Source organism: Cupriavidus yeoncheonensis (genome assembly GCF_905397275.1).
Classification (GTDB): domain Bacteria; phylum Pseudomonadota; class Gammaproteobacteria; order Burkholderiales; family Burkholderiaceae; genus Cupriavidus; species Cupriavidus yeoncheonensis.
The window spans coordinates 225,791-283,461 of sequence record NZ_CAJPUY010000009.1; the positions used below are offsets into that span (position 1 = coordinate 225,791).

Here is a 57,671-nt window from a genome sequence, read left to right on the forward strand (position 1 = left end):
AGGTGGTGCTCGACGGCAACCATCCGTTGGCCGGCATGGCGCTGCGCTTCTGGCTGAAGGTGTCGGAAGTGCGTGAAGCCACGGCCGAGGAAATCGAGCATGGCCATGCGCACGGCGCCTCGGGTGTCGAAGTGGTTGACGAAGACGAGGACGACACGCCGCGCACGCTGCACTGACGCCTTGCAGTCTTGATCTCAGCAAAAGAGCCGGATATTCCGGCTCTTTTTGCATTTGAGAGGCTAGCCGGCTAGCTGCCGACCCCATCCTTCAGCACCACCGCGAAAGGCGAGGACGCCTGCGGCGTCACGATCAGCTCAGTCCACTGTGCTGCCGTGCCGGCCGGCAACGCGACGCGCATGAAGCTCGCTATCGGCTTGCCTGCCGCGTCGCGCAGCGGCTTGTCGGTGTAGAAGCCATTGCTGCCGGCATGAACGAGCAGCACCTGCCCGCGGTAGCGTCCGGCGAGTTCGCGCAATTGCCGCTTGAACTCCAGGTAGCCGTCACGCGGGCGGCGGCGCATGAAGCCGTCGAGCAACGTCGGCTTGCCGCGTTTTTCCCAGCCGTTGCCGAACTGCGGATCGCCATGCGCGATGATGACGATGCCGGTCATGCCGCGCTGCTGCGCGAGCGAAAACGCGCGCGCCAGCCACTGGTGGTTGGCTTCGCGCCGGTCCTCGAACTCGCCGTTGCGGCCCCCTTCGCTGCGGTAGTGGTTGTTGTCGCCGGGAAGGTTCAGGCCGACCAGCAGGACGTTGCCGAAGCTGAGCCGCACGTTTTCGCGGAAGCTGCGGAACATTGCCTGGTCAGACTGCCGCACCACGGGGCGCGGATGCTTGCCGAGCGTGGCGTCTTCCGGGAAGAACAATTCGCGCAGGCGGTTGAGCCGCTCCACGGCATCGAAGTTGCCATTGACCGGCTGGTGGCATTCCGCCCAGTCGGTTTCGCCCGGCACATACAGCAGTGGCAGCGGCGACTGGTCGAGCAGGTGTTGCCTGGCCTGCAGGACCGCATCGCCGCATGACTCCGTATCGCCCTTGATGCCGCCCGCGTGGACCACCAGGTCGAGCTTGCGCTCGGCCAGATGGTCGAGCAGGGTGGCCACGCGCTCTTCGGCGGCCGGCCATTGCGGCAGGTCCGACAGCAATGCGATGCGGATGGTCGCTGGCGGGGGCGCAGGCTTGCCTGCGCGGCGCACCGGTTCCGCGGCGGACACCGACATGGCCGTCAGCAAAGGCAGCAAGGCGGCAAGCACGAAAGGCCGGCCGCGCGGCCGGCTGCCCGAAGCGTTCATGCGGCGTCGACAGCCTCGTCCGCCAGCATCTTGAGCCGGTAGAGCGCGTCCAGGGCAGCCCGTGGCGTGAGGCTGTCGGGATCCAGGTCTGCGAGTGCGTCCAGCACGGCGGCCTGCTCCGGTGGCAGCGTGCCAGCGCGCACGCCGGTTGCGGCGGTGGCGTGTTCGTCCTCGTCGCTGATATCCGGAGTCGGCGGCGGGGCAAACAGGTCCAGCTGCGGGGTAGGCGTGGCCTCGGCCGACTGCTGCTCGAGCCATGCCAGGTGCTTGCGCGCCGCGCGGATCACGGGCTGAGGCACGCCGGCGAGTTGAGCGACCTGCAGGCCGTAGCTCTGGCTGGCCGGGCCGTCCTGCACGGCATGCAGGAAGACGATACCGTCGCCATGCTCCACGGCCGAGAGATGCACGTTGGCCGCCTGTGGGAATTCCTGCGGCAGTTGCGTGAGCTCGAAATAGTGGGTGGCAAACAGTGTGTGGCTGCGGTTGTGCGACAGCAGGTGACGCGCGATGGCCCATGCCAGCGCCAGCCCGTCGAAGGTCGAGGTACCGCGGCCGATCTCGTCCATCAGCACCAGGCTGGCAGGCGTGGCATGGTGCAGTATGCCTGCCGCCTCGGTCATCTCGACCATGAACGTGGAGCGCCCGCCGGCCAGGTCGTCTGCCGCGCCGATGCGCGTGAAGATCCGGTCCACCGGGCCGATCACGGCACGCCGGGCCGGCACGTAGGCACCCACGCAGGCGAGCAGTACGATCAGCGCGGTCTGGCGCATGAAGGTCGACTTGCCGCCCATGTTCGGACCGGTGATCAGCAGGAGCTTGCGCGCCTCGTTAAGCTGGCAGTCGTTGGCGATGAAGGGCACCGATTCAGCGGCAAGCTGGCCTTCCACCACCGGGTGGCGGCCCTGCACGATGTCGATCACGTTCTCGGAAACACGCTCGGGGCATGACCAGTCCAGCGTCTGGGCGCGCTCGGCCAGGGCCGCGAGCACGTCAAGACGCGCCAGCGCGCCGGCCACGCGCTGGAGCTCCCCGATATGCGGCAGCAGCGCCTGGAGCAGGCCGTCATAGAGCTGCTTCTCGCGTGCCAGCGCACGGTCCTGCGCCGACAGCGCCTTGTCCTCGAAGGCCTTCAGTTCAGGCGTGATGTAGCGCTCGGCATTCTTCAGCGTCTGCCGCCGGCGGTAGTCGTCCGGCACCTTGTCGGCCTGGCCGTTGGTGACTTCGATGTAGAAGCCGTGCACGCGGTTGTATTCCACGCGCAGGTTGGCGATGCCCGTGCGCGTGCGCTCGCGGGCTTCCAGGTCGACCAGGAACTGGCCGCAGTTTTCCGAGATATCGCGCAGCTCATCCAGTTCGGCGTCGTAACCGCGCGCGATCACGCCGCCGTCACGGATGACCGTGGCGGGCTCCTCGGCGACAGAGGAGACCAGCAGGTCCAGGCAGGCCTGCGGCACGCCAAGCTCGGCCAGCGTCAGCGACAGCAGCGAGCTGTCAGGCTCGGCCGGGAGGCAGGCTCGCACGTGGGGCAGCGCGCGCAGCGTATCGCGCAGCGACGACAGGTCGCGCGGGCGCGCGTTCAGCAGCGCCAGGCGCGAGGTGATGCGCTCCACGTCGGCCAGCTTGCGCAGCCCGCTGCGCAGGTCCTCGATGCCGTGGTCGATCAGTGCGCCGATGGCCTGCTGGCGTGCCCGCGGCAGGGCCGGATCGCGCAGCGGATGATGCAGCCAGTGACGCAGTGCACGGCTGCCCATGGTGGTGGCGCAGGTGTCGAGCAGCGAGAACAACGTGGGCGATTCGCCGCCGCGCAACGTTTCGGTCAACTCCAGGTTGCGGCGCGTGGCGGAGTCCAGTCCGACGAATTCCGATTCCCGTTCGACCTTGATTTCGCGTACATGTCGCAGCGACTGGCCTTGCGTGGTTGCTGCATAGTTCAGCAGCGCCCCTGCCGCGCCGATCGCAGCGCCCAGGCCGGCGCAGCCGAACGGTTCCAGGCTGGCCACGCCAAGTTGCTCCAGCAGGCGGCGCGTAGCGGCGTCCTGGTCGAAATGCCACTCCGGCAGGCGCGTGCGCGCGCACGCAACGGCCGGCAGTTCGATGCCGTCCGCATAGAGCAGTTCGGCCGGGCGGATGCGTTCGAGTTCGCGCGCCAGCTGCGCCGCTTCGCATTCCATCAGCCGCAGTTCGCCGCTCGCCAGGTTGAGCCAGGCCAGGCCCGTCTTGCTGACGCCGCGGCGCGTGGTCTGCTGGTGCACGGCCATCAGGAAGGTATCGATCTTGTCCGGCAGCAGCGCGGCATCGGTCAGCGTGCCCGGCGTGACGATGCGAACCACCTTGCGCTCGACCGGCCCCTTGCTCGCGGCCGGATCGCCGATCTGTTCGCAGATCGCCACGGATTCGCCAAGCTTGACCAGCTTGGCGAGGTACTGGTCCGCGGAGTGGAATGGAATCCCGGCCATGCGGATCGGCACCCCGTTCGAGCTGCCACGCGCGGTCAGCGTGATGTCGAGCAAGCGCGCGGCTTTTTCGGCGTCGTCGTGGAACAGCTCATAGAAATCGCCCATCCGGTAGAAGAGGAGGGTTTCCGGATGGTCCGCCTTGATGCGTAAATATTGCTGCATCATGGGCGTGTGCTTCTCCGCAAGGGGTTTTGCAACTTCCTGATTCACTTCGATTTTCTCCTGCATTCCCTTGTCTGGCATGGCCTTGCGGCAACTCGGGCAACGCCTTGCGCACAGCGTTGCGGGTCGTTGCCGTCTCTTCGTCGGCATGTGATTCCGCGGCGTGCGGATGCGGCCCGGTTTGTGTCCGGGCGGCCAAAGCAGGGAGTTTACCGCAGGCGGGCTTGTGGCCGCAGTGGGCGAGGCGGGGAAATCGTGGTGAGGACCGGCATGGCGGCCGCCATGCCGGAGTCCGCCGTGGAAACCGGCGGCGGGAAGGGCGCTGATGCGGTATCAGCGGAACACGAGCACGGGGACCGCGCTGTGCGTCAGGACCTTCTGTGTCTCGCTGCCGAGCAGCAGGCCGGCTATACCGCTGCGACCATGCGAGGCCATGAAGATGACGTCGCAGCCGAGATCCTGCGCACTGTTGATGATCCCGCGGAACGGCGCGGCGGCCGTGGAGACGTGGCCGGTGCACGGCACGCCGGCCAATGCCGCGGCGGCCTCGACGCGCGACAGTTCCTGCCTGGCGGCAGCCTCGACACGTTGCTTGAATACGTCCCGCATTTCGTGGCTGGAATCGGTCGACAGGACGTAGGGATATTCTTCCACGCACATATAGGGCGTCAGCCGGGCGCCGGTCGCGCGCGCGAACTCGATGGCGGCGGAAACTGCCTTGTGCGAAAGATCGGAGCCATCAACCGGGAGCAGGACGTGCTTGAACATGGATTGCCTTTCAAAGACGGAAGGGTAAGAGGGATGGGTGGTCAGTTGGCGATCGCGCGTCCGACGATCAGCGGATCGGGCTGTCCGATCGCGGTGGTGTCGCGGTTGGCGTAAGGGAAGCGGGAAAGGATGAAGCGCAGCGCGTTCAGTCGTGCCCGCTTCTTGCAGTCGGAACGGATGATCGTCCAGGGCGCGTCGGCCGTGTCCGTATGCGCGAACATCGCTTCCTTGGCGCGGGTGTAGGCTTCCCACTTGTCGAGCGAGGCGATGTCGACCGGACTCAGCTTCCATTGCTTGAGCGGATGGACTTCGCGCTCCTTGAAGCGCCGGCGCTGCTCGTGCCGGCTGACCGAGAACCAGAACTTGAACAGGTGGATCCCGCTGCGGACCAGGTGGCGCTCGAATTCGGGCGCCTGCTGCAGGAAGTCCTGGTACTGCTGCGGCGAGCAGAAGCCCATCACGTGCTCGACGCCGGCGCGGTTGTACCACGAGCGGTCGAACAGCACGATTTCGCCGGCCGATGGCAGGTGCTGCACGTAGCGCTGGAAGTACCACTGGCCGCGCTCCGATTCGGTCGGCTTCTCGAGTGCCACCACGCGGGCGCCGCGCGGATTCATGTGTTCCATGAAGCGTTTGATGGTGCCGCCCTTGCCGGCCGCGTCGCGGCCTTCGAATACGATCACCACGCGCTGGCCGGTCTCGCGCACCCAGGCCTGCAGCTTCAGGAGTTCCACCTGCAGGCGGTACTTCTGCTTCTCGTAATTGCGGCGCGACATCAGGTTCTGGTACGGATAGGCACCTTCGCGCCAGCCGGCCGAGAGTTCCTCGTCGGGGTGCCGTTTCCTGCCGGACTGCCAGGCGCCGGGATCGCCTTCGAGGATCAGGCTGCGCAACTGCCCGGCCTCGTCTGGCGACAGCCCGTCCATCAGGGTGCGGATGGCGTCGAGCACGCCGTCGTTATCCTGCTGGGACATGACGTCCTGCAGGCTGCTGGCCGCGAGCTGGACGGCCGCGTCGACGGCATCGTTCACTTCATTGCGTTCGGCCGAGCGGGCGGTATTGGTGGGCAGCACGTCGCCGCGGGCGGCGGCGCGGACTGCGCCGGGCGAGGTGTCGTTGTGGAGGGTTCCTGCCATGTCAGGCGTGCGCCTTGCGCAGGATGGCGTAGAGCTGATCCTTGAGCTGGAGCTTTTCCTTCTTGAGGCGTTCGATCTCCAGCGGAGTGCCGGGCACGATGCCGGCTTCCATGTTGCGGATTTCCTGGTCGAGCTGATTGTGCCGGGTGAACAGCCGCGCGAAATGGGCGTCCTGGGTCTTCAGCAGCGAAATCTGGTCGCGGTACTCGGGGAACATACTGGCCTCCTCAAAAAGGTGCATCAACATGCCTATTCTGAGGAACCTGGGGGGCGATGGTCTTGACCTGGATCATCGCGGCCCTGACGTTGCCGGCCGGGCGCAAAAACAAAAACGCCCGCCGGGCTGGCGGGCGTCTGGCAGGCGGAACGCGCTCAGATCGTGGCGGGCCTGGCGTTGTCGAGCGAGTACGGGGACAGCAGGCGGACCATCTGGGCAAACGCCTTCGGGTTGCCTGCCAGGACTTCGCCTTGCTCCAACTGGCGCGCTTCGCCGGCATAGTTGCCGACCAGGCCGCCCGATTCGGAGATCAGCAGCATGCCGGCGGCCATATCCCACGGCTTCAGGCCGCTTTCGAAGAAGCCGTCCAGGCGGCCGCAGGCCACGTAGGCCAGATCCAGCGCGGCGGCGCCCGGGCGGCGCAGGCCGGCGCAGCTGCGCGTCATCAGCGCGAAGATCTCCAGGTACTCTTCCACGCCCTCCAGGTCGCGGAACGGGAAGCCGGTGCCGATCAGGCAGTCGGCCAGCTTGTCGCGGCGCGTTACGCGGATGCGGCGGTTGTTCAGGAACGCGCCGGCGCCCTTGGAAGCGGTGAACAGCTCGTCGCGGGTCGGATCATAGACCACTGCCTGCGTCGGCACGCCGCGATGCAGCTGGGCAATGGATACCGCGTACTGAGGGAAGCCGTGGATGAAGTTGGTGGTGCCGTCGAGCGGATCGATGACCCAGGTGTACTCGTGGTTGTCTTCGCCCTCGGCCCAGGACTGGCCGGACTCTTCCGCTAGAATGGCGTGTTCGGGGTAGGCCGTGCGGATGATCTCGATGATGGCCGCTTCGGCAGCCTTGTCGACCTCGGTCACGAAATCGTTGTGTTGCTTGCGCGAGACGCGCACCAGATCGACGTCGATCGACGCGCGGTTGATGATGGAACCTGCCTTGCGGGCCGCCTTGATGGCGATATTGAGCATCGGATGCATGAATCTCTCCAGGCCGGCCGGAACCTCGCGGCGGCGCGAACAGATTCGCGCACCGAGCCCCCGGCAGCTGACAACACAACGAATTGTAGAAGAACGTGGGGCGTCGCCATATGTGCCGCAAGCTTCTCGCGAGCAGGCAAAATATCGGCGCCGCGCCAAAAATGAAGCTGAATTGTATATGAATCCGGCAAACGACACGAGCCAGGCCGTCGGAACGGCCACAGCGACCACGCCCGCGGACGGGATGTTCGCCCGCGTGCGCTTTGTATTGGTGGAGACCAGCCACCCCGGCAATGTCGGCTCGGTGGCGCGCGCCATCAAGACCATGGGCTTCGGCAGCCTGGTGCTGGTTTCGCCACGCGAGCCGGCCGTGCGTGAACATCCGGACGCGGTGGCCATGGCCAGCGGCGCCGATGACGTGCTGGCCGGCGCGGTGATCGTCGACAGCATCGAGGCCGCGCTGGAGGGTGCCACGCAGACCGTGGCCATGACCGCGCGACAGCGCGAGTTCGGCCCGCCGCGCGTGCTGCCGCGCGACGCCGCTGCGCGCGGCGCCGCAGCACTGGCCACGCGCGCCGAAGACGAAGTCGCGTTCGTGTTCGGCAACGAGCGCTATGGCCTGCCCAACGAAGTCGTCGAGCGCTGCGCGGCGGTGACGCATATCCCGGCCAATCCCGCCTATACCTCGCTCAACCTGGCCCAGGCGGTGCAGCTCATCGCGTACGAGATGCGCCTGGCGTTGCTGGATCGCGTGCAAGGCGCGCCGGACGACAGTGGCAATATCGGCTATGCTGGTGAGCCGGCAACGGCGGAGCAGGTCGAATCGATGTTCGGACACCTGCAGCAGGGGCTGGAAGCGATCGGCTTCCTCGATCCCGGCAATCCGCGCAAGCTGATGTCGCGCCTGCGGCGTCTGCTGGCCCGTGCGGGGCTGGAGCGCGAGGAAGTGAATATCCTGCGCGGTATTGCCAAGCACATGCTGGTGGCGGTGCGAAAGAGTACCGGCAAGCCAGAGCAATCCGGGCCGGCAGCGCCGTCCCGGCAAGAGGAGCACTGAACGGTGGCGCACAACCCGGCCCAGGTCCCGCATTTTCCCGCAGCGATGCGCCATGGCGCGCGCAGTCCGGGGGCTGGCCGCGTGCAGCTGTCCGGGCGATGTTGAACACGCGTCGAAGCCAATGACCCTGGCGGCATCGGGGCAGCAAATCTCTTACACTCCCTGATCCCGTTTTCACCGGCCAATGACCCCGCCGGCGACCGAGCCCACGGCAGATGCCGTCGTGGCCGGCGCACGGCGCGGCAACACGACACGACCAAGATGTTCTCTCGCCTGAAGGAAGATATCGACACCATCATGCTGCGCGATCCCGCCGCGCGCAGCCGCCTTGAAGTCCTGACCTGCTATCCCGGCCTGCATGCCGTGGTGTTCCACCGCTTTGCCCATACCTGCTGGAATGCCGGATTCCACTGGCTCGGGCGCTGGATCTCGCATTGGTCGCGCTTTCTCACCGGCATCGAGATTCACCCGGCGGTCAAGCTGGGCCGCCGCGTCTTTATCGACCACGGCATGGGCGTGGTGATCGGCGAAACCGCGGAGATCGGCGACGACTGCACCATCTACCAGGGCGTGACCCTGGGCGGCACGTCGCTGTACAAGGGGCAGAAGCGCCATCCGACGCTGGGCGCCAATGTGGTGGTGAGTGCCGGTGCGAAGGTGCTCGGCGGCTTCGAGGTGGGCGCTGGGGCGCGCGTCGGCTCCAATGCCGTCGTGCTCAAGCCCGTGCCGCCTGGCGCGACAGCCGTGGGCGTGCCGGCCCGCATCATCCTGGCTGATGCGCCCACATCGCAGCAAGGCGCGAAGCAGGAGTTCTCCGCGTATGGCATCACGCCCAACGCGGATGATCCGGTCTCGCTCGCGCTCAAGGGCCTGATCGACAATGCGGCCAAGCAGAACGATCGCGTCGAGGCCGTGCTGGCCGCGCTGGATCGGTTGGGCGAGCACCTGGAGAACACGCCGAACGACCGCTTCGACGCGAGCGAACTGCGCAGGTTGATGAAGTAAGCGCGGAAGCGGGAAGACGGAATCGGGAAGACAATAAGGGGCAGCCTGGGCTGCCCCTTATGCTGTCTGCGGTAGCAGCTGGAAGCCGCCCTCGTCCAGTTGCAGCACCGCGGCGCGCGGATGGCTGCCGTCGAGGTCCCAGTCGGTCAGCACCCAGCGCACGCTCGAGACGTCCTGGTGTCGGGCGGGTCGGTGCGTGTGGCCATGCACAAGCAGCCGCGCATCGCAGGCTTCAAGGAGTGCCGTCACCGCGGCCGGCGTGGCATCGCCGTATACGACCTGGGTCGGCAGGCCCTGCTCGAGCTGGCGCAGGCGTCCGGCTTCGCTGTCGGCGCGCAGGCGCCGCGCCACCGCCAGCCGTGCCGACAGCGGCAGGGCCAGGAACACTCGCTGCACCCAGGGCTTGCGGGTCCAGCGTCGAAAGCGGTTGTAGCGCTCGTCATCGGTGCACAGCATGTCGCCGTGGCTCAGCACGACGCGCTGGCCGGCGCAGAGAATGACAGTCGGGTCGGGCAGCAAGGTTACGCCCGCAGCGCTGGCAAAGCGCTTGCCCAACAGGAAGTCGCGGTTGCCGTGCATCAGGTAGACCGGCACGCCGCGCCCGGCCAGCGCGCGCAGCGCCATCGCCACCTGCGTGGCAAACGGGGAGCTGGTCTCTTCGTCTCCGACCCAGAACTCGAAGAAGTCGCCCAGGATGAAGAGCGTGCGGGCCTCTTTGGCGGCGCGCTCCAGCACGCGCTCGAACGCGGCCAGCGTGCGGGGCATGCCCGGGGTCAGGTGCAGGTCGGAAATGAACCACGCCGGCGCCTGTACCTCGAGGGGACCGGCCACCGGCGTGGTGGGGATTGCGGTCATGCGCGCGGCCCGAACGGTGTGGTTGCCGGCAGGAGAGGCTGCATGAAGCCGCAATCGTGAGGCATGGGTCGCGTACTTACTCGACGACCACGGCCTTTTCGATCACCACGTCTTCCAGCGGCACGTCCTGGTGGAAGCCCGAGCTGCCGGTGCGCACGCCCTTGATCTGCTCGACCACGTCGGTGCCTTCGACGACCTTGCCGAACACGGCATAGCCGAAACCCTGCGGCGTCGGCGAGCTGAAGTTCAGGAAGTCGTTGTCGACCACGTTGATGAAGAACTGGGCCGTGGCGGAGTGGGGCGCATTGGTGCGCGCCATGGCCACGGTGTACTTGTCGTTCTTCAGGCCGTTGCCGGCTTCGTTCTCGATCGGGGCGTCGGTGCCCTTTTGCTTCATGCCGGGTTCGAAGCCGCCGCACTGGATCATGAAGTTCTTGATCACGCGATGGAAGATGGTGTTGTCATAGTGGCCCTTGCGGACGTACGACAGGAAGTTCTCGACCGTCTTCGGAGCCTTCTCGGCGTCGAGTTCGATGGTGATGAGACCCTGGTTGGTTTGGAGCTGGACCTTGGACATGGGGCTTTCCTCTGTACGGTGTGTTTATTGAATGATGCTGGCCGACTCGATCACGATGGGCGCGGCCGGCACATTGCGCATGGGGCCGTAGGCCGTGGTCGGCACGTTCTTGATCTTCTCGATCGTATCCATGCCTTCCACCACCTTGCCGAATACGGCGTAGCCGTTGCCGTCCGGCTGCGGGTAGTCGAGATTCGGATTATCCACCACATTGACGAAGAACTGCGCGGTGGCGGAATTCGGGTTGGCGGTGCGTGCCATGGCAACGGTGCCGGCCTTGTTCTTCAGGCCGTTCTGCGCCTCCAGTGGGATCGGCGCGCGCGTGGCCTTCTCCTTCATCTCGCGGTCGAAACCGCCGCCCTGCACCATGAAGCCATTGATCACGCGATGGAAGATGGTGCCGCTGTAGAAGCCGCTCTTCACGTACTCCATGAAGTTGGCGACGGTCTTGGGCGCCGCGTCGGGATAGACCTCGACGGTGAACTTGCCCTGGCTGGTGACGAACTGCACACGTTCGGCCTTCTGCGTCTGCTGGGCCATGGACGGCAGGGCGGACAGGGCCAGTGCGGCGGCGCTCAGGCCGGCCAGGAGGATGCGGCGGGAACGGATCATGACTGCGGCTCCGGTAGTCTTGAAGATTGCGTCGGGCGTTGGCGGCCCGGCGACGGAAGAGGAAAGGGGCTTGGCGGTATCAGCGTGCGGCCGGGGCGCTGGCAGGCGCGTGGATCACAGCCGGGGACGCCGGGCCTGCCGGGTTTCCGGCCGGCCGCAACTGACGCAGCGCCGAGCTGGCGCGCACGTCGCCAGGGTTGCGGCGCACGGCCTCGGCATAGGCCTGTTCGGCCAGGCGGCGGTAGACGTCGCCCAGGTTGGTATAGCCAACGGCAAAGGCGGGTTTGACCTCCGTGGCGAGCAGCAGCTCCGCTTCCGCGCGCTTCAGGTCACCGCGCTTCGCGTAGAGCAGCGCCAGGTTGTTGTGCGGCTCGGGCAGTTCGGGGAAGTCCTGCGCCATTTCGGCGAAGGCCTGGATCGCCTCGTCCTCGCGGCCAGCCTGCGCCATGGCCCAGGCGCGCTCGAAACGGGCCTGCGCATTGCGCGGGTTGGTGGCCAGCACGCGGTCGTAGCTGGAAATGGCTTCGTCGTAGCGCTTGCCGGCGGCGGCGCGTTCGGCCTTGGCCATGCCAGGATCGGCCGAGCGCGGGCCCGATGGCGGCGCGGTCGGGGCGGCCAGGGACAGCGGGCCGTTCTGCGCATGGGCGGTGCCTGCCAGCGCGGCAAGGACGGCCAGTGCGGTCATGGCGCGGCGCGCTGGGGCGAGGCGCTCGGTGGGCAGGGTCAGGCTCATTGAAGGAGGGTCCGTTATACTCCGCGGCATTCTAGCAAAGCGGCACAGCTGGCACGACGCGCGTGCATGCGGCCGCGCCGGGGCGCCGCCGGGGGCTGCGCTCGCAGTGCGTGGCGGCAAGGCGCTTCCGGTAAGATATGGGGCTCCGGTGTTTGTGCGTGCACCATCGCGCCGGGCCCGACGACGCCGTCGCGGGCCGGACGACTGCGTGCCGGCAGGCACCTCACATCACACTCATTGCTTCATGCAGCTTCTGAACATCTACAACACGCTCGCGCGTGAGAAACAGCCATTCGTGCCCATCGAACCCGGCAAGGTCCGCATGTATGTGTGCGGCATGACCGTGTACGACTACTGTCACGTCGGCCACGCGCGCGTGATGGTGGTGTTCGACATGGTGCACCGCTGGCTGCGCGCCGCGGGCTACGAGGTGACCTTCGTCCAGAACATCACGGATATCGACGACAAGATCATCCGCCGCGCGGCCGAGAACGGCGAGACGATCGGCCAGCTGACCACGCGCTTCATCCAGTACATGCACGAGGATGCCGACGCGCTGGGCATCGTCCGCCCGGACCACGAGCCGCGCGCAACCGACTACGTGCCGCAGATGCTCGACCTGATCGGCAAGCTCGAAGCGAAGGGCCTTGCCTACCAGGCGACCGATGGCGACGTGAACTACTCGGTGCGCAAGTTCGATGGCTATGGCAAGTTGTCCGGCAAGTCGGTGGAAGACCTGCGCGCCGGCGAGCGCGTGACGGCCAACGATGCCAAGCAGGACCCGCTGGATTTCGTGCTGTGGAAGTCGGCCAAGGCAAGCGAGCCGCCCGAGAGCAAGTGGGACTCGAAGTGGGGCATGGGCCGCCCGGGGTGGCATATCGAATGCTCGGCCATGAGCTGCACGCTGCTGGGCGAGCATTTCGATATCCACGGCGGCGGCGCGGACCTGCAGTTCCCGCACCACGAGAACGAGATCGCCCAGTCCGAGGGCGCGAGCGGCAAGCCGTTCGTCAATGTGTGGATGCACAACGGCTTCGTGCGCGTGAATGACGAGAAAATGTCGAAATCGCTCGGCAACTTCTTCACGATCCGCGAAGTGCTGAAGGAGTACGACCCGGAAGTCGTGCGTTTCTTCATCCTGCGCGCGCACTACCGCAGCCCGCTGAACTACAGCGATGCCCATCTGGACGACGCCCGCCACGCGCTGACCCGTCTCTACACCGCGCTCAAGGACACCCAGCCCGGCGGCTATGCCGTTGACTGGGATGAGCCGCACGCGAAGCGCTTTGCCGAGGCCATGGGCGACGACTTCAACACGCCGATCGCCATGTCGGTGCTGTTCGACCTGGCCAGCGAGATCAACCGGACCGGCTCCTCCGTGGCGGCCCGCCAGCTCAAGGGACTGGCCGGCACGCTGGGCCTGCTCGAGCGCGACCCGCACACGTTCCTGCAGGGCGGCAAGCAGGCCAATGGCCCCACGCCGGAAGAGATCGAGGCACAGATCGCTGCGCGCAAGGCCGCCAAGGCCGGGCGCAACTTCGCCGAAGCCGACCGCATCCGCGCGGAACTGCTCGCCGCGGGCATCGTGCTGGAAGACAAGCCGGGCGGTGCGACCGAATGGAGGCGTGCTTGAACGCTGCCGCGCGCAAGCCCGCCACGCCGGCCAAGACCCCCGCTTCCCGTGCCGCCAAGGGCAGCGCGAAGGAAGGGAAGGTCGTGCTGCCGGAAGCCGAGGCATTGCCGCTGCCGGTCGAGACCGTCGTCGATGCCGTACGCCCGGCGTACTGGGATGAGGCCTGTGCCGACCTGATGAAGCGCGACCGCATCCTGCGCAAGATGATCCCGACGTACGGCCCGGCGCATCTGGTGTCGCGCGGCGATCCGTTCATCACGCTGGCGCGATCGGTGGTGGGTCAGCAGATTTCGGTCAAGGCGGCGCAATCGGTGTGGGAGCGCCTGGTCGACGCCTGCCCGAAGCTGACGCCTGCGCAGTTCCTGCGCGCCGGGCCTGAAAAGCTGGCCGCATGCGGGCTGTCGCGGCGCAAGGCCGAGTACATTGCCGACCTGGCGGACCACTTCAAGGCTGGCCGCGTCCATGTGAGCGAATGGGCGGTGATGGACGATGAAGCCGTCATTGCAGAGCTGACGCAGATCCGCGGCATCGGCCGCTGGACGGCCGAGATGTTCCTGATGTTCAATCTGATGCGGCCCAACGTGCTGCCCCTGGATGACGTCGGGCTCATCAACGCCATCTCGACCAATTACTTCAGCGGCGAGCCCGTGACCCGTAGCGAGGCGCGCGAAGTCGCGGCAAACTGGGAACCCTGGCGAACGGTGGCGACGTGGTATATGTGGCGTAGTCTCGACCCGTTGCCGGTGACGTATTAGGCATAGTCGTAACAAAAAGTAGCTGCAGGTGCAGTAAAGGCTATCTGCCCGGTGCAAAGATAGCGGCTAAATTCCGGTAGAATGCGCCCCTTCACAGACAGGTACGTGTGATTTTATGAAAACCACCTTCCTGGATTTTGAGCAGCCCATTGCCGAACTCGAGGCAAAGATCGAAGAACTGCGCTTTGTGCAGGACGATTCGGCTGTCGATATTTCCGAAGAGATTTCGCGGCTGGCTGGCAAGAGCCAGCAGCTCACCAAGGACATCTACGCCAACCTGACCCCGTGGCAGGTTGCGCAGATCGCCCGCCATCCGCAGCGCCCGTACACGCTCGACTACGTGCGTGAGATCTTCACCGATTTCCACGAGCTGCATGGCGACCGCACCTTTGCCGACGATCTTTCGATCGTTGGCGGCCTGGCCCGCTTCAACGGCCAGTCGTGCATGGTCATCGGCCACCAGAAGGGGCGTGACACGAAAGAGCGCGCCATGCGCAATTTCGGCATGCCCAAGCCCGAGGGCTATCGCAAGGCCAAGCGCCTGATGGAACTGGCCGACAAGTTCGGCCTGCCGATCTTCACCTTCGTGGATACGCCGGGCGCGTTCCCCGGCATCGATGCCGAAGAGCGTGGCCAGTCCGAAGCGATCGGCCATAACCTCTACGTGATGGCCGGCCTGAAGGTGCCCCTGATCGCCACGATCATCGGCGAAGGCGGTTCGGGCGGTGCCCTGGCCATTGCCGTTGGCGACGTGGTGCAGATGCTGCAATTCGCCACCTACGCCGTGATCTCGCCGGAAGGCTGCGCCTCGATCCTGTGGAAGACGGCAGAGAAGGCGCCGGAAGCCGCGGAAGCCCTCGGCCTGACCGCCCACCGCCTGAAGGCGCTGGGCCTGATCGACAAGATCGTCAGCGAGCCGCTGGGCGGCGCTCACCGCGATGTCAAGGGCATGGCCGCCATGCTCAAGCGTTCGCTGGCCGAATCGCTGCGCCAGTTCCAGGGCGTGAGCGTGAAGGAGCTGCAGGCGCGCCGCTACGAGCGCCTGCTCGCCTATGGCAAGTTCAAGGAAACCGGCGTCCAGGACTGACTTGTCCGAGCGCCTGACCGACAAGGTCGCACAGGCCCTCCAGGCCAGTGCGGCCTTTGTTGTTTCTGGTGGTGCGGGGTCCGGTCCGGCCGCAATGGTGGTGGCCGTGGCGCTGTCCGGCGGCCGCGATTCGGTGGCGCTGCTCCATGCCGCGCAGGCCGCGGTGTCCGCATGGAACCTGCCGGCCCGCGTGGTGGCCCTGCACGTGCATCATGGCCTGCAGGCGCAGGCAGACGACTGGGACAGGTTCTGCGCGGAGCTGTGCGCGCGCTGGCAGCTGGGCTATTTCGTGCGGCGTGTCTCGGTGCAAGCCGGCACGGGCGAGGGCATCGAAGCCGCCGCGCGGCGCGCGCGCTACGAGGCGCTCGGCGAGATGTGCCGCGCAAGCGGTGCCGGACTGCTGCTGTTTGCCCACCATCTCGACGACCAGGTCGAAACCGTACTGCTCAGGCTTTTTCGCGGCGCAGGCGTGGCGGGCATGGCCGGCATGCCCGCCACGCGCCGGCTGGACGAAGACGCCGACATCGTATTGCTGCGGCCTTGGCTGGAGGTGCCGCGCGCCGATATCGATGGCTATTGCGCCTCGCATGAGCTGGTGTGGATCGAAGACCCATCCAACGACAGCACGCGTTACGCGCGCAACGCGCTGCGCGCGCAATTGCCGCAGCTGGAGCAGGCATTTCCCGCGTTGCGCGCAAATGTTGCGCAGGCCGCGGTCCATTTTGCGCAGGCCGCCAGCATGCTCGACGACCTGGCAGGCGCCGCACTGGCGCGCCTGGTTGTGCCAGGGCGCGATGCCGACACACTGGCCGAGCTGGACCTGCCGGGCCTTTGCGCATTACCGGCATCCCATGCCGATGCCGTGCTGCGCCTCTGGCTGCGCGACCTCGGCACCCGTGCGCCGTCGACGGCCAGGCTGGCCGCGATGCGAGAGCAATTGCTCGACCACGGTGGCGGCGAGCCGGCCATTGCGCATGACGGCCTGGTGCTGCGCAGATTCCAGGGCAGGGTCCTGGCCTGCAGGCGCGAGCCCGACACGCTGCCCGCGCCTCAGGCGTTCTCGTGGCGTGGCGAGGCGCGCATCGTGGTGCCGGCCTGGCGCGGCGAACTGCACTTCACGCGCGACGATACCTTTGGCGTGCCCGAAGCCATGTTGCGGCAGCCGCTACGGCTCGCAGGGCGCCACGGCGGCGAGCGCATCGTGCTTCGACCCGGTGGCCCCGCGCGCGCGCTCAAGCAGGCCTACCAGGAGGCCGGCGTGCCACGCTGGCGGCGATGCTGGCTGCCGCTGCTGTGGGCCGGCGATGTGCTGGTGATGGCTGCGGGCCTTGGCATGCACCGCCGCTGGGGCGAAGCGCCGCACGCGCCGCGCTGGCGTGTCGAGTGGGTGCAGGCGGCAATCGGGGCAAGCTGCGAGCAGCCCGGGGCTGGTCGCCCACATCACTTTCCGTCATAGTCCAACGCGTCTGCGCCTTGCCTGATGGGCTCGCTTCGTGTATTTTCAAGGGCTTTGCACAATCGCTGGCGTCGACAAGAAGATGGCTCTCATCGTTCACAAATACGGCGGCACTTCGATGGGTTCCACGGAACGCATCAAGAATGTCGCCAAGCGCGTAGCCAAGTGGCACCGCGCCGGTCACCGCGTAGTCGTGGTGCCTTCGGCCATGTCGGGCGAAACCAATCGCCTGCTGGGACTCGCCAAGGAGATTTCGGCTCAGCCGGATCCGCGTGAGCTGGACATGCTCGCCTCGACTGGCGAACAGGCCAGCGTCGCGCTGCTGGCCATTGCGCTGCACGGCGAAGACATCGACGCGGTCAGCTACACGGGCTGGCAGGTGCCGGTGAAGACCGATTCGTCCTACACCAAGGCCCGCATCGAGTCGATCGACGACGAGCGCATCCTTGGCGATCTCGACGCCGGCCGCGTGGTGGTCATCACCGGCTTCCAGGGCATCGACGACGAGGGCAACATCACGACGCTGGGCCGTGGCGGCTCGGACACCTCGGCCGTGGCCATTGCTGCCGCCATCGAGGCTGACGAATGCCTGATCTATACCGACGTGGATGGCGTGTACACCACCGATCCGCGCGTGGTCGAAGACGCCCGCCGCCTGGACAAGATCACCTTCGAGGAAATGCTGGAAATGGCCAGCCTGGGCTCCAAGGTGCTGCAGATCCGCTCGGTGGAGTTCGCCGGCAAGTACCGCGTGAAGACCCGCGTACTGTCGTCGCTGACCGACCCGCTCATGCCGCTCGAGAACGAAATCAACTCGGGCACGCTGATCACTTTTGAGGAAGATTCCAACATGGAAGCCGCAGTCATCTCCGGCATCGCATTTGCCCGTGACGAAGCCAAGATCACCGTTCTGGGCGTGCCGGACAAGCCGGGCATCGCGTACCAGATCCTGGGCCCGGTCGCCGACGCCAATATCGACGTCGACATGATCATCCAGAACCAGTCGGTGGACGGCAAGACCGACTTCACGTTCACCGTGCCGCGCGGCGACTACCAGCGCACGCTGACGCTGCTGACCGACAGCGTCAAGCCGCACGTTGGCGCGGCCAACGTTTCGGGCGACCCGAAGGTGTCGAAGGTCTCGGTGGTCGGCGTGGGCATGCGCTCGCATGTCGGCGTCGCCAGCAAGATGTTCCGCACGCTTTCCGAAGAAGGCATCAACATCCAGATGATCTCCACCTCGGAAATCAAGATCTCGGTGCTGATCGACGAGAAGTACATGGAACTCGCCGTGCGCGCGCTGCACAAGGCATTCGAACTGGAACAGGCCTGATCCGTTCGTCAGTTTTCTTCTGGCGACGCCGAAATTTTTTGTGTTGAGTGATCGATTTTTCGTTGACCAACCACGAAGGTGTCGCTAGAATTTGCGCTTCGTTGTTCGGCTCCCTCGGACAACGCAAGTTTGGGAGACGTGGCCGAGAGGTCGAAGGCACTCCCCTGCTAAGGGAGCATCTGGGCCAAAACCTGGATCGAGGGTTCGAATCCCTCCGTCTCCGCCAGCAATGGCGGCGAACCCCGGAAGATCGCGGTCTTCCGGGGTTTTGTTTTTTGTACCCCCCATCTTATCCCAGCGCGCAAAGAAGGCCGGCGTGGCTCAGCCCGGGCTCGGCACTAATTGGCGACGCCGAGACGCGCTCATTTCGGCCATTCGCTCCGAGCGCTTTCCGCTAGCGAGCGTGATGATGCGTTGAAGACCTGCTTCTGCGGCGCTATCCAACTGCATCCAAATGGGCCTTCCCGAGACACCGAACCAACGTCCCTGTGTTGCCTCCGTAGCCGAAGGCGAGGCGCGAATACAGCTATTGGATCCTCTTGAAGCGTTTGAGCCATTCTGATCCTGGCATTCAGGATGTCACGGCAAGCATCACGGAAGTCGCACTGCGAGGTGCGAGGTGCGAGTTGCGCGTTGTCTCGGCGTCAGTCCATAGTGAAGCCCGAGCTACTGCAAGGTTAGTCTTTGGGCTTGTGCGTGATGTCGATTTCGCCTTCCCGGTTGAACGCCACCAGCGCCTCGCGGAATTCGAGACAGAGCGGGGACAGATAGCCGTCGTCGCGCCATAGCAGGGCGACCTCGGGCTCGGGCAGCCTCACGCCATCGGCAATCACGCACAAGCCGTGGCCATCCGGCCCCGTCAGCGCGCGATGCGGCAGCAGCCCAAGCAGGTCCGTGTTGCGCAGCAATTCGGCAATCGGGACCCCGGAGCCTGTCCATTCCACCGAGACGCGCGGCGGCGGCAGGCCGAGTTCGGCGAACTGGTGGCCCAACACTTGATAAAGGCTCGACGAGGTCTGCGGCAGGGCCCAACGCTCGTTGGCAAGGTCGGCCAGTGTCCTGAAGGCCGGTCTCCGGGGGTGGTCTTCCCGGGCGACGATGCGCAGGTTCAGCGGCTGCAGCGGGGCACGGCAAACATCGTCCGGCACGTCGGCGGTGAGTCCGCCGCAGGCGAAGTCGACCTCGCCGGATTGCAGCGCCTGGATCGCGCCCAGCGTGAGGCGCGTCTCGACGGCGAAGCTTGCCAGGGGCCGATGCGCGAGGAACCGCGCAATCACCGGTGTCAGCACCGTGGCAACGAGATAGGGCGTCGCCGCAAGCCGGATCTTTCCTGAGCGGGCTGCGCGCTGGGCCTCGATTTCCTGTTCGAAGTCATGCGTGGCCAGCACCACCTGCCGCGCGCGCGCCAGCAGCGATTCGCCCACCAGTGTGAGCGTCACGCCGCGCGAAGAGCGCTCGAACAGGCGCATGCCGGCATCCGCTTCCAGCCGCCCGAGCGCCTTGGAAAGCGCGGACTGCGTCACGCCCATGTGCTCGGTGGCCCGATGCAGGCTGCCATGTTGCGCCACGAGCATAAAGGCTCGAAGGTCGTCTGTCCGCATATCGCTTCCATGGTGTGAGCTGTTGCCAGTATTCCAGATCGGAATCACCGCGCCCAGACGGGGAATCACTGACGTTCCCCTCGCTCCGTACAGTTGACCTCCGACACATGCATGGTCTGAACCGAATTCAAAGAGCGGCCGGGCCTCGCCCGCCGACACAAAGGAAAACTGCAATGAATACGATCCCGGAAGCGCTCGATTCGAGCCTGATCTCCGCCCTGGGCGATGATGTCCAATGTCACGAGCGCGCGGCAGGGCAGCCGCCGCTCTTCATCGAGCCGAAGGGCGGGGCCTTGCTGGACCGCGACCGCTTCCGCGCCTGGACGCGACGGGTGAAGCCCGCGCTCGAGCAACTCATCGTCCGCCATGGCGGCATCGTGCTGCGCGGCTTTCCCACACCGGAGACCGAGGACTTTGCCGACATCGTCGAGCAGTTCCCCCCGTTCCAGGACGGCTATGTCGGTGGACGCGCCCCCCGCCTGCAGATCTCCGGCCGCGTGATGGAATCGACTCGCCTGGACGCAGGCGTCAGGCTCGGCGTGCATTCGGAGATGGCGTACCGCAGGCACTATCCCGGGCGCATCGCCTTCTTCTCCCGGCTCACCGCGCCCGTCGGCGGCGAAACCACAATTGCCGACGCGCGCCAGTTCGTCGAAGGGATCGGGCCAGAACTGGTCGAGAAGATCGCCGCCATCGGCATTCGCTCGGCACTGAGCTATGGCCCGAAGAGCGACACTGTCGAGTCGTCGTATGAAGACCAGGACCGGTACGGCTGGAATCATGCCTTCGGCACCGAAGATCCTGCCGAGGTCGAGGCGCGATGCGCGAGCCGCGGCCTGCAGCCGCTGTGGCATGACGACGGTTCGCTGACGGTCTTCGCCACGCTGGAGCCCTTCCTGAACCACCCCGTCACGGGCACGAAGCTGTACCGCTCGGGCCTGCACCGCGACCACACCGCGATGGCAGTCCTGAACCCGGAGATGCGCAAGAACCAGAAGTACCCGACCGGCATGTTCCTCGCCAACGGACAGCGGCTCAGCAACGAGGAGGTCGACCACATCAACGCGGTATGCGACAGGTTCACCTATAGCTGGCCCTGGCGCAACGGCGACGTCATGATCCTCGACAACCTGCAGGTATGGCACGGCCGCAATCCCTATGAGGGCCGGCGCGACGTACAGGTTGCGCTGCTCGACTGAGGGGGGGGCGGCCCGGCGCCGAGCCGGTACACGCTTCCAACCATGACGATGAGCCGCGGCACTGAGTGGCCGCGGCATCCACGACTACATAACCAGAACAAGCAGGAGACAAACCATGAGCGCATTCCGGCGCTTCGCCCCCACGCTGGCGATCGCGGCTGCGGCCGTGTTGGGCATCAACGCATCCCGGGCGGCTGAACCGTCCTACCCGGCACGGCCGGTCAAGGTCGTCGTGCCGTCCGTCGCGGGCGGACCGATCGACACGGTGTCCCGTCTCGTCAGCGACAGGCTGGGCGCGCGCCTTGGCACCAGTTTCTACATCGAGAACAAGCCGGGCGGCAACGTGCAGATCGGCAGCAACTACGTGGCGAAGTCGGATCCGGACGGCTATACGCTGCTGACCACGTCGCCGGCCCATGTCACCAATCCGCTGCTCTACAGCAAGCTGCCCTACGATCCCCTCAAAGACCTGACCGGGGTGGCAATGATGGCCCGCGTGCCGCTGCTGGTGGTGGTGAATGCGGACCTGCCGGTCCACTCGGTGCAGGAACTGGTGGCATGGGCCAAGGCACACCCGAACCAGGTGCGCTACGGCACCTCGGGCGCCGGCTCCACCGCGAACCTGGCCGCCGAACTGTTTGCCATGCACGCCGGCATCAAGCTGGATCACGTGCCCTACAAGGGCGCCGCCGCCGTCCTGCCGGACGTGCTCGCCGGGCGCGTCGAGATGACGGTCGACACCTTGCAACTGCTCGGGCCCTACGTCAAGTCAGGCAAGCTGCGCGCGATCGCCTTCACCGGCGCGAAGCGAGTGCCGGCGTTGCCCAATGTTCCCACGCTGGCGGAGTCGGGCTATCCGGATGCCGTGGCAATGTCCTGGCTGGCCATCGTGGCGCCGGCCAGGACGCCGCAGCACGTCATCGACAAGCTGGCGCAGACGACCACCGAAGTGCTGCAGGAAGACAAGGTCCGCAAGCGCATCGCCGAGTACGGCATGGAAGCCGATGTCATGACCCCGGCGCAGGTCAACCGGTATTTTGATGCGGAGAGCCAGCGCTGGAGCAAGGTCATCAAGGCCGGAAACATCCACGTGGAATGAGGAGCCAGACATGAACGAGCAGACTTCCGTTCCCCAGGACGCCGTGCGAGGCCTCGTCAGCGAGGCCGAGTGGCGCGCCCGCGTGGAACTCGCCGCATGCTACCGGCTGATGGACCGGTACGGCATGACGGACCTCATCTACAACCACATCACGCTGCGTATTCCAGGCACCGAGCACCTGCTCATCAATGCCTACGGGTATCTCTACTCCGAGATCTGTGCGTCGAGCCTGATCACGATCGACCTCGATGGCAAGGTGTTGCTGGCACCGCAGAACGCGCATGGCTACGAGGTCAACCGCGCCGGCATGGTGATCCACACGGCCATCCACAAGGCCAGGCCCGACGTCTCGTGCGTGATCCACACCCACACCCGTGCCGGCATGGCCTTGTCGGCGCTGGCGTCCGGGCTGTTGCCCATGACGCAGACCGCGCTGCGCTTCTACGGCAAGACCGGCTACCACGACTTCGACAGCCCGGTGCTCCAACTCGGCCAGCAGGCGCCGCTGGTCAATTCCCTGGGCAACCATGAAGTGGTGATCCTGCGCAACCACGGGCTGCTTGCCGTGGGGCCGAGCGTGGCCGAGGCATTCAGCCGCATGTACTGGCTGGAGATGGCCTGCCGCACGCAGGTAGACGCCATGGCATGCGGTACCGGGCTGACCCTGCCGGACCAGCAGGCCATCGACGACACGCGCGCCGTCATGGACGCCCGCGACAACACCTTTGGCAGGCGGGAATGGCCCGCATTGCTGCGCCAGGTGGAGCGCATGGATCCGACCTACAAGGACTGACCGGCAGTCGCGCGGCGGCGGGTGCCCCGCGCGGAGCCTTCTGCAGGGGAATACCAGATGGACGCACGCCTGAAGCACGCGGTCGCGGTTGGCCGCTTCGGTTCTTTCTCCAGGGCCGCCGATACGATCGGCATCACGCAGTCGGCGGCGACCAAGAGCGTCGCCGAGCTGGAACGGCGGCTCGGATACCCCATCTTCCGCCGGACCCCGAAGGGCGTGGTGCCCACCGAGGAGGGCCAGGTCTTCCTGGAGCGCGCGCTACGCCTGCTGGCGGATGCCGCCGACCTGCTTGGCATGCCCAAGCCGGAACCTGGCAGGCAGACGTTGCGCGTGGGCGTGTTTCCCGCCACGCTGGAATGGCTGCTGGCCCGTGGCATCGAGCGCCTGCTGGCGCGCACCCCGGAAATCAGGCTCGACCTCTGCTCGGGCACCAAGGAACGCGGCCTGCAAATGCTCGAACGCGGCGATGTGGATGTGGCCATCGGCATGGAATCCATGTTCAGGGACCGGCCGCAGTTTCAGTGCGAGCCCATCGCCGCGATCTGCCCGCAAGCCTTTGTCCGGCGCGGGCATCCGCTGCTGGCCGGGAAGGCGCCGGCGAGTGCCCGGCTCACGGACTTCCCCCTCATCCTGCCCTCGGAGATCTGGCACTCGTCGCTCTATCCGTCGCTGGCCAGACTCTGCGGCGACGACTGGGTCGGCCGTTGCCACAAGATCGAGAGCCTTGCGCTGTCATGCAAGGTGGTGGAGTGCTCCGATGCGATCGGGCTGGCGGATACCGGCTTCTCCCTGACCGGATACTTCCGCGAGCGGTTCGTCACGCTGCATGATGTCTGCCAGATCCCGCCCGTACGCATCGACTGCGCAGTGCGCAAGCAATGGGAGCCGAAGCCGGCAGCGAAGGCGCTCATTGCAATGCTGCAGGAGATACACGCCGATGGCCGGCCGCGCAGCGACATGGAGAGCCGCATGCTGGCCCATGAACTCGCCGCGCCCCGGGGCGATGACGACCACGGCGTGTGCATGCCGGCTACCGGAGGCGGCATCCCGGCGGGACCGGCAGGACCGGTCCCACCAGCGCACGGAGATACGGTCAGGCCGTACGCAGCACGGCCTTGAATTCCAGGAACTCCGCCAGCCCGTACTCGCCGAACTCGCGTCCGTTGCCGGACGCCTTGTAGCCGCCAAACGGCGCGGTGAAGTCCAGGGTCGCGCCGTTGACCTGCACCGTGCCGGCACGCATTGCGCCTGCCACGCGCGCGGCACGTTCCGGCGAGCCGCTCCAGACATAGGCGGCGAGGCCATAGTCGGTGTCGTTCGCGATGGCGATCGCTTCGTCTTCGTCGTCGTACGGAATCATGCTCATGACCGGGCCGAAGATTTCCTCGCGTGCAATCGCCATCTGGTTGCCGACTTCGGCGAACACCGTGGGACGGGCGAAGAAGCCGCCGTCCAGCCCTTGCGGCCGGCCCGGGCCGCCGGCCGCCAGCCGCGCGCCCTCGCGGATACCGGTCTCGATCATCTGCTGCACCCGCTCGTACTGGCGACGGCTGGACAGCGGCCCGATCTTGCTGGCCTCGTCCAGCGGGTCGCCCACCGGCAGGCTGTTGGCCACGGCGGCAGCGATCGCCACTGCCTCCGCATGGCGGCTGCGCGGCACCAGCATGCGGGTCGGGGCAATGCAGGTCTGCCCGGAATTCATCATGCAGGCGACCACGGTGGTGGTCACGGCCGTCTTCAGGTCGGCGTCATCCAGGATCACGCACGGCGACTTGCCGCCCAGTTCCTGCGCCACGCGCTTGACCGTGGGCGCCGCATGGATGGCGACATCGACGCCGGCCCGCGTCGATCCCGTGATCGAGACCATGGCCACGTCGGGGTGGCGCGACAGGGCGCGGCCGACCAGCTGGCCGTCGCCGTAGAGCATGTTGAAGACGCCGGCCGGCACGCCCGCGTCATGCAGGATCTGCGCGAACAGGTGCGCATCGAGCGGTGCGATTTCCGAGGGCTTGAGCACGATGGTGCAGCCGGCCGCGAGGGCCGGGGCGACCTTGGCGGCAATCTGGTTCAGCGGATAGTTCCACGGTGTCACCAGCGCAACCACGCCGACTGGCTCGCGCAGGACCTGCGTCGTGCCCTGTTGCGCGCTGAAGGCAAAGGTCCTGAGCGCGGCAAGGGTGGAGAGGATCTGCGCCAGTCCGGCCGGCACCTGACGCTGGTGGCTGAACCAGAGCGGCGAGCCCATTTCGGCCGTGACGGCATCCGCCAGCGCGGGCATGCGCGCCTTGTAGAGTTCGGCCACGCGTTCCAGCAGCGCGATGCGCGCTTCACGGGTTGAACCGGACCATGCCGGGAACGCCGCGCGCGCCGCCGCGACAGCACGGTCGACGTCGGCCTCCCCGCCGAGCGCGACGGTGCCGATTGTCGCTTCGGTCGCCGGATTGACGATGTCCACGAACGAGGCCTCGCCGACGGGCGGCACCCATTCGCCATGGATGTAGAACGTATCGAGTCGCTTCATGCTGGTCTCCTCACCGGGATGGGGTTAGTGGTTGATGGGGGTTGCCGGCGCCGCCGCGAAGGCGCGCCTGAGTGCCTCGCCGGCCTGGTCCAACGCCTGTCCGCCCTGCGCCAGCGCGCCGGGCATCCAGCAAAAGCCATGGATCATGCCGTCGTACCGCGTCACCTCGACCGGGACGCCGGCTGCGGCCAGCCGGTGACCGTAGGCTTCGCCCTCGTCGCGCAGCGGATCGAACTCGGCGGTGATGACAAGCGCCGGGGGCAGGCCGGCATGGTCCGGGGCCAGCAGTGGCGAGGCATAGGGATGCCTGCCGTCCTGCGTGTCGGCGAGGTAGTGGTTCCAGAACCAGGCCATGCCGTCACGCGTGAGGAAGTAGCCCTCGCCGTTGTCACGGTAGGACGCCGTGTCGAACGCGTGGTGCGTGACGGGATAAAGCAGCGTCTGGTGGCACAGGCGGAAGTGGCCACGGTCGCGCGACATCAGCGCCACGACGGCGGCGAGATTGGCACCGGCGCTGTCGCCGCCCACGGCAACGCGGGCCGGGTCGACGCCGAGCACGCCGGCATTGGCCGTTACCCAGCGGGCGGCGGCGTAGGCATCTTCGGCAGCCGTGGGGAACTTGTGCTCGGGCGCGAGCCGGTAGTCTACCGACACCACCACGCAACCGGCCCGGTTGGCCAGCCGGCGGCAGGGCACGTCCACGGTGTCCAGGTTGCCGATGACCCAGCCGCCGCCGTGGTAGTACACCAGCGCGGGCAGCGGACCTGTGGCTTCGGGCCGATAGATGCGCACCGGCAGCTCGGCGTCGCCGGCCGGCACGGTACCGTCTTCCACGCTGGCGACCGGCTCCGGCGCGCCGGCAAGCGGCTGGATCGCCAGCGTGGCGCGCGCCTGCTCGGGCGTGCGCTGGTGCAGCGGCGGATTACCTGCCGCCGCCATCAGGTCGAGGATGTACCTGGCATTCGGATCAAGGGCCATGTGCTTGCGGTTCTCAGAAGAAGGGGAGAGATTGGCTGCTGGCAGCGGCGATCAGCGCGCGGTGCCGGAACGGGTCAGCGCGAAGCCTTCGTAGCCGTTGGCGGCCACCTTGTCGCAAATGCCGCGATAGACGTTCACGCCCGCCACATAGATGGGGAAGGGCATCGTCTTGCCCGGGATGTTGGCACCGGTGTACCAGGACTCCCCGCGCGGAAACAGGGTGGTGTGGGCGACCTCGGCGCAGTGCCGGCTCCACGTCTGCTCTGCGGCCACCGTTGCTTCGATGGTGTCCAGTCCCTCGTCGCGCAGGTGGCACAGGCAGTCCGCGATCCATTCGACGTGCTGCTCGATCGAGCACACCATGTTGCTCAGCACCGACGGGCTTTGCGGGCCGGTGATCGTGAAGAAGTTGGGAAAGCCCGCGTTGGCCAGGCCCAGGTAAGTGTGGATCTCCTTGCCGCCCGCCCATTTGTCCTGCAGGCTCATGCCGTCCTTGCCGCGGATGTCGATGCGGAACAGCGGCCCCGTGATGGCGTCGTAGCCCGTGGCCAGCACCAGCGCGTCCAGTGCATACTCAGTGCCTGCGGTGCGCACGCCGTCCGGCGTGATCTCGGTGATCGGGTCCTGCCTGATGTCGACCAGCGTGACGTTGTCGCGGTTGTAGGTCTGGAAGTAGTTCGTGTCGATGACGGGGCGCTTGGTGCCGAAGAGATAGTCCGGCGTCAGTTTGTCCGCTACCTGCGGATCCTTCACGATGCTGCGGATCTTGTCGCGCACGAATTGCGCCACGGTCTCGTTGGCCTGAGCGTCGGTAATCAGGTCGTTGTAGGACGAATGGATCCAGCCGCCGTGCTGCCATGCGGCCTCATAGGTCTGCCGGCGCTGCACGGGGGGCTCGGCCAGCGCGCTGCGGTCCATCGCGATGGGCGAGCGTGGCACCCCGGACCAGGAATCGCGAATGCGGGTCCTGATCTCGCCGAGGTTTTCCTTGACCTCGCGCATATGCTCGGCATCGTAGGGACGGTCCGCCGCCGGCGTGCTGTACTGGGGCGTGCGCTGGAAGACGTAGAGCTGGTCTGCCTGCGCGGCGATGACCGGAATGGCCTGGATGCCGCTGGAACCGGTGCCGATCACGCCGACGCGCTTGCCGGTGAAGTCCACCGGCCGGTGCGGCCAGGTGCCGGTGTGGAAGACCTCTCCGCGAAAGCTGTCGAGGCCCTTGATGTCCGGCCGGTTGGCCGCCGACAGGCAGCCGACGCCCGAAATGAAGTAGCGGGCAGCCACAGTCTTGCCGTCGTCGGTCTTCACCTGCCATGCGCGCGTTTTCTCGTCGTAGTGGGCGGCGGTGACGCGCGTCCTGAACTGGATGTCGCGGCGCAGGTCGAACCGGTCCGCGACGTGATTCAGGTAGCGCAGGATGGACGGCTGGTCCGGATACCGGGTGGTCCACGTCCATTCCTTGTAGAGCGCGTCGGAGAAGGTGTAGTTGTAGTAGATGCTCTCGACGTCGCACTTGGCGCCGGGATAGCGGTTCCAGTACCAGACCCCGCCGACGTTGTCGCCGGCTTCATATACGCGGGCGCTCATGCCCTGCTCGCGCAGCTTGTGCAGCATGTAAAGGCCGGAAAAGCCGGCACCCACCACGATTGCGTCGAATTGTTCCATGTGAACCACCTGTCCTGGGCGCGACGGTGCCGGTGCAGGGCGAAAGCCGCCCCTGGGCAGGGCAGCGCCACGCGTCGCATTGATCGGTCGGAGTCGCCCGCGTCGCGCGGGCGGTATGGGGATGACTTACTGCGGGAACATCAGCACCGAACGGGCCAGTTCGCCGCGGCGCAGTTCGTCGAATGCATCGTTGATGCCTTCAAGGGGCATGCGCCGCGAGATCATGTCGTCCAGCTTGAGCTTGCCGGACAGATAGAAGTCCACCAGGCGCGGCATGTCGACGGGGAAGCGGTTCGAGCCCATGCGGCAGCCCTGCAGGCGCTTCTCCTCCATCAACTCGAATCCCTTGATGCCGATCTCGACACCGGGCGGGACCACGCCCACCACGGTCGCGGTGCCGCCACGGCGCAGCATGCCGAAGGCCTGCTCCACGGTCTGCTTGAGCCCGATGGCTTCGAGCGCGTGATGGACGCCGCCGCTGGTGAGTTCGCGCACCGCCTGCACGGCGTCGGTGCTGCTGGCATCGATCACGTCCGTCGCGCCGAACTTGCGCGCCAGTTCGAGCTTGCCCGGCAGGCGGTCGATGGCGATGATGCGGCCGGCCCCGGCAATCGCCGCGCCGTTGATGGCGGCAAGCCCGATGCCGCCGCAGCCGATCACGGCAACGGTCTCGCCCGGCTGCACCTTCGCGGTATGCATGACAGCGCCGACCCCGGTCACCACGCCGCAGCCGATCAGGGCCGCGCGGTCCATCGGCATGTCGCGCCGGACCGCCACCAGTGCATGCTCGTGGACCAGCATCTGCTCGGCGAACGCCGACAGGTTCATATACTGCGGCATGGCCTTGCCGGTCCTGGCGAGCAGGCGCGGCTCCTCGTCATCGCGGCGCTTCGTGTCTGGCGACATGCACAGCGACAGGTGCCCGGTCAGGCAATGGTCGCAATGGCCGCAGTAAGCGGACAGGCAGGAGATGACGTGATCGCCCGGCTTGACCGTGCGCACCTCGCTGCCCACCTGCTCGACGACGCCGGAGGCCTCGTGGCCCAGCACCGCGGGCAGGGGAAACGGCAGCGACCCTTCAACGAAGTGAAGGTCGGAATGGCACACCCCGACCGCGGCGGTCCGCACCAGGACCTCGCGCGGCCCCGGCTTCGAAATGCCGATGTCTTCAATGACAAACGGGGAATTGGCTTGATACAGCACTGCGGCTTTCATAAGTCTCCTTGCCATCTTGAAGTGAAACGGCCGACGGGGTGAGACACCTCGGCCGGATCGCGCTTGATCTCGTTTTTCTTATGCTCGCTCGCGCTGTGCGGCCTGTCCAATTCAATCTTTTCCGGGGTATTCCATGAATTCATACTCGCGCCTGACGCCGGCGGCATGACATGGCCCGGCATTACCGCGCGGTCAGGCCTCCGTCCACGACCAGTTCGGCGCCGGTGATATAGGACGACTCATCCGACGCCAGGAAAAGGACCAGGTCACTGACTTCTTCCGCCTTGCCCACGCGGCCCATTGGGGCGAGCCGCTGTCCGAGCTCTTCCTGGCTGGCGCGCATGGTTGCCGAGGCGTAGTCGGCCATGGCAGTCTGGATCAGCCCGGGATGGATCGAGTTGACGCGCACGCCCAGGCTCGCGTACTCGATGGCCGCATCCTTTGTCAGCAGGCGTACGGCGCCCTTGCTGGCGCCATAGAGCGCATTGCCTGCCGCGCCGACGAGGCCGGCGACTGACGAGGCGTTGATGACGGAACCTTTGCCTTGTCTGGCCATAGAGGGCATGACGTGCTTCATGCCGAGGAAGGTCCCGGTCACGTTGATCGACATGAGTCGGTTCCATTCCTCCAGCGTGGTCTCGGCCAGCGCCTTGATGATCCAGATGCCGGCATTGTTGAAGAGGACATCGATGCGGCCGAAGGCCGCGAGTGCTTCCTCGACGACCTGTTTCCATTGGTCTTCGCTGCTGACGTCGAGCGGCAACGCCATGGCCCTGGCACCGAGCGACTCCACAGCCTGGGCAGTGGCCCTGGCGCCGGCGGGATCGATGTCCGTTGCGATGATCGTTGCGCCTTCGCGAGCGAGTCGCAATGCCGCGGCCTTGCCGATGCCCGTGCCGCTGCCCGTGATGAGTACAACCTTGTCTTGCATGCGCATGTTTCCTCTCCGCATTGTTGTGAGACACGTGCACCGACCACCCTGTTGCGCCGTATGACCACCGCGCCCCCGGACCGTAGTGGCTTCATCTGCGCGATCGCGTGCTGCTTGGTCAGGAATATGCCGGTCAGATTGTTCAGTTGACGGCCTGAGCCTGCGGGAACGTCCACTTGCCGCTCAGAATGTCCGGGTGCGCGCGATAGAGGCGAACGAGGTAGTTCCAGCCCGGCATGGTTGGCAGGCAGTTCACTGTTGCCGCATCGCAGCCCCCGAACTGGATCTCCACCTTGCCGTCCGGATTCTTCTTCGCCGTGATGTTGTTGAGCGAGTACCAGCCGAACTTGTTTGGCTCGAACAGGCCTTTGGCGTTGTAGACGCTGACCGACCAGAAGCCATCGACCGGAACCTCCCCGACGGTGAGCTTGTAGATGGTCGCGCCGTCGTTCTTCGCCGGCGTGATCGGCAGGTAGTAGGCATCTTTTTCGGGGCTGCCTCCCCAGGCCAGTGCGGTGCCAACCAGGCGCCGCACCGGATCGACCTGGCGGGGCCCGCCGAACATGCCTCTCGTATCCTGGACAGTCGTCCCCAGCACAAGCAGGGCTTCACGCAGCTTCGTCAGTTCAGCCTGGTCCCAATTGGGGATCTCGAATTTGCCTTGATGCTTCTGTGTCAGTTTCAACGCATCCTGCAAGGCGTGGGCCTGCCCCACATCCTGGGGGTTCGCCGGATCGACCAGCGTTCGGACAGCCATCAGGGCATAGCGCGTCCCAATGCGCTCGCGCGTGAAGGTATAGGTGCCGGCGCCATAGATATCGGCGTGCGTGTAGTGGTCTTCATCGATCACCTGCAGCGACATGAAGCGCTTGCCTGCATCCGGCATCGTGATGGTCACCGGGCCTGCGTCAAGGTCGACAACCCCCAGCGAATAGAGCGTATCGCGATTGGGGCGTACCACGATCTGCCGGTCGATTGGCGCGAGCTCGCGTTGGTTGAAGAACTTGCCGAACCCGCTCCGCCAAACCACGGATTCGAGACTCCTGTCACTCTCCGCACGTATGTAGTTGTCCAGCGTGACGGCGACTGCCGGTGGCGTGGGGGTTATGGGCGCATGGCTCTGGGCGCAGGCCGGCATGACGGATGCCGCAGCGCCGAGGATGGAGAACGTGCAAGCCAGAACACGCACCAGGACCTCGCTCGGCCCTGGCTTCGACATGCCGATGTCTTCAATGACAAACGGGGAATTGGCTTGATACAGCACTGCGGCTTTCATAAGTCTCCTTGCATCCTTGCCATCTTGAAATGAAACGGCCGACGGGGTGAGACACATCGGCCGGATCGCGCTTGATCTTTTTACTTATGCTCGCTCGCGCTGTCAGGCCTGTCCAATTCAATCTTTTCCGGGGTATTCCATGAATTCATACTCGCGTCTGACGCCAAGCAGAAAGCCGGGAGGTGATCTGTCCAGGCGCCACACCGCTGCCGGCCGGCATCGTCCAGCGCGGCCTTGACCGCGGTATCTGCCAGCATTCGCAACTTGCCAATGCTGGCCATGCCGACGCCGACGATTGCTCGTTCAATTCCCGCAGAATGGATCGGGGTTCGTCAGAAGATGTGCCGCATGCCCAGGGTCACGGCAAACTGGCTGTTCTTGCCAGCGCCGAGGTAGTAGCCGGTGCCCAGGCCGCCCACCGAGGTGTCGAAATTCAGGCCGGCGTTCTTCGAGTAAGCGGTGGCGAGATACAGACTGGTGCGCTTGGTGAAGAAATACTTGGTCGTGAACATCACCTGCCACGGGTTCTTGATGTTGCCGAGCAAGGTGCCGTTGACGGGGTTGGCCACTTGCCGCACGTCGTCGTAGTAGTAGGCCAGCGTGGATTCGAGCTGCGGCGTGAAGGAGTAAGTGCCGCCGACCCAGTAGTAGTTGTCGCGCAGGATCTCGACATCCGCCGGGTTCTGGCTGCGGCCCCAGCGGTAGCCTGCTACCAGGCGTACCTTGCCGGCGGCATACTTGCCTGCCACCGCGGCACGCTTTGCCTTGCCCGGCGGCCCGCCCGCCGTGGTCGGGGCATCTACCTCGTCATAGGCCAGGCCAAGGCCGAATGCCCCCGAGGTGTAGCTTGCGGCGCCGCCATATGCGGCGCCGGAGCGGAAGCTGCCCGGCACCTCGCCAGCGGTGGCCGGCGAAGCGGTATCGACCCCGAACGACCAGTGTGCGGCGACCTCGACCGGGCCGAACGTTGCGCCGTACTTGACCACATTGTCTTCGCGATAGTAGCGCCCGAGGTACGCCACGACCGGCTCGTATTGCGGTTGGTAGAAGCCTGCCTGGAAGTTGGCCAGGACATCGAAGATCGAGGTGTACTGGCGTCCGAAGGTCAGCTTGCCGTAGGGGCTGTCAATGCCAGCGAACGCCTGGCGCCCGAACAGCCTGCCGCTGTTGGCCATCTTGCCGTCATCCGAACTGAAGCCGCTTTCCAGCACGAACAGGCCCTTGAGTCCGTTGCCAAGGTCCTCGACGCCGCGCAGGCCCCAGCGCGAGCCGCCAATGCCGCCGGTCAGCATGGCGAAGCGATTCTCCGCCGGCCCCGGCGGCACGGTGGCACCGGTGCGCGACTGGTTGTTGACGTACTCGAGGTTGGTATCGATCAGGCCATACAGCGTCACGGACTGCGCGTTGGCGGTACTTGCCAGCGCCGCGCTGGCAGCGACCAGCGCAAGGTGGGCAGACCGGAATTGTTTGACGAACTTCATGAATGTCTCTGCTTTGATGGATCGCGGCAAAACTGGATATCGCCGCGGTGCGGGTTGCCCGTGCCGCGGCGGGTACCTTGGTGGATCAGACCGGATCCCATGGGAACACGTCGCGCGACAGCTCGAGCGGGTAGAACGACCCCTTCAGCATGGGGATGGCGCGCTCGATGCACGACTGCACGGTCCAGCCTTCGCTGGCATGCGCGGTGCGGATCGGGCGCGGCTGCGAGAACAGGTAGATCTCGTTGTTGCGTACGCCGAATACCTGGCCGGTGACCTGGCGGCCCTGGTCGCTCAGCAGCGCCAGCGTGAACGGCGCGATCTTGCCGGCCTCCAGCGTCATATTGATCTTCATGCGCTCGGCGGCTTCCGGGGTGTTGGTCGGGATGCTGCCGACCATGCGCGTGAAGGCGAACGGCGCGATGCAGTTCGACCGGACGTTGAATTTCTGCATGTCCACCGCGATGGACTTGGACAGGCCGACGATGCCCAGCTTCGCGGCGGCGTAGTTGGCCTGGCCGAAGTTGCCGATCAGCCCGGAGGTCGAGGTCATGTGCACGAAAGCGCCGCCTTCCTGCGCCTTGAAATGCGGCGCAACGGCGCGCGACACGTTCCAGCTGCCCTTCAGGTGCACGCGTACCACCGCATCGAACTCTTCCTCGCTCATCTTGTGGAAGATGACGTCGCGCAGGTTGCCGGCGTTGTTGACCACGCCGTCAATGCGCCCGTACAGGTCCAGGGCCTGCTGGGCGATCTTCTGCGCGGAACCCCACTCGGCGACGCTGTCGGTATTGGCGCCGGCTTCGCCGCCGGCAGCCTTGATCAGGTCGACGGTTTCCTGGGCGGGGCCGGCGCTGCCGCCGCTTCCGTCCATGTTGACACCGAGATCATTGACGATCACGCGCGCGCCCTGGCGTGCCGCTTCCAGTGCAATGCCGCGGCCCACGCCGGCACCAGCGCCGGTGACGATGATGACTTTTCCTTCAAGCAGACTCATGGTTGAAACTCTCCTATGCAACGAATGAAATCGGACCGGCTGGCGTCAGTGCGCCAGTGGGCCAGGCCCAGACGCAATGCCCTGGCAGGGCACGCCGCCAGAACCGTGTGTGAGGCCCATGGCGGGACGGGCAAGCTGGCGCTCGCCGGCACGGCCCTGCAACTTGTGATGGATTTCGCAGGCCGTGCGCAGGCCGGAAGCCGCGATCTGCGCTCACTCCGGCTGTATGCCGGCGATCTGGATGAGGCGCTTCCACATCTTCTGGTCCTCGACGATGCTCTTGCCGAGCTCGGGACCAGTGGCGGGGAAGGCCAGGGTGCCGCGCTCGGCGTAGTGGGTGCGGGCCGCGGGCGAATTGACGAATTCAAGGCTCAGCCGCGCGAGCTTGTCGATGATTGGCTGCGGCGTGCCAGCCGGAGCGAACAGGCCGGTCCAGCTGGCGACCTGGACCCCGGCCACGCCGGCTTCGGCCAGGGTGGGCACCTCGGGCAGCAGGGCCAGGCGGCTCGGGCTCATGACCGCGAGGGCGCGCAGCTTGCGGCCCTGGACCTGCGGCACCGCCGACGCAACGTCGGTGAGGCCGTAGTCCATGGTGCCGCCGATCAGGTCGGTGATCATGTTCGCCATGCCTTTGTACGGCACGTTGACGGCCTTGATGCCGGCTGCCTCGTTGAAGGCTGCCACGGCCACCTGGGAGGGCGCGCTGGCGGTGCCGTAGTTCAGCTTGCCAGGCCTGGCGCGCGCGCCGGCCACCAGCTCGGACACGCTGTGGTATGGCGAGGTGGCCGGCACCACGATCGCAACCGGCAGCATCGACAAGCGTGCGATCGGCGTGAAGTCCTTGCGCGGATCGTAGGGCAGGTGCTTGAACAGGTTGGGGTTGGCGGCCATCGTGCCCGACGTCGCCAGCAGCAGCGTGTAGCCGTCCGGCGCTGCCTTGGCCACGTACTCGCCGGCCATCATCATGTTAGCGCCGGGCCTGTTGTCCACTACGAAGCTCTGTCCCAGTTTCTCGCCCAGATACTTCGCCAGCAGGCGCGTGTAGCTGTCGGCACCGGTGCCGGCGCTTGACACTGAAACCACCCGCACCATGCGCTCGGGGTAGTTCTGTGCGGCGGCCGGCCACGCCATGGCCAGCAGCATGCCGAATGCCGCCGTGCGGCGCCTGGCGGAAGCGGTGAATGTGCTCATGCAGGTCTTCCTTTCGTTGCTTGATGGTGATGCGGGGGCAGCGATTCGCGCTGCGTCAAACGATGCCGGCTGCCGTTCCTTGCAGGAACGGCGCCTGCACCGGTGTCGCCTTTCTTTCCTCTTGTTGAATGATTGGCTTGCGAGGGGGGGAGGGCACACCCCGGCCTGGGGGGCGGTCCCGGAACGAGGGACGGCTGGGTGCTCGGATGTTTCGCATGAAATGGCACGCCGTGGCGCCGGTGTGCGGCCGGGGATAGTCGGGCGATCCCGTTGCTGATCGCCATCCAGCCGATCGAGCTGGCAGACGTCGGAGAAGCCGCTCCAGATAGTGTGAGGCGAGCACTTCGGGCTGCCGCCAAATGGCTTGACTGGCCCAACTGGTCCAAAGCGACTCCACCGAGCTCCGTACGTGACGCTTCCCCCCGCACAGATTCGGCCGGCCACCGACAAGCCTCTTTCCCCATGAAACGCCACCCCTCGCGGGGTGCGCCGCCAGCGGCTCGCCCGGCGATCATGCGACGGTGCACCGAAGTCGAAGCCAGTCCGACGCCACGACTCGCCCGGTGCAGCACATCGCAACGGAGAACGAGTCTTGCCCTACCAATCGATTTACCGGCCTGCCGCGTTCGCGGGTCAAACCATTGTCGTGACCGGCGGCGGCAGTGGTATCGGACGCTGCACGGCCCATGAACTTGCCGCCCTCGGCGCCCACGTCGCGCTGGTCGGCCGCAAGGCCGCCAAGCTCGCCGCGGTGTGCCAGGAAATCCGCTCGCAGCATGGCAAGGCGAGCAGCCATCCCTGTGACATCCGGAACGAGGCGGAGGTAGCCGGGGTCGTTGCCGCGGTGCTGGCGCAACAGGGCCGCATCGACGGTCTTGTCAACAATGCCGGCGGGCAGTTCTACGGCGAGATGAAGGATTTCACGACGGACGGCTTCGAGGCGGTCGTCCGCACCAATCTGACGGGCGGCTTCATCTTCATGCGCGAGGTCTACAACCGCTGGATGGCCCGGCACGGCGGCGCCATCGTCAATATGGTCGCGGCGATCAGCGGCAGCCTGCCTGGCTACGCGCATTCCGGCGCCGCGCGCTGCGGCATGATGAGCCTGACCGAAACGGCGGCGTGCGAATGGGCCGCCGCGGGCGTGCGGGTCAATGCCGTTGCGCCGGGGCTGATCGCTTCGAGCGGCTTCGATCAATACAGCGAGGCCGGCGCCGCAGCCATCCGTCACCGACTGGCCAGTATCCCGCTGCAACGCTACGGCAACGTCGCCGAGGTCTCCGCCGCCATCGTCTATCTGCTGTCGCCCGCCGCGGCCTTCGTCAGCGGCGCTTGCCTGCGCATCGACGGCGCGGCCGCCACGGCAAGGTCGTGCCACTTCGAGCCGCACAACAACAGCAAGCCGTTCGAGGGCTTCCATCTGCCGTCGTCGCCCGACATGCTGCAGCGCGACTGACGGCTCCCATTTCCTTCATCAGGCACGGGCGCGGATCCGGCGAAAGCAAGTCAGGCGGAGCAGCAGGTGTGGAAGCGGATGATCGCGGCGGCGGGCATCCAGCCGGAATAGTCGACGCGCAATTCGTGGCGAATGGCCTCTCCCGCACACGCGGGAGAGGCCATTGCGTTTAGACGTGCAGGATCGTCGAAACTGCCGCGGCGCCGTCGAGTCCCACTTGTCCGCCGCCATTCTCGGCCAGCGCCAGCTTCGCGCCCTCGCGCTGACGCGGACCGCTTTCGCCGCGCAGTTGCTGCGTCAGTTCGACGATCTGCGCCGCGCCCGTCGCGCCGATGGGATGGCCCTTGCTCAGCAGGCCACCGCTCGGATTGACCGAGATGCGCCCGTTCAAGTCGGTCGCGCCGCTGCGCAGCAGGCCCACGCCTTCGCCCGGCGCGCAGAAGCCGAGGCTCTCGTAGTACATCACTTCCGACGGCGCCGAGGCGTCATGGAGTTCCACCACGTGGAGATCACGCGGGTCGACGCCGGCCGCTTCGTACGCGCTGAACGTGGCGCGCAGCGCTGCCGGATCGAGACTCGCGTCCGGCGTGCCCGACACCATCACCGATGCGCCGACCCACACCGGCTTCGGCGCGGTCATCTTCTTCAGGAACGCGGGCGAGCACAGCACGACGGCGGCGGCGCCATCGCCGATGGACGAGCACATTTGCAGCGTCAGGGGGTCGCTGATAACGCGACTCGCCAGGACTTCCTCGACGGTGGTCGGCGTGCGGAACTGGGCCAGCGGATTCAGCGACGCGGCGCGGCGGCTCTTGACCACGATCTGCGCCAGGTCCTCGCGCGTGCAGCCGGTCGCGGCCATGTATTTGCGGGTCTTCTCGGCGTAGATGTCCATGAAGATCGAGCCGCTGCCCGAGCCGACATGGGTGGGCAGTTCCTCTTCCAGATCCACCGCCTTGGCGAGTGCGCCGAATGACACGCGCTTGTCCTCATGCGTCATCCGCTCGGCCCCGACCACCAGCGCGACCTGCGCCTGGCCGCTACGTACCGCATTCCAGGCCAGGTTGAACGCCGTGCTGCCCGATGCGCAGGCATTCTCGACGTTGACGACCGGCTGGCCCTGCAGCCCGAGAAAGCGCAGCGCCGCCTGGCCGCGGACCATTTCCTGCCCGGTGATGAGCCCCGCCACTGCATTCGAGAAATAGACCTGATCGACATCCTTGGCTGCGATGCCCGCATCGGCCAGCGCCGCGCGGGCCGCCTGTTCGGACATCATGCGGACGGTCTGGTCGGGAAACTTGCCGAACGGCGTCATGCCGACGCCGATGATTGCGCATTGCTTGTTCACGTCGCTTCTCCTTTGGGGTATTCGCTATGCCCCATGATTGCCGTTCGGCGCGGCGAGGGCACACCCCGGTGGGGGTGGCGCGGGCGGGATGCCGGGCACGCGCGTTTCGGATGAAGCGACGATTCTGCGCAGCAGCGGGATGCGTCCCGAACTGAGTCAGCGCCGCGCGCGAGGCCTGGCGGCGGCGAGGTCACGCAGCCGGGCGGCCGCGCCGCCCCGTCCGCTGACGCCGAGCTTGGCGTAGATGTTTTTCAGATGCCACTTGATGGTTTCCGGCGCCAGGTTGAGCACCACCGCGATCTTCTTGTTGGGCATGGCCTGGGCGACGAGTTCGAGCACTTCGCGTTCGCGCTCGCTCAACTGGTCGATTGCCTCGGCGCCCGGTTGCGCGGCTGCCCGGCTGGGAGCGCCGGCATCTTCGGCCCGCAGCCGTTTGACGTAGAAGTCGAGAACCGGGTCGAGCGGCGCCGCGTCCAGCAGGGCGCCGACCTGCCCGAACAGGTCGGGCGAGACATCGAGCAGCGTGCGCACGAGACCAAGCTGGTGGCCGATGACGAGCGCGCGGCGCAGATGGTCGCGCGCGGGCTGCGGCCGGCCAAGCCGGTGCTGCGCGAGCGCCAGCCGCAGTTCCAGGCTGGCCGCGTGCATCGGATGCAGGGAGGCGCGTTCGGGTTTCCGCGTCGCCCGCGCGACGAAGGCGTCGAAATCGCACGTCTGGAACAGCACATCGTCGTGCGCTTGCCGGACCACAGACTGCACGCGCCGCGCGGTCTCGGTCGCCTCATCGGCATGGCGCCTGCCGATGGCGTCCAGTTGCCGCAACGTTGTATTGGCACCCTGCGTTTCGCCGAGCGCATGGTGGCAGTGCAGCCGCATGGCGTAAGCCTCCACCAGCAGGCGGTCGATGCCGAAGCGCCCGGCGTAGGATTCGAGCCGGTCGATGGCGGCGATGGCCTGCGATAGCCGTCCGGCCAGCCAGTGCGCGCGCGATAGCACGCGACAGGCGTGCAGCACCGTATCGGGCAGCGAGGCGCGCTCCAGCACGTTCATGCGCGGCTCCAGCAGCGCCACGGCGGCTTCGGTGTCATTGACCTCATAGAGAATGTCGGCCAGCAGACCGGCGCTCATGGACGACAGGCCGATGGCGGCGGCCCCGCGCGCGCCGGACGCTTCCAGCGTTTCGCGCACGGCCCGTTCGGCTTCGCCCAGTCGTCCTTCGACGGTCAGGCTCATCGCGGTGAGGCAGTCGCCGAGCAAGCGGCTGCGGGTGCCCGCGCCGCGCGCGGCGGCCTCTTCGACCACCGCGCGCGCCTGGTCGTACTGCCCTTGGTAGACGTAGGCCCAGCCGAGGATGTTGCTGCGGCAGTTCCAACTGAAGTCGTCCGCTTCGGGCGGAATGCCGTCGCGCAGGATCGGGACCATCGCCAGTACGGTGTCGAGGTCGTCCTGCTGCAGCGCTAGGCCGGCCCGGACCAGCGCCTCGGCGTAGCGCTGCCGGCCGTCGAGCGCCTTGCGCCGGGCGGCGATGCGCGCGAGGCTTTCGTGCGCGACGTCGAACTGGCAGGTGTACATCGCGTAGTAGGCCGACACCAGCAGCAGGCCGAAGCGCGCGCGCAGTTCCGCCAGGGGCAGGCGCCGCAGCAGGCCGACGAGGCGGCTGAGTTCACCCTTGACGAGCAGATCGTAGGCGCAGTCTTCGACCATGCAGGCCGCGGCGTCGACATCGCCAGCCTGCACGGCGTGGTGAACTGCGTCGTCGAGCATGCCGTGCGCGCGAAACCACGCGCAGGCTGCGCCGTGGCGTTCCTGCACGACGGCCTCCGGCACACCGGCGAGCCGCGCGAGCAGGACTTCGCGCAACAGCGGATGTATCCGGTACCACGTTTCGTCGCCTGCGTCGTCGGTACGGGCCAGCACGAAGCCGCCTGCTTCCAGCCTGGCCAGGCGGGCCGACAGCGCGGGGCCATCGTCCACAGCGCGCAGCACGTCGGCGCACAGCGGGCCGCTGATGCGCTGGCACATGGCCATCGTCGCCAGTAGTTCGACGTCGGCAGCGGGCAGGGCGGAAAGCACCTCGCGATCGAAATAGTCGCCGACGGCGTCGATGGCATGTGCTTTCGCGTCGCGCCAGCCGGGATGGCGACGTCCAGGCATTTCGCTGGCGATGATCCGCAAGCCGGTGACCCAGCCCGCGGTCAGGCGGTGGATCTCGGCGGCGTCGCCGGGCAGGGCGCCCTCTGCCTGCTCGGCGAGGTAAGCCTCGGTCTCCTCGGCCGAAAAGCGCAGGTCGGACATGCCGATTTCCGTCGCCAGGCCGCGCGCTTGCAGGCGCGTCAGCGACAGCGGCGGTGCGGTGCGCGCAGCGAGGGCGAGGTGCAGGTTCGGCGGCGCGTAGTCGAGCAGCCATTGCAGCACACGGAAGACGTCCGGATCGTCGATATGGCGCAAGTCGTCGAGCATCAGCACGAGGTCGTGCGGATGTTGCGCCAGGGCCTGGACAAGGCGGATCACGCGATGTTCAAGCGCGTCCGCACCAACCGGATCGGGCCACAGCGTGGGATCGTCCACAGCCGGCACGGTCTGCGCGAGGGCGGCGCTCAGGCTGTCGAGGAAGCGGGACGGCGAGTTATCGTCGTGCGACAGCGTTAGCCACGCCACGTCATAGTCGAGGCCCAGCAGCAGGCGGCGCCATGCCAGCAGCGTGCCGGTCTTGCCGCTGCCGGCCGCGGCTTGCAGCAGGATGCAGCGCTGGCGGCGAGCGTCTTGCAGGCGCGACATCAGCGCGTCGCGCGCGAACAGCAGGTGCGACGGACGCGGCGGCGCCAGCTTCGCCGGTTCGATGCTGATGGCGCGGGGCGGAACGGCGTTGGCGGGTGCGGCCTCGAGGTCCGGCACCCGGACGCTCGCGCCCATGCTGTCGGGTGCGCCGCTGGCTTGTCCGCGAACAGCGAATCTGGACGAGAGCCACAGGAACGGCCGTCCTCCCTCGCGACGCTCGCCGTGGTCGGCAATGGCTGCCACGATTGCCGGGCCGGCCTGCATGGCATGGCGCAGCGTGGCGGTATCCATCGCACGCAGCCAGCGCTGCACCATGCGCAGCCACGATGCCGACGCGCCGGGAAAATGCGCCTGGATGCGCGGATGCCGCGCCAGCCACCGCCGCACCGGGGGGCGCTGGTGAGTGGCGTAGTTGTCGCACAGCACATGGAGCGCGGCGTCGTCCGGCGCGGCGCGCTCGACGCCGCGCAGGAACGCGAGCCAGTGGGCCTGGTCTGCGGGTTCATCGGCCTCGGGGTTGCCGAGCGTCTTGAGCGCGTCGAGCAGGGCCGTCATGCCTACGCGCCGTGCGCCGGTGTCGTCCGAAGCGGGCGGGCGCGCGCCCGCACCGCCACTCGCCAGCACCAGCGCATGTTCGCCGCCACGCACATAGACGCCGACGATTTCGATCCGTCGGCCCGACAGATCCGGCAGGTCGGCCGGTGCCAGCCCTCTGTCGCCGGCCTGCACCGCGCTCCAATGACGGGAAATGGTCGCGGCGCTGACGCCGAGCACGTCGGCCAGTCTGCGGGTGCTCCACGGCTCGGGGGAGTCGGGGCGGCCTTGCGCGGTGAGTTCCGCCAGTCGGACCAGATCGATCTTCACCGGCGGCGCGCCGCGAGGCAGGTTGTGCTCGATCCCGGCCAGACGTGACTGTACGAAGCGCTCGCGCCAGCGCGACACTTGCGCGCGTCCCAGGCCGAGTTCGTCGGCGATGTCCTTGTTCGGCATTCCCTGCGCGGCAAGCAGCACAATGCGCGCGCGCTGGACAAGGCGAGGGTCGGCGGACGCGTCCGCCAGCGCGCCCAGCGCTTCCCGCTCGCCGGCGCTCAGCACCACTTCCGCCGCAACGCGCATCGTGTCTCCCCTTTGCCTGTCGCCACCTGCATGGGCGACGGTCCCGCGCAAGTAGAGCATAACAATCTGTCTTGATGCAACGCTCTGCGACGAAATAGCGGTCAAGGCGCGACTTGGCGGGGTGGGTGCGCCGCTCGGACCACCCCCGAGGGGGTGTGCGACCACCCGGGGTCGATTCGTACAGTGGCGATACCGAACATCAACCGAGACATCGAACCCTGGAGAAATGAGATGAATGTGACCCAAGCCCTGGCAGGCGCGGTCGGTTGGCTGACGCTGAATCGCCCCGACAAGCTCAACAGCATGACGCGCGACATGGTCGAGTCGATGACCGTCACGCTGAATGCCTGGCGCGACGATCCCGCCGTGCGCGTGGTGGTGCTGACCGGCACCGGCCGTGCGTTCTGCGCCGGCGCCGACCTGAAGGCGGGCCACGCGGCCTTGCAGCCGGGCGAGAAGGATTCGCTCGACGTCATCGTCGCGTTCTTCGACACGCTGCGCAATTTCCCGAAGCCGGTCATCGCTGCCGTCAACGGCATTGCGCTGGCCGGCGGCATGGAGATCGTGCTGTCGTGCGACATCGTGCTGGCAGCGCAGAGCGCGAAGCTCGGCGACGCGCATTCCAACTTCGGCGTATTCCCGGGCGGTGGTGGCGCGGCACTGCTGCCGCGCAAGGTGCCCGACAACGTGGCCCGCTACCTGCTGTTCACCGGCGACACGCTGAGCGCTGCCGACCTGAAGACCTGCGGCCTCGTCAACGAAGTACTGCCCGACGCCGAACTTCTCGACCGCGCCCAGGCGCTGGCCGACAAGCTTGCCGGCAAGAGCCCGCTGGTGCTGGCCCGCATGAAGCGCGTTGCCGCCAATGCGTGCGACAAGAGCACCGCCGACGCCATCCGCCACGAACTGCTGGAACTGCGCGACCACAAGCGCTCATACGATATCCAGGAAGGCCTGCGCGCTTTCGCCGAGAAACGCCAGCCGCAGTTCAAGGGCTACTGATCCATCCGCGCAGCAAACAAATACATGAGGTAATACGATGCCATACCAACTCCCGGACGAAGACCAAAACTTGGCCGTCGAGGCCTTCCGCAAGTTCCTGCACGCAAAGATCAAGCCGGTGGTGAAGGAGTATCGCGACCGCTTCATCCCCAAGGAGAAGATGCGCGAACTGACCACGCAGATCGCCGAGTTCGGCCTGCCGGGCTGCACCATCCCGGTCGAGCACGGCGGCATGGGATGGACCTATACGGCCCAGGGCATGCTGTTCGAGGAACTGATGGCCGTGTCGTGCGACCTGGGCATCTGCGTGATGATCAACAACGGCGTCGCGCGCCGCCTGCTGTCGGCCCCCCCCGCACTGCGCGACCGCTATCTGCCGGGCATCCTGGCCGGCGAACTGTTCGGTTGCGCGGGCATCTCCGAGCCGGACGTCGGCTCCAATGTTGCCGAAATCCGCACGCGCGGCGACCGCGATGGCGATCACTTCATCATCAACGGTGAAAAGACGTGGATCACCAACGGCCACTATTCCGACTTCATCATCTGCACGATGAAGGGCGAGAAGGGCCTGTCGCACATCCTGGTCGACCGCAAGGAGCACGGCTACGAAACCCGCAACATCGAGAAGATCGCGCTGAATTCGCAGTCGACGGCACAAGTGTTTTTCAGTGACACCCGCGTGCCCGACAGCAACCTGATCGAAGGCGAGGGCGATGGCCTGAAGAACACCATGAAGATGTTCGAGATGGCGCGTGGCCATGTGGGCATGCTGTCGGTGGGCCTGATGCGCGCCGCGCTGGAAGACTCGATCGCGTACGCCACCGAGCGCAAGCAGTTCGGCAAGGTGATCGCCAGCCACCAGCTGGTGGCGGCCAAGATCGCCAACATCGCCATGCTGCTCGACGCGTCGCGCCTGATGTGCCAGCGTGTATTCGGCATGATCGACGCCGGCGTGCGCTGCGACCTGGAAGCATCGATGGCGAAGGCCTTTGCCACCGAGTCGGCGGTCAAGGCCTGCCGCGAGGCGGTGCAGCTTCACGGCGGCAATGGCATCACCAAGGAGTTCATGGTCGAGAAGTATCTGCGCGAGGCGATCATCATTCCGATCCCGGATGGCACTACCGAGATCCAGCGGCTGTTCATCTCGCGCCGGCTGACCGGGGTTTCCGCGTTCGTCTGAGCGAGACGGAGCAGACCCGGTCCGACACGTCCTTGCCGGCGCGAAACATGCGCCGGCTTATTTCATTTCGCAATATCGGGAGGTACCGATGGAGGCATCCGACACCATCGACGAACTTGTCTATCCCTGCGGCGACCCGCCCGACTCCGGCTCCATCCGCGCGGTGGCGCCCGGCGTCATGTGGATCCGCATGCGGCTGTCAGGTTCATCGCTCGGCGCGATCAACCTCTGGGCGTTGGAAGACAGGGGCGGCTGGACGCTGGTCGACACCGGCATTCACACGCCCGGCGTGGCGCGCGACTGGGAGACACTGCTGAGCGGTCCGCTGGGCGGCAGGCCGGTGCGGCGCGTGCTTGTCACGCATCTGCATGCCGATCATGTCGGCATGGCCGGCTGGCTCACGCGGCGCACCGGTGCGCGGCTGTGGATGACGCGACTGGAATACCTCTCGGCTCAGGCATCGGCGAACGCAGGCACGAGCACGTTGTCAATGGAAGCGATGGCGTTCTACCGACGCGCCGGGTGGGGCGCCGATGCCATCGCGGCGCATGCGGCGTCATATGGCCGCAACCAGTCCCTTGTCTTTCCGCTGCCGGGCAGCTTCCGCCGCATCAGCGATGACGAGACCCTGAGCATCGGCGGGCGCCCATGGCGGGTGGTGGTCGGTTCCGGCCATTGTCCCGAACACGCCTGCCTGTTCTGCGATGGGTTGAACTTGCTGATCTCCGGCGACCAGGTGCTGCCGCGCATCTCCTCGAATGTCTCGGTGCAGCCGTCCGAGCCCGAGGCGGACCCGCTGGCAGAATGGTTGGCGTCGCTGCGCAAGCTGCGCCGCGAAGTCCCGCGCGACGTGCTGGTGCTGCCGGCGCACAATGAGCCGTTCTCCGGTTTGCATGGGCGGCTGGCCGCGCTCGAGGCCGGCATCCAGCGCAAGCTGGACACGCTGCGCAGGGCGCTAATGGCGCCAAGGCGCGCGGTCGATGTCTTTGCCGCGCTGTTCTCGGCACCGGTGTCGCCGGACGAGCTGTCCCGCTACTGCCTCGCTACCGGTGAGGCGATGGCGTATTTGAGTTATCTGCTGTACCGCGGCGAGATCGCCGCGCAGGAAGATGCCGATGGGGTGGCGTGGTATCGCGAGCCGTGACCGGGTGAAGCCCCAGCGCCCCCCCTTCGCACGCGCTTCCGCAAGGGAGACGGGGGCGCCAGGGCCATCAGGCCACGCGGCGCGAATGCGCCTTCCAGTATTTTTCGCGTACCTGCCGGCGCTGCACCTTGCCGACCACGCTGACCGGAATCTCCGTCACGAACGCCACCGATTTCGGCGCCTTGAAGCGCCCGATCGTCGCCTTGACGTGGTCGATCAGCGCTTCCTCGGTGACCTCGCACCCGTCGCGCAGGATCACCTCGGCGTGCACGGTCTCGCCCCACTGCTCGTCAGGCACGCCGACCACCGCGCACAACGCCACCGCCGGGTGCGAGCTGAGCGCCGACTCCACTTCATTGGCGTAGACGTTGAAGCCGCCCGTGATGATCATGTCCTTCTTGCGGTCGACAATGAACAGGAAGCCGTCGGCATCCACATAGCCCAGATCGCCGGATTTCCAGAAGCCGTTCTCGAACTCCGCTGCCGTGCCCTCCGGATTGTCGAAGTAGCCCGAGATCACCGCCCGCGAGCGCAGCCACAGTTCGCCCGTGACGCCGGGCGCCACTTCTTTGCCCGCTTCGTCCATGACCACCACCTCCGCTTGCCCGGTCACGCGGCCGGCCGAGCCGAGACGCTCGTCCGATGCCGTCGCATGGTCGGCTTTGGTCAGTACCGCCACGCGCTGAATGCACTCGGTCGAGCCATACGCCTGCACGAAGATATTCCCGAACCGCTGCTGGAGCTGGCGCAGCTTGTTGGGGCTCATCGGCGCGGCGCCGTAGAAGCAGGTGGCGAGAGTGGAGAGGTCATGGCCGGTCGCCTCGGGCAAGTCGAGCAGGCGATAGAGCAGCGTCGGCACCATCATCGCGACAGTGATGCCGTGCGCCTCGACATTGCGGCACCACTGGCGCATATCGGGCACGTTTTGCGTGACGGTGCAGCCGCCGCGAAACATCGTGGGCAGCAGGCCAAGGCCCGAGCCGTGGCTGACGGGGGCCATGTGCAGATAGCGCGTGTCCCGGTCGATCCAGGTCTCGCCGGCGGCGAAGAAGGAATCCCGGCTGGCGAGCCAGTTGTCCATCGTGTACTGCGCGCACTTGCTCTTGCCGGTGGTCCCGCCGGTGAAGCGGTAGATGAGTGCGTCGCGCGTGGTGTCGCTCTCCACGCCGGGGTTGGTGTCTGGCACGCCTTCGAGCAGGTCGTTGAAGCAGAGCAGGCCCTCGCGCGGCGCGGCGGGCGGGTCCATGCAGACCACCGTAATGCCGCGTTCGCGCAGCATCGGATAATGGGTCTCGATCAGGCTGTTTTCGATGAACACGACCTTGGGTCGGATGAAGTCGACCTGCCAGCGGTGCTCTTCGATCGCATCGCGGAAATTGGTCCAGCAGGCGGCGGCCTCGCCTTTCAGCGCGGTCCAGGCGTGCAGCAGCGAAAGGCTGTCGTTCTCCAGGATGCAGAGCCAGATGTCGCCGCGGCGCAGGTTCAGGCGGTCGCGGATCATATTCGCCACCTGATTGGTGTAGCGGTGCAGCTCGCCGTGCGTGAAGCGGCGGTTGCGCTCAGTGTTGACCAGCGCCTCGCGGTCGCGGTGCTGCATCGCGATCTGCGCGGTCAGGTTGGCGAAGTTCATTCTCATGTTGGTCTCCATGCCCCCGGGGCGGCGCTTGGCGCAGCCTGTCCTCGGGTGTTTCTGTTCGTAATTGGGCCGTCTCTTTGTTCTAGCGGCGGATGAGCCAGTCTGCCAGCACGGCGGCGCTATGTTCGCCACGGCGCGGGATGGGCCCGGGGATGCCAGCCGGCGTCCCCGAGAAGCGCGGAGCCGGGCTCGCCTGCAGCACGCCGTCGGCCTCCGTGTAGACCCCGCGGGCACGCAGGTGGGGATGCGCGGCTGCTTCGTCGGGGCTCAGCACAGGCGCGAAGCAGGCGTCGGTGCCTTCCAGCAGTTCGCACCAGGTCGCGCGGTCGCGGGTGGCGAAGAGGGCGGCGAGCCGTTCGCGCAGCGCGGGCCACTGGTCGGCGTCGTGCTGGGTGGCATAGGCGGGGTCGTCCGCCAGTCCAAGCCGCTCACGGAGTTCGCGGTAGAACTTGGGCTCCAGCGCGCCGACTGTGATGAATTCGCCGTCCGCGCAGCGGTAAGCGTTATACCAGTGCGGCCCGTCGAGCATGCTGCGCCCGCGCGCGCGCTGCATGTGGCCGCCCGCCTGCAGGCCGAGCAGCAGCGACGTCATATGCGCGCTGCCGTCCACGATGGCCGCGTCCACCACTTGCCCCGGACCACCGGCCCGCACCTGCAGCAACCCGGCCAGCAGGCCGGCCACGAGGTACATGGCGCCGCCGCCAATGTCGCCCACGAGGCTTGGTGGCGCCATCGGCGGCTCGCCCGGTTGGCCGGCATACCACAGCGATCCGGACAGGGCGATGTAGTTGATGTCATGGCCCGCTGCCTGCGCAAGCGGACCGTCCTGCCCCCAGCCGGTCATGCGTCCGTAGACCAGACTCGGGTTGTGCCGCAGACAGGTATCGGGCCCGAGACCGAGCCGTTCCATCACCCCGGGCCGCATGCCTTCGATCAGCGCATCGCAGTGCTCGACAAGCCGCAGCATGGTCGAGCGACCGGCTTCGGCTTTCAGATCGAGGGCAAGCGACCGCTTGCCCCGCCGCGAGATAGCGCCCGCGCCAAGGTCGATCGCGTCCTCGCCAGCCTGCGGGCGATCGACCACCACCACGTCCGCCCCCAGATCCGCCAGCAACATGCCGCAGAAGGGCCCTGGCCCGATCCCGGCTACTTCGAGTACGCGGATGCCCGAGAGAGGGCCCTTGCGTTGTGGCGTGCGCCTGTCCATACCTCGATCCCTCGATCCCGCTCTTGCATTGACGACATGGGCCGCAGGTTAGAGCGGTCCGGCACAGGTAGCGCCCCCCACGGAGGGGGACGAGGGGTGCCCGAGGTGTTGCATCATGGGAGGAGCGTAATTCCATAAGCGGCCACCCCTGTCGTTGGCATGCTGATCAGGCCCGGTGCAGGGCACTGCCGGCGCGGAGGCCGGCAGGACATCAAAGCAGGACCACCAGCGTGTGCTCGCCCCCATCCAGCGGGGCGCTGGCCAGGCCGTCGGCAAACGGGATGCCGGCGCCGTCAAGAAGCGCCTGCGAGATGCCGTCCGCGCGGTGCAATCGCGTTTCCACGCTGATCTCGTAACGGGTCGACGCCACGTTGACGGTGGCCTTGAAGCCAGGCCACGAGGCCGGAATGCAGGGGGCAACGACCAGGCGGTCTCCCTCCCTTCGGATGCCCAGGATGCCTTCCAGTCCGGCGCGATACATCCATCCCGCAGCACCCGTGTACCAGGTCCATCCGCCGCGGCCGGTGTGAGGTGGCAGCGAGTAGACGTCGGCCGCAACCACATAGGGCTCGACCTTGTAGCGCTCGACCGCAAGCGGTGTCAGTGCATGGTTGATCGGGTTGAGCAGCGAGAGCAGTTCTACGGCCTTGTCGGCCTCGCCGAGCCTGGCAAATGCGAGGACTGCCCACATCGCTGCATGGCTGTACTGCCCGCCGTTCTCGCGCAGGCCGGGCGGGTAGCCCTTGATGTAGCCGGGGTCAAGGGTGCCCTTGTCGAAGGGCGGCGTGAACAGCAACGCCAGCCCGTCCTCGCGGCGCACCAGGTATTTTTCCAGCGAGGCCATCGCTGCGCGGGCACGGACTGGGTCGGCCGCGCCCGACAGCACGGCCCAGGACTGTGCAATGGCGTCGATCCGGCATTCCTCGCGGTCTCTGGAGCCCAGCCAGGTGCCGTCGTCGAAGGTCGCGCGGCGATACCAGTCGCCGTCCCAGGCCTCCCGCTCCAGCGCCTCGCGCAGCAAGGCCGCATGCGCGCGCCAGCGGCTTGCGCGCCCGGCATCGCGGGTCTGCGCCAGCGGCGCGAACATGACGAGGGTACGTAGCAGCAGCCAGCCCAGCCAGACGCTCTCGCCCTTGCCGCCGGCCCCGACTAGGTTCATGCCATCGTTCCAGTCGCCGCCGCCGACCAGCGGCAGCCCGTGCTCGCCGGACAGCGCCATGCAACTGTCGATGCCGCGTGCGCAATGCTCGAACAGCGAGGCCGATACATCCGAGACCATCGGCTGGAAGAAGGCGTCGGCTTCGGCAGGGTCCAGCAGTCGGCCTTCCAGGAACGGCAGCATCTCGTCCAGCACTTCAGTGTCGTTCGAGCCGGCAATGTAGCTGGCGGTAGCGAACGCCAGCCACACACGGTCGTCGGAGATCCTGGTCCGCACGCCCTGGCCGGAGTGCGGCAGCCACCAGTGCTGAACGTCGCCTTCGGCGAACTGCCGCCCGGCGGCGCGCAGCAGATGCCGCCGCACTGCGTCGGGACTGGCAAGGGCGAGCGCCAGGCCGTCCTGCAACTGGTCGCGGAAGCCGTACGCTCCGCTTGCCTGATAAAAGGCCGAGCGCGCCCAGATGCGGCAGGCAAGCGTCTGGTAGAGAAGCCAGCCGTTGAGCATGATGTCCATGGCCCGGTCCGGCGTCCTGACCTGTACCGCGCCAAGCAGGTCTCGCCAGTGCCGGGTCACGGTCGCCAGCACGTCGTCGAGATCCGTCTTGCGATAGCGCGCAAGCAGCGCGCTGGCTTCAGCAGCCGAGGCGCATTGTCCGATGAACGAGACGACTTCGACAGTCTCGCCGGCGGCGAGCTCGACATGGCACTGCAAGGCCGTGCAGGGGTCCAGGCCCGCTCCGGTCGCGCCGGACAAGGGCGCCTCGCGGAGCAGCGCCGCAGGCGCTTCAGGGCCGCCATTCCGGCCAAGGAATTCGGTGCGGTCCGTGGTCCAGGCGGTCTGCCTGCCGCCCAGATCGGCAAAGGCCACGCGACCCGCAAACGCCGTGCTCCACGGATTGCGGATCAGGAGAGCGCCGGTGGTTGGGTCCGGCGCCGTCGTGATAAACGGCACCGAGGCGCCCCGGGAGGTGCCCAGCACCCATTCCGTATAGGCCGTCACGGAAAGGCGGCGGGGGACGCCGGAGAGATTGCGCAGCGTCAGGCGCGAGATCTTGATCGGATCGTCCAGCGGAACGTACTGCAGCAACGCCAGCCCGATCTCGTTGGCCTCATGCGTGAAGCGGCTGTAGCCGTGCCCGTGGCGGGCCATATAGCTGCCGTTGTCCCGGATCGGTTGCGCGGTGGCGCTCCAGATCTCGTGGGTATCCTCGTCGCGAACATAGATGGCCTCGCCGCACGGGTCCGTGGCTGCGTCGTTGGACCACGGCGTCAACTGGTTGTCGCGACTGTTCTCCGCCCAGGTGTAGCCGCTGCCGCTGGCCGACGCCTGGAAGCCAAAGCCGGGATTGGCGATCACGTTGATCCATGGCGCAGGGGTCGACCGGCCGGCGTTCAGCACCACCACATATTCCCGCCCGTCCTGGTCGAAGCCGCCCAGCCCGTTGAAGAATTCGAGCCGGGGCACCGACGGCACTGGCAGTGGCGCGGACTTGCGGCGCCGGACGGGTATGGGAAGCGGGGCGAGCGCGGCGGGCAGGCGGGCGAGCTGGTTCGCGATCGGGCCACGCCGGGCAATCAGCGCGACGCGCGCGACCGACTGGAGCAGGGCGCGGGTTTCGGGAGCCATCATGTCGGCACGCAAGGTATATACCGATCCGCGCACCGATTCCTCGCCCGTCTGGCTCTGCGAATGACTGCTGCGAACCGCGGTCTCGATCGCTATCTGCAGGTCCTGGAGATAGGACGAGGCGCGCTCGTTGACGATGACCAGATCGACGCCAAGCCCTTTCATGCGCCAGTACTCGTGGGCGCGCAGCAACTGGCGCACCTGGACGATGTCCTCGATCTCGTCGATGCGCAGGAGAACAATCGGCAAGTCGCCGGAAATCGCCAGCGGCCACAGTCCCGATTGCGGACCCGCGCCGCGCAGGATGGCGTCCGGCGGGGCCCGGAAGCGGGCGTCGGCATAGAGCAGCGGGGCGGCCAGACGCTGGAAGTCGGCCGCCTCCGCCGCGTCGACGTCAAGGTGGCGAAGCTCGACCTGGGCCTGCGTCCAGGCCAGCGTCTTGGCCCGGTCGAACGCGTTGCGGTCCTGGTGCTTGTCGATCAGGGCCAGCAGATCGGCATGCGACGACGCAATGACGGTCCAGAAGGCTACCCGCGCGCTGCCCCCGGACGCAATCCGCACACGCTGCCTGAGCGAGAAGATCGGGTCGAGCACGGTGCCGACCGTATTCGAGAGCGGCAGTCCGGCTGTGACGACCGCGCACGCGGCGGGCGCACGACCGTCTTCGAGAAAGCGCGCCCGGTCGGACTCATACTGCGGATTGGCGACAAGGTCGCCTTCCACCACGCTGAAGTGGGCGGCCCACACGGGTGGCTCCGCGGGCGAGCGCAGGCGGCGCGTTGCGGTCAGCGCGCCGGACTCCGGCAGGTGCCCGGTCTGGATGAACATCCTGGAGAAGGCCGGATGCGCGTCATAAGACGCGCGCGTGGCGAGCGCCACTTCAGCGTAGGAGGTCAGTTCGATCTCACGTGGGCGGCGTCCGTTGTTGACCAGCGATACGCGGCGGACCTCGCCGTCGTCCTCGCCGGAAACCAGGACTTCCAGGATGGTGGTCAGGCTGCCGTCGTGTCGCACGAATTCGGCGCAGTCTTCGGCAAAGGCCACTTCGCCGGCGTGCTTGCCATCGGTGCCCGTTTGCGCGCTGGCAGACCAGGTGACGCCGCTTTGCGTATCGCGCAGGAAGATGAAGGAGCCCGAATCGTCGCGGGTGGCATCTTCGCGCCAGCGCGTCACGGCCAGGTCGCGCCAACGGCTGTAGCCCATTCCCGTGGTGGTCAGCATCACCGCATAGCGTCCGTTGGACAGCAAGTGGGTGACCGGGTTGCCGGATGCCGGCGCCGCGAACCGCCGCACTGCGGAGTCCTGCGTCAGTACCGCCGCAGCCGAGGCCTTCACCTCCTCCGCGCGGGGATGCGCGACAGCGACGTTGCGCGGCATGCGTTCCTGCAGCAGCAGTTCGCAGGCCTGGATCATCGGCTCGCGATGGAAGCGCTCGCGCATGCGGCCATCGTGCAGGGCATTGGCGATGGCAACGATGGTCATGCCCTGGTGGTGCGCCATGAAGCTGCGCACGATGGCAACCGTCTCGCTCTCCGCCAGGCGCGCGCGCGTGTAGTCCAGCGCCTCGTAGAAGCCGTAGCGTCCAAGGGCGCCGAGTTCGGCCAGGCGACGATAGTTGTCGCGCGCGGCCTGCGGATCGACCATGGCCGCCAGCCCCGTGGCATAAGGGGCGATCACCGCGTTCTCGGACAAGCCGCGCTTGAGCCCCAGGCCGGGGACGCCGAAGTTCGAGTACTGGTAGGTGAATTCCCTGTCGCGCGCGTTGTATGCCGATTCGGAAACGCCCCACGGAATCCCCAGCGATTGCCCGTAGCCCTGCTGGCGCGCCACCACCAGGCGCGCGGTCTGTTCAAGCAGGCTGCCGGAGGGGGCGCGCATCACCAGCGACGGCATCAGGTATTCGAACATCGAGCCCGACCACGAAATCAGTGCCGAGCCCTTGCCAAGTGGTGTCGCCATGCGCCCCAGCCGGAACCAGTGCGAGGTTGACACGTCCCCCTTGGCAATGGCGAACAGGCTGGCGAGCCGCGCTTCGGAGGCGAGCAGGTCGTAGCAACTGGCATCGTGCCGGTTGTCGGCAAGCGAATAGCCGATCGACAGCAGCTTGCGCGCCGGATCGAGCAGAAAGGCAAAGTCCATCGCCAGCGCCAGTTCACGTGCAGTGTGCGCGAGCGCCGTCAGCCTGGCGGCCAGCGCCTGCGGCGCTTCCGCCTGCTGCCGCTGATCGCGCTCATGCTCGGTGACGGCGCGTTGCAGCGCGTCGGTCCAGAAGGCCAGGTCGGCAACACTGTCATCGCCGGCGGCGGACGCAATGTCATGTACCAGACTGACGGTCTTCTGCGCGAGTCGCCTGAGCGCCGGTGCCCGTGTTGCCATGGAGAGCGAGCGGGCAAGCAGGGCGTGGATCTCGGCCAGCACTGCACCGAGCTGTCGTCCGGGGCCGCTGTGCGCAAGGCGTAGCGCAGCCAGCGCCTCGTCTGCCAGCCGCACGGTGTCCGCCAGGCCGTGGCAAGGATCTGGCGCAGGGGCGATTGCCCATTCTTCGCAGGCATTCGCGACCACGATCAGGTGCGCGGCGAGGTTGCCGCTGTCGACCGACGAAATGTAGGCGGGATGCAGCGCCTGCAGGCCCTGTGTCTCGTACCAGTTGTGGAAGTGGCCGCGGTAGCGCGGCAGCTTGCGCATGGCGGCGAACGCCGCTTCCATGCGCCCGACCGTCTCGGTGGTGCCGGCCCAGCCGAAGTCGCGCGCAGCGATGGCCGACAGCAGGTAGAGCCCGATATTGGTTGGCGAGGTCCGGTGCGCCACGACGGGCCTGGGTGTCTCCTGGAAGTTGTCGGGCGGCAGCATATTGTCCGCCGGCGTGACGAAGGTTTCGAAGAAGCGCCAGGTGCGGCGCGCGGTGAGGCGCAGCGCAAGCGCGTCGGCCTCCGGCAGGGTGAGCCGGCGCCCGACGGCCGGCGCACGGCTGGTCCACAAGGCAAGGGCTGGCGCCGTCAGCCATAGCAGCGCAAAGGGCAGCACGAGCGGCCACGACGACGGCAACAGTCCCACGCCGACGGCGGCCATCGACAGCGCAAGCAGGGTGCCGCCGACCATCAGCCGGTAAAAGCCGGTCAGGTCCAGCCGCGGGCGCGTGGCGGATTGCGCAGCCGTGGTCCACTCGAGCAGATAGCGGTGCGTGTAGAACAGCCGTGCCAGCGTCCGGGCGATGGCGTCACCCGTGCGCCAGGCCTGGTCAGGCACGAAGGCCAGCCCCAGCAGAATCTGCGTGGCGGCTAGCCGCAGGTCTGCGAGCAGCGCCTGCACATGGTTGCGCAGGCGCATGCCGCTACGGTGCCGCAGGCCGGACAGGATGCCGGGCAGGACGGCCGGAATGGCCAGGGCAGACAGCGGCAGGATAGTTCCCACTGGCCCCGCCGGCCAGGGCAGGAACCAGCACAGCACCAGGCTCGCGAACAGCAGGGGGGCGAGCAGCGAGCGGCGCAGGTTGTCCAGCATCTTCCAGCGGCCGATGGCCGGCACCGTGTGGATGCCCTTGTGGTGCCCGAAGATCCAGCCAAGCAGTTGCCAGTCACCACGTGTCCAGCGGTGCTGCCGCCTGGCCACCACGTCGTAGCGCGCGGGAAACTCCTCGACCACCTCAACGTCGGAGGCCAGCCCGGCACGTGCGAACACCCCTTCGAACAGGTCATGGCTGAGCAGCGTGTTCTCCGGCACCCGGCCGCTGAGGGCAGCTTCAAAAGCATCGACATCATAGATGCCCTTGCCCGTAAAGGAGCCCTCGCCAAAGAGATCCTGGTAGACGTCGGAGGCCGCCGCCGCGTAGGGATCGATGCCGCCCGGCCCGGAGAAGACGCGCTGGAAAAGCGACCCCTCACGGCCGATCGGCAGCGAAGGCGTGACACGCGGCTGGAGAATGCCGTAGCCGCCCACGATGCGCTGCCGGGCCGCATCGAACCGTGGCCGGTTCAGTGGATGGGACATCTTGCCGATCAGCCGCAGCGCAGCGTCGCGCGGCAGCCGCGTATCGGCGTCCAGGGTGATGACGTAGCGCACCCCGGCCGGCACCTGGGGCGCTTGCCCGTCGACGGCCACATAGCTCGTGTCGCTGGCGCCGCGCAGCAGGCGGTTCAGCTCATGCAGCTTGCCGCGCTTTCGCTCCCAGCCCATCCACCGGCCTTGCACGGCATTGAAGACGCGCCGGCGGTGGAGCAGCAGAAAGCGGTCGCCGGTCGGACCAGGGCCGTGGCGCTGGTTCAGCCGGGCGATCGCCGTGCTGGCCACGGCAAGCAAAGCGACGTCGCCGGGCTTCACTTCCTGATCCGCATCGACGCCATCGGTGAGCAAGGCGAAGGTCAGGTCGCCACCCGCGCCGGCGAGGTGATGCACCTCCAGCCGTTCGATCTGCTCGCACAGGTCGGCCTCGCCGGTCAGCAGGGTTGGCACCACCACCAGCGTGCGCAGCGAGGGCGGAACGCCGGCCTTGAGTTCCAGGCCGGGCAGGATCGTCGCGTTCAGCCGCCCGGCAAGCGCGCGATTCACCAGCGTGGCGGCAATCTCGCTGGCCGGCACGATCCAGATCAGCGCCAGCAGCACAAGCCAGCCGGGTGCCAGGCTGGCGGCCGGCAACATCCACAGCGCGAATGCCAGCAGGCCAGCCGTGACGAGCGCGAGCGCGCCGACATAGCCGCCAAGGCCCAGGTGCTTGCTGCAGCGGCTGATCCACAGGCGGGGCGGGGCGCGAAACCCGATGGCACGTTCGAGCGCGCGCCGGCCCGGGCCGATCAGGTGATAGCCGGGATCGCAGCGGCGCTCGGCCTCGTCCGCATCGTCCGATGCGCGGAGTCCTGGCGTGCCGCCGAGCGCCAGCTCGACAACGCTGAGCTCCGTGCATGAGGCGCTGCCCGCCAGTTGCTCGATCGCGCTGCGATATAAATTGCGGGTCGGAAAATCCATTTGCGCAAAGGCGCTGCCGGCACGCAGCCGCGCGTCGACAAGGCTGACGCTCTCGAACCACTCGGCCCAGTCGATATCGGAAATCAGGCGCATGCTGGTGATGATGTTGCGCACCGTCACGTTGGAAGCGCCCTGGCGCTGCTGCGCGTGCAGCACCACTTCATCGACGGAAGTGCCCTGCAACCCGAGGCGCGCCTCCAGCCAGCCCAGCGCCGGCGTGGTCCTTGGGTCCTGGTCGCGCAGGCGCCTGGCAAGCTGCGCGGCAAACACCTCGGACAGTGGCGTGCTGGCGCGCACGGCGATATCGGTCTCGAGCGCCGCGCTGGCACCTCCTGTGGCCAGCAGTCGTCCGGCCAGCGCATCGGCATCGGCACGGGCAACCCGCCCGGCGGTGATCTGCCCGGTGAGCCTGCGCAGGTTCTCGACCAGCACAATGCGCAGCGTGATCGCCACTGCCCACAGTTCGCCGATCGTCAGCGGCTGGACGCGCTGGTAGGCGGCAATGAAGCGGCGCAGGATGTCGGGGTCGAGGTAGCTGTCCGTGTGGGCGACAAAGGCCCAGGCCACCCCGAAGACTCGCGGATAGCCTGCGAATGGCCCCTCCGCGAGCTTGGGGAGCTGGCGATAGTAGCCGGGCGACAGGTCGTCCCGGATCTCGCGGATCTGCTCCTCCACGATGTGATAGTTGTCGAGCAGCCATTCCGCGGCCGGCGCTACCTCGGCCCCGCTTTCCAGCTGGGCGGCGTTAGCCCGATAGGCGGCCAGCAGGGCGGTTGCATTTTCGCTCAGGCGGCTGCGCAGGGACCGCACACGTCGGGGCGAAACCGTCACCGGCTGGGCCGTGGCGAGGCTTTGCGCGTGCAGTTCCAGCCGTTCAATGCCGAACAGCTCCTCCCGTATCGGCGCCGTGCTATCCCATGGCGGCACCACGGAGGGCGAGCCGAACGGGCGCAGCGGGAAGGCAAGACTCAGGTTCAGGATCATGGATGGGACCACTCCGTGGTCCGGGAAGGGAGGATGGACAATCGTCCCGCTGGTGTCGCGGGCGTCCTGGTCACCCTGCCTGAGGCACGCGGCAACCATGGGAACTATGACCCGGGGAGCAGGGGAATGCCGTCCGCAGGCGTACGGATCGGGGCATTTATTCCATTGGCACGCAATTGTCCGGGCGGGCCGGGCCGAGTTGGAATACGTGTACGCGTTCCGACACTTGCCTGCCCGATCCGCCGATCTATATTTGAAGACGCAAGTGATCCTCTACCGTCCCGTGGTCCGGCGTCCGGCTCTGGGGCAGTCCGATGTCATCGATCTCAACCTCTTCTGGCCGGGGAGATGCAGTCATGAGCATCACGCATGATCCGAAGTCCAACCGTCTTCTCGCCGCGCTGCCGGCGACCGACTGGGAGCGCCTTGCGCCACACCTGGCGTTGGTGGAGTTGCCATTGGGTCATGTCGTGTATGAGTCGGGCGATCAGCTGCGCTCGGTCTATTTCCCGACCGATTCGATCATTTCGCTGCTGTATGTGATGGAAAACGGCGCGTCTGCCGAGATCGCAATCGTCGGCAACGAGGGGATGGTGGGCATTGCGATTTTCATGGGCGGGGAAACCACCCCGAGCCGCGCGATCGTGCAAAGCGCCGGGCACGGATACCGCCTGAGCGCGGCGATCCTGAAACAGGAATTCGTGCGCGGCGGGCCGTTGCAGCACCTGCTGCTCCGCTATACGCAGGCCCTTATCACCCAGATGGCGCAGACAGCGGTCTGCAATCGCCATCACTCCATCGACCAGCAACTGTGCCGATGGCTGCTGCTGAGCATTGACCGGCTGCCCTCCAACGACCTGACGATGACACAGGAGCTCATTGCCAACATGCTCGGGGTGCGGCGCTCCGGCGTGACCGAGGCCGCACTGAAGCTCCAGGCCGCGGGCCTGATTCGCTACAGCCACGGGCATATCGCTGTACTCGACCGGGCAGGATTGGAGAAGCGGGTATGCGAGTGC

The 57,671-nt window shown here is 66.8% G+C and carries 42 protein-coding genes and 1 tRNA gene (2 of these 43 running past the window's edge); 18 read left to right on the forward strand and 25 right to left on the reverse strand.

Annotated features, from left to right (window positions below; translation table 11 throughout):
* A protein-coding gene (locus tag KHO22_RS14620) for an FKBP-type peptidyl-prolyl cis-trans isomerase (RefSeq protein WP_211947859.1) crosses the window boundary here: on the forward strand, nt 1-176 show its final stretch. It extends 349 nt beyond the left edge of the window; the window shows 176 of its 525 coding nt (coding positions 350-525); the start codon falls outside the window, past its left edge; the stop codon is at nt 174-176.
* 71 nt (nt 177-247) lie between these two features.
* Here KHO22_RS14620 and KHO22_RS14625 read toward each other — a convergent pair whose 3' ends face one another.
* The 6 genes from KHO22_RS14625 to KHO22_RS14650 form a co-directional block, all read right to left on the reverse strand.
* Nucleotides 248-1,291, reverse strand: coding sequence for a hypothetical protein (locus KHO22_RS14625; protein ID WP_211947860.1), 1,044 nt, complete (start codon nt 1,289-1,291; stop codon nt 248-250).
* Nucleotides 1,288-3,912, reverse strand: coding sequence for a DNA mismatch repair protein MutS (gene mutS / locus KHO22_RS14630; RefSeq protein ID WP_420839604.1), 2,625 nt, complete (start codon nt 3,910-3,912; stop codon nt 1,288-1,290). Before mutS ends, KHO22_RS14625 begins: the two co-directional genes overlap by 4 nt.
* 330 nt (nt 3,913-4,242) lie before the next feature.
* The gene (locus KHO22_RS14635) at nt 4,243-4,677 is read right to left on the reverse strand and encodes a universal stress protein (RefSeq protein WP_211947861.1); all 435 of its coding nucleotides are present in this window, start codon (nt 4,675-4,677) and stop codon (nt 4,243-4,245) included.
* Nucleotides 4,678-4,718: 41 nt separating this feature from the next.
* Nucleotides 4,719-5,813 (reverse strand): polyphosphate kinase 2, encoded by a 1,095-nt coding sequence (gene ppk2 / locus KHO22_RS14640; RefSeq protein WP_211947862.1) that lies wholly within the window; start codon nt 5,811-5,813, stop codon nt 4,719-4,721.
* Nucleotide 5,814: 1 nt separating this feature from the next.
* A complete protein-coding gene (locus tag KHO22_RS14645) occupies nt 5,815-6,030 on the reverse strand; it encodes an HP1242/YdcH family protein (protein WP_211947863.1) in 216 nt (71 codons plus the stop codon).
* 155 nt (nt 6,031-6,185) lie between these two features.
* Nucleotides 6,186-7,007 (reverse strand): inositol monophosphatase family protein, encoded by an 822-nt coding sequence (locus KHO22_RS14650; RefSeq protein ID WP_211947864.1) that lies wholly within the window; start codon nt 7,005-7,007, stop codon nt 6,186-6,188.
* Between the two features lie 178 nt (nt 7,008-7,185).
* On the opposite strand from KHO22_RS14650, the gene KHO22_RS14655 reads away from it, so the two are divergent.
* The gene (locus tag KHO22_RS14655; protein ID WP_211947865.1) at nt 7,186-8,064 is read left to right on the forward strand and encodes an RNA methyltransferase; all 879 of its coding nucleotides are present in this window, start codon (nt 7,186-7,188) and stop codon (nt 8,062-8,064) included.
* 261 nt (nt 8,065-8,325) lie between these two features.
* Nucleotides 8,326-9,069, forward strand: coding sequence for a serine O-acetyltransferase (cysE, locus tag KHO22_RS14660; RefSeq protein ID WP_211947866.1), 744 nt, complete (start codon nt 8,326-8,328; stop codon nt 9,067-9,069).
* A gap of 57 nt (nt 9,070-9,126) precedes the next feature.
* On the opposite strand, the gene KHO22_RS14665 is transcribed toward cysE, so the two are convergent.
* From KHO22_RS14665 to KHO22_RS14680, 4 genes are all read right to left on the reverse strand, one after another.
* On the reverse strand, nt 9,127-9,924 hold the full coding sequence (locus KHO22_RS14665; RefSeq protein ID WP_211947867.1) for a UDP-2,3-diacylglucosamine diphosphatase: 798 nt from the start codon (nt 9,922-9,924) through the stop codon (nt 9,127-9,129).
* A gap of 76 nt (nt 9,925-10,000) precedes the next feature.
* The gene (locus KHO22_RS14670; RefSeq protein WP_211947868.1) at nt 10,001-10,501 is read right to left on the reverse strand and encodes a peptidylprolyl isomerase; all 501 of its coding nucleotides are present in this window, start codon (nt 10,499-10,501) and stop codon (nt 10,001-10,003) included.
* Between the two features lie 24 nt (nt 10,502-10,525).
* Nucleotides 10,526-11,113 (reverse strand): peptidylprolyl isomerase, encoded by a 588-nt coding sequence (locus KHO22_RS14675; protein ID WP_211947869.1) that lies wholly within the window; start codon nt 11,111-11,113, stop codon nt 10,526-10,528.
* Between the two features lie 79 nt (nt 11,114-11,192).
* Entirely contained in the window at nt 11,193-11,846 is a 654-nt protein-coding gene (locus tag KHO22_RS14680) for a tetratricopeptide repeat protein (protein ID WP_211947870.1), read from the reverse strand.
* A 244-nt stretch (nt 11,847-12,090) separates the two neighbouring features.
* On the opposite strand from KHO22_RS14680, the gene cysS reads away from it, so the two are divergent.
* From cysS to KHO22_RS14710, 6 genes are all read left to right on the forward strand, one after another.
* Nucleotides 12,091-13,479 carry a cysteine--tRNA ligase gene (gene cysS / locus KHO22_RS14685; protein ID WP_211947871.1) on the forward strand — a complete coding sequence of 463 codons (1,389 nt, stop codon included), beginning with the start codon at nt 12,091-12,093 and terminating at the stop codon, nt 13,477-13,479.
* The gene (locus KHO22_RS14690) at nt 13,464-14,234 is read left to right on the forward strand and encodes a DNA-3-methyladenine glycosylase family protein (protein WP_211947872.1); all 771 of its coding nucleotides are present in this window, start codon (nt 13,464-13,466) and stop codon (nt 14,232-14,234) included. The genes cysS and KHO22_RS14690 overlap by 16 nt, the downstream gene beginning before the upstream one ends.
* A 115-nt stretch (nt 14,235-14,349) precedes the next feature.
* Complete coding sequence (locus tag KHO22_RS14695) at nt 14,350-15,321, forward strand: acetyl-CoA carboxylase carboxyltransferase subunit alpha (protein WP_211947873.1); 972 nt, start codon at nt 14,350-14,352, stop codon at nt 15,319-15,321.
* Nucleotides 15,287-16,777 (forward strand): tRNA lysidine(34) synthetase TilS, encoded by a 1,491-nt coding sequence (gene tilS, locus KHO22_RS14700; RefSeq protein WP_211947874.1) that lies wholly within the window; start codon nt 15,287-15,289, stop codon nt 16,775-16,777. The genes KHO22_RS14695 and tilS overlap by 35 nt, the downstream gene beginning before the upstream one ends.
* 82 nt (nt 16,778-16,859) lie before the next feature.
* Nucleotides 16,860-18,110: an aspartate kinase gene (locus KHO22_RS14705; RefSeq protein WP_211947875.1), complete on the forward strand. Its 1,251-nt coding sequence runs from the start codon at nt 16,860-16,862 to the stop codon at nt 18,108-18,110.
* A 132-nt stretch (nt 18,111-18,242) separates the two neighbouring features.
* Nucleotides 18,243-18,336, forward strand: a tRNA-Ser gene (locus KHO22_RS14710).
* A gap of 451 nt (nt 18,337-18,787) precedes the next feature.
* On the opposite strand, the gene KHO22_RS14715 is transcribed toward KHO22_RS14710, so the two are convergent.
* Entirely contained in the window at nt 18,788-19,711 is a 924-nt protein-coding gene (locus KHO22_RS14715; protein WP_211947919.1) for a LysR family transcriptional regulator, read from the reverse strand.
* Between the two features lie 173 nt (nt 19,712-19,884).
* On the opposite strand from KHO22_RS14715, the gene KHO22_RS14720 reads away from it, so the two are divergent.
* From KHO22_RS14720 to KHO22_RS14735, 4 genes are all read left to right on the forward strand, one after another.
* On the forward strand, nt 19,885-20,910 hold the full coding sequence (locus tag KHO22_RS14720) for a TauD/TfdA family dioxygenase (protein ID WP_211947876.1): 1,026 nt from the start codon (nt 19,885-19,887) through the stop codon (nt 20,908-20,910).
* A 115-nt stretch (nt 20,911-21,025) separates the two neighbouring features.
* Nucleotides 21,026-22,009: a Bug family tripartite tricarboxylate transporter substrate binding protein gene (locus tag KHO22_RS14725; RefSeq protein WP_211947877.1), complete on the forward strand. Its 984-nt coding sequence runs from the start codon at nt 21,026-21,028 to the stop codon at nt 22,007-22,009.
* Between the two features lie 10 nt (nt 22,010-22,019).
* A complete protein-coding gene (locus KHO22_RS14730) occupies nt 22,020-22,802 on the forward strand; it encodes a class II aldolase/adducin family protein (RefSeq protein WP_211947878.1) in 783 nt (260 codons plus the stop codon).
* A gap of 57 nt (nt 22,803-22,859) precedes the next feature.
* Complete coding sequence (locus KHO22_RS14735; RefSeq protein ID WP_211947879.1) at nt 22,860-23,921, forward strand: LysR family transcriptional regulator; 1,062 nt, start codon at nt 22,860-22,862, stop codon at nt 23,919-23,921.
* Here KHO22_RS14735 and KHO22_RS14740 read toward each other — a convergent pair.
* From KHO22_RS14740 to KHO22_RS14780, 9 genes are all read right to left on the reverse strand, one after another.
* Nucleotides 23,896-25,323, reverse strand: a complete 1,428-nt coding sequence (locus KHO22_RS14740; protein ID WP_211947880.1) for an aldehyde dehydrogenase family protein — start codon at nt 25,321-25,323, stop codon at nt 23,896-23,898. The genes KHO22_RS14735 and KHO22_RS14740 overlap by 26 nt on opposite strands.
* Nucleotides 25,324-25,347: 24 nt before the next feature.
* Entirely contained in the window at nt 25,348-26,301 is a 954-nt protein-coding gene (locus KHO22_RS14745; protein WP_211947881.1) for an alpha/beta hydrolase, read from the reverse strand.
* Nucleotides 26,302-26,352: 51 nt separating this feature from the next.
* Nucleotides 26,353-27,966, reverse strand: coding sequence for a flavin-containing monooxygenase (locus tag KHO22_RS14750; RefSeq protein WP_211947882.1), 1,614 nt, complete (start codon nt 27,964-27,966; stop codon nt 26,353-26,355).
* A gap of 126 nt (nt 27,967-28,092) precedes the next feature.
* Nucleotides 28,093-29,181, reverse strand: coding sequence for a Zn-dependent alcohol dehydrogenase (locus KHO22_RS14755; RefSeq protein WP_211947883.1), 1,089 nt, complete (start codon nt 29,179-29,181; stop codon nt 28,093-28,095).
* Between the two features lie 181 nt (nt 29,182-29,362).
* A complete protein-coding gene (locus KHO22_RS14760) occupies nt 29,363-30,112 on the reverse strand; it encodes an SDR family NAD(P)-dependent oxidoreductase (RefSeq protein WP_230426875.1) in 750 nt (249 codons plus the stop codon).
* 142 nt (nt 30,113-30,254) lie between these two features.
* Nucleotides 30,255-31,388 carry a DUF1254 domain-containing protein gene (locus KHO22_RS14765; RefSeq protein ID WP_230426876.1) on the reverse strand — a complete coding sequence of 378 codons (1,134 nt, stop codon included), beginning with the start codon at nt 31,386-31,388 and terminating at the stop codon, nt 30,255-30,257.
* Nucleotides 31,389-31,720: 332 nt separating this feature from the next.
* Nucleotides 31,721-32,869, reverse strand: a complete 1,149-nt coding sequence (locus KHO22_RS14770) for a porin (RefSeq protein ID WP_211947885.1) — start codon at nt 32,867-32,869, stop codon at nt 31,721-31,723.
* A gap of 85 nt (nt 32,870-32,954) precedes the next feature.
* Complete coding sequence (locus KHO22_RS14775) at nt 32,955-33,866, reverse strand: SDR family NAD(P)-dependent oxidoreductase (RefSeq protein WP_211947886.1); 912 nt, start codon at nt 33,864-33,866, stop codon at nt 32,955-32,957.
* Between the two features lie 213 nt (nt 33,867-34,079).
* Nucleotides 34,080-35,057, reverse strand: a complete 978-nt coding sequence (locus KHO22_RS14780) for a Bug family tripartite tricarboxylate transporter substrate binding protein (RefSeq protein ID WP_211947887.1) — start codon at nt 35,055-35,057, stop codon at nt 34,080-34,082.
* Nucleotides 35,058-35,649: 592 nt separating this feature from the next.
* Between KHO22_RS14780 and KHO22_RS14785 the strand changes: the two genes are divergently transcribed.
* On the forward strand, nt 35,650-36,513 hold the full coding sequence (locus KHO22_RS14785; RefSeq protein WP_211947888.1) for an SDR family oxidoreductase: 864 nt from the start codon (nt 35,650-35,652) through the stop codon (nt 36,511-36,513).
* A 169-nt stretch (nt 36,514-36,682) separates the two neighbouring features.
* Here the strand turns inward: KHO22_RS14785 and KHO22_RS14790 are convergent, their stop codons facing one another.
* Both KHO22_RS14790 and KHO22_RS14795 read right to left on the reverse strand, forming a co-directional pair.
* Nucleotides 36,683-37,861 carry a thiolase family protein gene (locus KHO22_RS14790; RefSeq protein ID WP_211947889.1) on the reverse strand — a complete coding sequence of 393 codons (1,179 nt, stop codon included), beginning with the start codon at nt 37,859-37,861 and terminating at the stop codon, nt 36,683-36,685.
* A 156-nt stretch (nt 37,862-38,017) separates the two neighbouring features.
* The gene (locus tag KHO22_RS14795) at nt 38,018-41,755 is read right to left on the reverse strand and encodes a LuxR C-terminal-related transcriptional regulator (protein ID WP_211947890.1); all 3,738 of its coding nucleotides are present in this window, start codon (nt 41,753-41,755) and stop codon (nt 38,018-38,020) included.
* 231 nt (nt 41,756-41,986) lie between these two features.
* Between KHO22_RS14795 and KHO22_RS14800 the strand changes: the two genes are divergently transcribed.
* From KHO22_RS14800 to KHO22_RS14810, 3 genes are all read left to right on the forward strand, one after another.
* Complete coding sequence (locus KHO22_RS14800) at nt 41,987-42,757, forward strand: enoyl-CoA hydratase/isomerase family protein (protein WP_211947891.1); 771 nt, start codon at nt 41,987-41,989, stop codon at nt 42,755-42,757.
* Nucleotides 42,758-42,794: 37 nt separating this feature from the next.
* Nucleotides 42,795-43,937, forward strand: a complete 1,143-nt coding sequence (locus tag KHO22_RS14805) for an acyl-CoA dehydrogenase family protein (protein WP_211947892.1) — start codon at nt 42,795-42,797, stop codon at nt 43,935-43,937.
* 88 nt (nt 43,938-44,025) lie between these two features.
* The gene (locus KHO22_RS14810; protein ID WP_211947893.1) at nt 44,026-45,081 is read left to right on the forward strand and encodes an MBL fold metallo-hydrolase; all 1,056 of its coding nucleotides are present in this window, start codon (nt 44,026-44,028) and stop codon (nt 45,079-45,081) included.
* A 67-nt stretch (nt 45,082-45,148) separates the two neighbouring features.
* Here KHO22_RS14810 and KHO22_RS14815 read toward each other — a convergent pair whose 3' ends face one another.
* From KHO22_RS14815 to KHO22_RS14825, 3 genes are all read right to left on the reverse strand, one after another.
* The gene (locus KHO22_RS14815) at nt 45,149-46,717 is read right to left on the reverse strand and encodes a class I adenylate-forming enzyme family protein (RefSeq protein ID WP_211947894.1); all 1,569 of its coding nucleotides are present in this window, start codon (nt 46,715-46,717) and stop codon (nt 45,149-45,151) included.
* A gap of 82 nt (nt 46,718-46,799) precedes the next feature.
* A complete protein-coding gene (locus tag KHO22_RS14820) occupies nt 46,800-47,924 on the reverse strand; it encodes a CaiB/BaiF CoA transferase family protein (RefSeq protein WP_211947895.1) in 1,125 nt (374 codons plus the stop codon).
* A 211-nt stretch (nt 47,925-48,135) separates the two neighbouring features.
* A complete protein-coding gene (locus KHO22_RS14825; RefSeq protein WP_211947896.1) occupies nt 48,136-56,652 on the reverse strand; it encodes a GH36-type glycosyl hydrolase domain-containing protein in 8,517 nt (2,838 codons plus the stop codon).
* A gap of 356 nt (nt 56,653-57,008) precedes the next feature.
* Here KHO22_RS14825 and KHO22_RS14830 point away from each other — a divergent pair, with 356 nt between their 5' ends.
* A protein-coding gene (locus KHO22_RS14830; RefSeq protein WP_211947897.1) for a Crp/Fnr family transcriptional regulator crosses the window boundary here: on the forward strand, nt 57,009-57,671 show its 5' portion. Its footprint extends 57 nt past the window's final position; only the first 663 of its 720 coding nucleotides appear in the window; the start codon lies at nt 57,009-57,011; its stop codon lies beyond the right edge, outside the window.

What these genes read in the sequence shown, in the direction of transcription:
- KHO22_RS14655 (WP_211947865.1), top strand. Translation starts at nt 7,186, where the DNA reads ATGAATCCGGCAAACGACACGAGCCAGGCCGTCGGAACGGCCACAGCG.
- KHO22_RS14820 (WP_211947895.1), bottom strand. Translation starts at nt 47,924, where the DNA reads ATGGACAGGCGCACGCCACAACGCAAGGGCCCTCTCTCGGGCATCCGC.
- KHO22_RS14800 (WP_211947891.1), top strand. Translation starts at nt 41,987, where the DNA reads ATGAATGTGACCCAAGCCCTGGCAGGCGCGGTCGGTTGGCTGACGCTG.
- KHO22_RS14730 (WP_211947878.1), top strand. Translation starts at nt 22,020, where the DNA reads ATGAACGAGCAGACTTCCGTTCCCCAGGACGCCGTGCGAGGCCTCGTC.
- KHO22_RS14695 (WP_211947873.1), top strand. Translation starts at nt 14,350, where the DNA reads ATGAAAACCACCTTCCTGGATTTTGAGCAGCCCATTGCCGAACTCGAG.
- KHO22_RS14725 (WP_211947877.1), top strand. Translation starts at nt 21,026, where the DNA reads ATGAGCGCATTCCGGCGCTTCGCCCCCACGCTGGCGATCGCGGCTGCG.
- KHO22_RS14625 (WP_211947860.1), bottom strand. Translation starts at nt 1,291, where the DNA reads ATGAACGCTTCGGGCAGCCGGCCGCGCGGCCGGCCTTTCGTGCTTGCC.
- ppk2 (WP_211947862.1), bottom strand. Translation starts at nt 5,813, where the DNA reads ATGGCAGGAACCCTCCACAACGACACCTCGCCCGGCGCAGTCCGCGCC.
- KHO22_RS14680 (WP_211947870.1), bottom strand. Translation starts at nt 11,846, where the DNA reads ATGAGCCTGACCCTGCCCACCGAGCGCCTCGCCCCAGCGCGCCGCGCC.
- KHO22_RS14745 (WP_211947881.1), bottom strand. Translation starts at nt 26,301, where the DNA reads ATGGCCCTTGATCCGAATGCCAGGTACATCCTCGACCTGATGGCGGCG.
- KHO22_RS14645 (WP_211947863.1), bottom strand. Translation starts at nt 6,030, where the DNA reads ATGTTCCCCGAGTACCGCGACCAGATTTCGCTGCTGAAGACCCAGGAC.
- KHO22_RS14815 (WP_211947894.1), bottom strand. Translation starts at nt 46,717, where the DNA reads ATGAGAATGAACTTCGCCAACCTGACCGCGCAGATCGCGATGCAGCAC.
- cysE (WP_211947866.1), top strand. Translation starts at nt 8,326, where the DNA reads ATGTTCTCTCGCCTGAAGGAAGATATCGACACCATCATGCTGCGCGAT.
- mutS (WP_420839604.1), bottom strand. Translation starts at nt 3,912, where the DNA reads ATGATGCAGCAATATTTACGCATCAAGGCGGACCATCCGGAAACCCTC.
- KHO22_RS14755 (WP_211947883.1), bottom strand. Translation starts at nt 29,181, where the DNA reads ATGAAAGCCGCAGTGCTGTATCAAGCCAATTCCCCGTTTGTCATTGAA.
- KHO22_RS14760 (WP_230426875.1), bottom strand. Translation starts at nt 30,112, where the DNA reads ATGCAAGACAAGGTTGTACTCATCACGGGCAGCGGCACGGGCATCGGC.
- KHO22_RS14825 (WP_211947896.1), bottom strand. Translation starts at nt 56,652, where the DNA reads ATGATCCTGAACCTGAGTCTTGCCTTCCCGCTGCGCCCGTTCGGCTCG.
- KHO22_RS14770 (WP_211947885.1), bottom strand. Translation starts at nt 32,869, where the DNA reads ATGAAGTTCGTCAAACAATTCCGGTCTGCCCACCTTGCGCTGGTCGCT.
- KHO22_RS14765 (WP_230426876.1), bottom strand. Translation starts at nt 31,388, where the DNA reads ATGAAAGCCGCAGTGCTGTATCAAGCCAATTCCCCGTTTGTCATTGAA.
- KHO22_RS14705 (WP_211947875.1), top strand. Translation starts at nt 16,860, where the DNA reads ATGGCTCTCATCGTTCACAAATACGGCGGCACTTCGATGGGTTCCACG.
- KHO22_RS14735 (WP_211947879.1), top strand. Translation starts at nt 22,860, where the DNA reads ATGGACGCACGCCTGAAGCACGCGGTCGCGGTTGGCCGCTTCGGTTCT.
- KHO22_RS14740 (WP_211947880.1), bottom strand. Translation starts at nt 25,323, where the DNA reads ATGAAGCGACTCGATACGTTCTACATCCATGGCGAATGGGTGCCGCCC.
- KHO22_RS14665 (WP_211947867.1), bottom strand. Translation starts at nt 9,924, where the DNA reads ATGACCGCAATCCCCACCACGCCGGTGGCCGGTCCCCTCGAGGTACAG.
- KHO22_RS14775 (WP_211947886.1), bottom strand. Translation starts at nt 33,866, where the DNA reads ATGAGTCTGCTTGAAGGAAAAGTCATCATCGTCACCGGCGCTGGTGCC.
- KHO22_RS14650 (WP_211947864.1), bottom strand. Translation starts at nt 7,007, where the DNA reads ATGCATCCGATGCTCAATATCGCCATCAAGGCGGCCCGCAAGGCAGGT.
- KHO22_RS14805 (WP_211947892.1), top strand. Translation starts at nt 42,795, where the DNA reads ATGCCATACCAACTCCCGGACGAAGACCAAAACTTGGCCGTCGAGGCC.
- KHO22_RS14780 (WP_211947887.1), bottom strand. Translation starts at nt 35,057, where the DNA reads ATGAGCACATTCACCGCTTCCGCCAGGCGCCGCACGGCGGCATTCGGC.
- KHO22_RS14750 (WP_211947882.1), bottom strand. Translation starts at nt 27,966, where the DNA reads ATGGAACAATTCGACGCAATCGTGGTGGGTGCCGGCTTTTCCGGCCTT.
- KHO22_RS14670 (WP_211947868.1), bottom strand. Translation starts at nt 10,501, where the DNA reads ATGTCCAAGGTCCAGCTCCAAACCAACCAGGGTCTCATCACCATCGAA.
- KHO22_RS14720 (WP_211947876.1), top strand. Translation starts at nt 19,885, where the DNA reads ATGAATACGATCCCGGAAGCGCTCGATTCGAGCCTGATCTCCGCCCTG.
- cysS (WP_211947871.1), top strand. Translation starts at nt 12,091, where the DNA reads ATGCAGCTTCTGAACATCTACAACACGCTCGCGCGTGAGAAACAGCCA.
- KHO22_RS14675 (WP_211947869.1), bottom strand. Translation starts at nt 11,113, where the DNA reads ATGATCCGTTCCCGCCGCATCCTCCTGGCCGGCCTGAGCGCCGCCGCA.
- KHO22_RS14635 (WP_211947861.1), bottom strand. Translation starts at nt 4,677, where the DNA reads ATGTTCAAGCACGTCCTGCTCCCGGTTGATGGCTCCGATCTTTCGCAC.
- KHO22_RS14690 (WP_211947872.1), top strand. Translation starts at nt 13,464, where the DNA reads ATGGAGGCGTGCTTGAACGCTGCCGCGCGCAAGCCCGCCACGCCGGCC.
- KHO22_RS14715 (WP_211947919.1), bottom strand. Translation starts at nt 19,711, where the DNA reads ATGCGGACAGACGACCTTCGAGCCTTTATGCTCGTGGCGCAACATGGC.
- KHO22_RS14795 (WP_211947890.1), bottom strand. Translation starts at nt 41,755, where the DNA reads ATGCGCGTTGCGGCGGAAGTGGTGCTGAGCGCCGGCGAGCGGGAAGCG.
- KHO22_RS14810 (WP_211947893.1), top strand. Translation starts at nt 44,026, where the DNA reads ATGGAGGCATCCGACACCATCGACGAACTTGTCTATCCCTGCGGCGAC.
- tilS (WP_211947874.1), top strand. Translation starts at nt 15,287, where the DNA reads ATGGCAAGTTCAAGGAAACCGGCGTCCAGGACTGACTTGTCCGAGCGC.